The sequence below is a fragment of the Mesorhizobium sp. B283B1A genome (genome assembly GCF_020165735.1).
GTDB lineage: Bacteria > Pseudomonadota > Alphaproteobacteria > Rhizobiales > Rhizobiaceae > Mesorhizobium > Mesorhizobium opportunistum.
The window spans coordinates 173,015-223,955 of the sequence record NZ_JAIUIQ010000007.1; the positions used below are offsets into that span (position 1 = coordinate 173,015).

Consider the following 50,941-nt stretch of genomic DNA (forward strand, 5'->3'; position numbering starts at 1 on the left):
AAGCCGGGCGATTGAGCAGGCTGGCCATTGTGAACTCGCCGATGACGATGGCAAAGGTCAGGAAGGCGCCCGACAGCACGGCGATCAGCACATTGGGCAGGATGACGCGGCCAATGATCGTTCCCCAGCCGGCGCCCAGGATCTGTGCCGCTTCCGTCAAGGTGCGCACGTCGATGGTGCGCAGCCCGGTATCGACCGCGCGATACATGTAAGGCAGCGCCAGCGTCGCATAACCGATCACCAGCAAGGCATTGGCGCCCATATTGCTGCCCAGGAACGGCAGCGGCGAATTGGAGCCGTACATCCTGATGTAGCCGAAGACGATGACGATGGCCGGAATGACCAGCGGCAGCAGCGTGATGAATTCGACGATCGGCCTGAGCTGCGGCAGGCGCAGCCGGATCCAGTAGGCCGCCGGCACCACGATCAGCACACCCAGAATGATGGTGAAGATGGCAGCGACCACCGAATACAGGAAGGTCGACTGGAAGCGCGCGTCGCCCAGCACGATCTGATAGGCGTCGAAGGAATGGACGCCTCGGCGCATGCGCAGCGAAAACTCGACCGTCGCCATCAGCGGAATGAAGAAATAGGCCGCACCGATGATGAAGACGACCCAGGCCCAGAATTTTCCCGACTTCATTTCAGCCACCTCTCCGAGCGAGTCCGGAACCAGATGTAGAAGACATTGGCGAGTCCGGTGATGACGATCATGCCGAAGGCGATGGCATAGCCGAGCTGCGGATTGTGCAGCACGTCGCCGTTGATCTGCGAGTACAGCTTGATGGGAACGATGTTGAGCGCTGGGCCGGCAAACGCATAAGCGGTGGCGATGGCGCCGAAGGCATTCGCGAACAGAAGGATGACGGTTCCAAGAAAGCTCGGCCATATCACGGGTATGACCACCATGCGCCAATACTGCGCCTGGGTGGCGCCGAGCGTCGCTGCCGCCTCGCCCCATTCCTTCTTCAGGCCATCAATGGCCGGCACGATGATGACCACCATCAGCGGAATCTGGAAGAACAGATAGACCGCGATCAGGCCCGACGTGGTGAGGAAATTGAAGCCCATCGCATAGATGTTGATGTTGAGCACGTCACGCAGAAGCGTGGTGACGATGCCGACACGGCCCAACGTCGCCAGGAAGGCGAAGGCGAGCGGCAAGCCCGCGAAATTCGAGGCGACACCCGAAAAAGTCAGGGTCGCGGAACGCGTCCAGCTTGGCAGCCCGCCGCGTACGATGGCGATGGCGATCGCCAGGCCGGCAAAGGCGCCGATGATGGCCGACCAGAAACTGATCTTGATCGAGACCCAATAGGAACTGCTGATCGAGGGATCGCTGACCAGCTGCAGGATGTTGTCCAGCGTGAACTGGCCATCACTCCGCTGGAAAGCGCCCACCACGAGATAGATCGTGGGCAGGATCAGGAACATCAGGGCGAAGATGAAGAACGGCGCCACACCAATCCATTGCGTCGGCAAGCGGAAAGCGGTCGCCTCGTTCGGTGGCGCGGGCTTGGTGGCAATCGTTCGATTTGAAAGCGAGAGGTCGGTCATGCGCCGGCTACCGTCTTCGAGGGAAGGCCGGGCGGTCTCGCGACCGCCCGGTGGATTTCAGTCTTACTTGACGTTGGCGCCGACGACGGCGTCCCAGTTCTTGCTGATGACTTCCTTGGCCTTGCCCTGCTCGTCGAGCGTCGGGAATGCGGCCGAGGCGTAGGATTCCGCCGGCGGCAGCTTGGCCAGCACGTCCGCCGGGATCTTGCCGTTCTTGGCGAGATCGTTGAAGCGGATCGGGTGGCAATAGCCCTTCAGCCAGCCGACCTGGCCTTCGTCGGAATAGAGATATTCCATCCAGAGCTTGGCTGCGTTCGGATGCGGCGCATAGGCGCTGATCGCCTGCACGTAGACACCGGCGACGACGCCGGTCTTCGGCACCACGACGTCGACGGGCGGGTTGCCCTTCAGCGTGTCGCGGCCAGCAAGCGCGTTATAGTCCCAGTTGATCAGGATCGGGGTCTGGCCCTGGGCGAGCGTAGCGGGCTTGCCGACGACCGGGACGAAATTGCCGGCGGCGTTGAGCTTCTTGAAGAAGTCGAGACCAGCGGTGCCGGCAGCTTCACCAGCGGCAGCTCCCGACGACAGGCCGGCGGCATAAACCGCCTGGATGGCCTGGTTCGAAGCGCGTGGATCGCCAGCGACGGCAACCGCGTTGGCAAATTCAGGCTTCAGCAGGTCGGCCCAGTCAGCCGGCGCTTCCTTGATCAGATCCTTGTTCACCATGAACGAAAGAACGCCGTAGTAGTCGCCATACCAGGCGCCGTCGGCATCCTTGGCGCTGTCCGGGATCGAGTCCCAGGTCGACACCTTGTAAGGCATCAGCAGGCCATCGGCCTTGGCGGTCGGTCCGAAGGACAGGCCGACGTCGATGACGTCGGGAGCCTGCGGGCCTTTGTTGTCCTTGTTGGCCTTGATCGCCTCGACCTCGTCGCCGGAGCCGGCATCGGGGTTGAGCTCATTGATGGTGATTTCGGGATACTTAGCCTTGAAGCCGGCGATGACGTCGCCGTAACCGCACCAATCATGCGGCAGCGCGATGGTGGTGAGCTGGCCTTCAGCCTTGGCGGCCTTGACGAGATCGTCCATCGAATCCGCGGACGAAATCACCGTCGACGCAAAGAGCGTCGCGGCCGAAAGGGAAAGCACCTTCCCCGTGAATTTGAACATGTGTTCTCTCCGTTGAACTGACGCCGTTGGACGCCTGCGATGCGGTATCGTTTTCATGTGACAGCCAGATGAAAGCTTTGTGAAACCCTTGGCCGGCAGCAGAAAAAGTTAACTCTTTTTAACCGGCTGTAGCAATTAGCCGTCACTTATTTTTCCGGCTAATCACTTTCTGCCTTGTTCTCAATCCCCTCCCCCATGGTTAGCGCTTATTTTCAGATCAATTTTTCCGCAACGGAACGCCGTCTCAGATCGTGCCGGCGATGGCGTTTTCCAGCAACATCAGCGCCGCCTTCTTGGTCAGCTTGACCGGATTGCCGCCGGCCGTCGGATCGACCACCGCCATGTCGGCGATCAGCGCCTTGCGCTTCTTGTCCATGTCGAGCCCCTTGATCAGGCCCGGCAGCGCATGCGGCACCTTCAATTCCTTGCGCAGCTTGATGATCGCCTTGGCGAAGCCGTCGAAGCCGCCCTTGATGCCGCAATAGGCGGCGAGCCTGGCGATACGCTCCTCGACGGCGTCACGGTTGAAGGCAAGCACATAGGGCATGAACACAGCGTTGGTCATGCCGTGATGGGTGTCATAGAGCGCACCGATCGGATGCGACAGCGAATGGATGGCGCCGAGGCCTTTCTGGAAGGCGGTGGCGCCCATCGCGGCGGCGCTCATCATGTGCGCCCGGGCGACGAGATCCTTGCCGTTGGCAAAGGCCTTTGGCAGGTTTTCGAACACCAGGCGCACGCCTTCGACCGCAATGCCGTCCGCCATCGGATGATAGCCCGGTGCGCAATAGGCTTCGAGGCAATGGGCAAGCGCGTCCATGCCGGTGCCGGCGGTGATGAAGCCCGGCATGCCGACCGACAGTTCCGGGTCGGCAATCACGATCGCCGGCAGCAGCTTGGGATGGAAGATGACCTTCTTGGTATGCGTCGCCTCATTGGTGATGACGCCGGCGCGGCCGACTTCCGATCCAGTGCCGGCCGTGGTCGGCACCGCGATGATCGGAGCGATCGCATCCGAATTGGCGCGCGTCCACCAATCGCCGACATCCTCGAAATCCCACACCGGCCTTGTCTGGCCTGCCTGGAAGGCGATCAGCTTGCCGAGATCGAGCGCCGAGCCGCCGCCGAAAGCGATGATGCCGTCATGCTTGCCCTTCTTGAACACCGCGATGCCGGCGGTCAGGTTGGACTCGACCGGGTTCGGCCTCACCTCGGAGAAGACACCGTATGGGATTTTGGCATCGTCGAGGATCTTCAGGGTCGAGGCCACGACCGGCAGTTTGGCCAGGCCCGGATCGGTGACGAACAGAGGCCGCTTGATGCCGGTGGCACCAAGCACCTCGGGCAGTTCCTTGATACGCCCGGCGCCGAAGCGAACGGTGGTGGGGTAGTTCCATTTGGAGATCAGCTTGGACATTTTTTGTCTTTCGAAAAATCAGATGGCTTCGCGCAGGTGGAAGGATTTCGGCCGGGTCAGATTGTCGTAGCCGATGGCTGACAGGCCGGCGCCCTTGCCGGTGTCCTTGACGCCGGTCCAGACCAGGGCCGGATCGAGATAGTCGCAGCGGTTCATGAACACCGTGCCGGTCTCGACGCGGTTGCCGATCGCCACAGCGTGCTCGGTATCGCGCGTCCAGATCGAGGCCGTCAGCCCATAGGGGCTGTCGTTCATCAGCGCGATCGCCTCCTCGTCGTTGCGCACCTTCATGATGCCGACGATCGGACCGAAACTCTCCTCGCGCATGACGCTCATCTGGTGATCGACCTCGGTCAGCACCTCCGGCGCCAGATAGGGCGAGCCAGCCTTGTCGTTGGCCACCTTCATGTTGATGTGCGCCTTGGCGCCCTTGCGCAGCGCCTCGGCCTTCTGCTCGCGGATCAGGTCGGCGAAACGGGCCTGCGCCATCGGCCCCATCGTCGTTGCCTGATCGAGCGGATTGCCGACGACATAGTTCTTCGTCTCGGCGATGAAGCCCTCGACGAATTCATCATAGACCTTTTCGTGCACATAGACACGTTCGATGCCGCAGCAGCACTGGCCGGAATTGTAGAACGCGCCGTCAACCAGATTGGCGACCGCGTGGTCCATCTTGGCGTCGGGCAGCACATAGGCCGGGTCCTTGCCGCCAAGCTCGAGCCCGAGCGTCATGAAGGTGCCCGCCGCCGCCTTTTCAATGGCACGGCCGCCGCCGACCGAGCCGGTGAAATTGACATGGTCGACTTTGCCCGAGCCGAGCAGCTTCTCGGTTTGGGCATGGTTCAGCACGAGGTTCTGGAACACGCCCTTGGGCAGGCCGACCTTGTCGAAGGCCTGCTGAAAACGCTCGCCGACCAGCAGTGTCTGCGCCGCATGCTTCAGGAGGACGGTGTTGCCGGCCATCAGCGCCGGTACGATGGTGTTGACGGCCGTGAGATAGGGATAGTTCCAGGGCGCGATCACCATGACCACGCCGAGCGGATCCTTCTTCACATAGCGGCGGAACCCGTCCTTCGGGTTGGATGCCGGCACGGATTTGAGCGCCGCCTCGGCGATCTCGACCATGTAGTTGGTGCGTTCCTTGACGCCGCCGAACTCGCCGCCATAGCGGACCGGCCGGCCCATCTGCCAGGCGATCTCGGGCACGATCTCGTCGGTCATCGCAACCAGCGCTTCCAGCATGGCGAGCATGTATTTGCCGCGCTCGACGATCGGCACCTGCGCCCACTTCTCCTGCGCCGCCTTGGCGCGCTCGACTGCCGCATTGACCGCCTGGTCCGTCGCGATCGGCCGCTCGGCATAGATCGAGCCGTCGACGGGGGTGATGAGTTTGACCGTTTCGGTCATCGTTTAAATCCTCGCATTTCTTTAAAATCGAAAATCATCAGTCTTTGTGCTGCCTCATCCGCCCGCCGGCACCTCATCCCGTATAGTGATGGGAGAAGAGAGAACTCCAACGTCGAGGCACCCTCTCCCCGTTCTCTATTGGGAGAGGGTGAGGGGCAGCGCGGACGCTTCGCAGGCAATCTAGTACCGCTCGAATCCCCTGTGCAGTTCCCAATCCGTAATGCGGCGATCGTATTCGAACTGCTCCCACTTCGCGGTGTGGACATAGTGTTCGAGCACGTCTTCGCCGAGCGCCTGTTTCAGCATCTTCGACTTCGCCAGCGTCTCGGTGGCATCGCGCAGCGTCTTCGGAATCTCCGGCAGGCGAGAGGCCTGATAGGCATCGCCGACGAAGGGTTTCTGCAATTCGAGCTTCTCGTCGATGCCGGCAAGTCCGGCGGCGATCAGCGCGGCGAAGGCGAGATACGGGTTCAAATCGGCGCCGCCGATGCGGCATTCCATGCGGATGCCCTTGGTGCCCTCGCCACACAGGCGGAAGCCGGCGGTGCGGTTGTCCTCGCTCCACATGATCTTGGTCGGCGCGAAGGTGCCGGCCTGGAAGCGTTTGTAGGAATTGATGTAGGGCGCCAGGAACCAGGTGAACTCCTTGGCGTATTTGAGCTGGCCCGCCGCCCATTGCTGGCCGAGCGTCGACAGCGTCCACTCAGCTTTCTTGTCGAAGAACAGCGGCGTCTTGCCGTCGGCGCTCCACAGCGAATTGTGGATGTGGCTGGAGTTGCCGGCGAGCCCGTAATTGTATTTCGACATGAACGAGATCGCCTTGCCTTCGGATTCGGCAATCTCCTTGGCGCCATTCTTCAGGATGACGTGGCGGTCGGCCATGTCCAGCGCCTCGGCATAGCGCACATTGATCTCTTCCTGGCCTGGACCCCACTCGCCCTTGGAGTTCTCGATCGGAATGCCGGCCGCTTCCATCTCGTTGCGAAGCCGGCGCATGACGCCTTCTTCCTTGGTGGTGATGCCGATCTGGTAGTCGCCGATATAGGGCGAAGCGGTGTCGAGACCCTGCCAGTGCTTCTTGCGGGCGGAATCGTAGGTTTCATTGAACAGATAGAATTCCAGCTCGGACGCGAAATAGCCGATATAGCCGCGCTCCGTCAGCCGTTTGATCTGCTTTTTCAGGATGGCGCGCGGCGAATGCGGCAGGTCGTCATGGGTGTGGTGGTCGAGCACGTCGCAGATCACGAGCGCGGTCTTCTCCAGCCACGGAATGCGCCGCAGCGTGGCGAGATCCGGCTTCATGACGAAGTCGCCATAGCCCTTCGACCAGCTTGCCGCCTTGTAACCGGGCACCGGCTCCATATCGATGTCGGCGGCCAGCAGGTAGTTGCAGCCATGCGTTTCGTCATGCGCGGAATCGACGAAGTACTGTGCCAGGAACCGCTTTCCCGCCAACCGGCCCTGCAGGTCGACGATGCAGGCGAGCACCGTGTCGATCTCGCCGCTGGAGACCGCTTTCTTCAACTGATCGAACGAGAAATTTCCGGCCATTCCTGTGGCACTCCAGTGCTTGTCGTTTCGGGCTTGTCACGTTGAACGGGGACAAGAAGCCGTGGCGGGCGAGCCCGCTACGGCTTGATTGGCTGTTACGCGGATTCGCCAACGGCCTTTTCAGCCGCTGCGATGGTCGCCCTGCGCTTGGCGATTGCCGCATCGCCGATAGGCGGCCCCTGGAAGCGCCGGTTTTCAACGGCGAACCACAAAACGACGAGCAGAACGATCAATCCGATCGCATAGTTGATCAGGATGTCGAAGGGCGGCTGGATGCCGGCATACATCAACACCAGAACACCAAGCACGGTGATGACGGCGAACGGCTTTGACCAGATGCCGAGCCGGAACGGTCCGAATTCGGTCCAGCTCTTTCCTTCCGCAAGAAGTCCGGCTGCGATCGGCATGGCATAGGAGACATAGAGGAAGAGAGCGCAACCAGCAGCGAGCGCCGCGAAAGCCGGCGAATAGAGCGTGGCGGCGATCGACAGCACGACACCGAGCCAGATGGCCGGGACGGGCGTGCGCCAGGTCGGCGAAACCTGCTTCCACACAGATGACCCCGGCAGACCGCCGTCACGCGAGAAGGCAAAGATCATGCGCGAGGTCGAAGTGAGCCCGGCCAGCGCGCACAGATAGTTCGACAGCACGATGGCGATGCCGAGCAGAGCCTTGAGCCAAGTTGGCGCCGGCAGATTGTTGAACAGGTTGAACCAGGCATTGCCGCCATCCTTGGCGGTCGCGACGAGATCTGGGCTGGCAAGGACGAAGGAAACCGCCATGACGAAACCGAAGACGAGAGACCAGAGGACCGCGTGGATCATGCCTCTGGGCACCGCGATGCGGGCATTGTGCGTTTCCTCGGCGGTATGCGCCGACGCGTCGAAGCCGGTGATGGTATAAAGCGGGTAGAGAAGGCCGATGAGGAAGGCCACGAGCGCCGTACGGGCCGTCGGAACATAGCCACCGCCAAGATCGCCGGTCGTGTTCACGAAAGTCGTCAGCCGAGCAAGATCGAAGCCATGCGCGCCCCAGATCAGAAACGTCAACGTAAGCACGACCGCGACAACGAGGATGAGATAGCCGGAAAAGTCGGTCAACATGGTCGTCGTCTTGATGCCGAGATGATTGAAGAGGCCCTGGGTGATGGTAATCAGGACGACTGCCGCCGTTTGCTGCCAGAAGCCCCAGGCCGATGTGTCCCAACCGAAGATTGGGCCCGCGACGAGGCCTTGAAACAGCAGGTAGACGCCGACATTCACCGAAGCGACGACGAAGATCAGGCCGAGCAAGTTGATCCAAGCCGTGGCCCAGCCCCAGCCGCGTCCGCCGAGGATTGAGGACCAGTGATAGAGGCCGCCGGCTGTCGGATATGCTGATCCAATCTGGCCGAGAGAAGCCGCGACCACGAGCGCAAAGACGCCGCCTATAACCCAGCCGATGGTCGCCTCGAAACCGCTGCCGGTTGCCATGGCCAGCGGGAAGGACGTTATGCCGCCAGCCAGAATGCAGATGATCGAGAAGGAAATAGCAAAATTGGAGAAGCCGCTCATGCGGCGAGCCAATTCCTGGGCATAGCCCATACTGTGAAGGATCTTCGTGTCCTCCGACTTGTCGGAGTGATCAGGTGTTGTCATGTCAGAATTCCCCTGTTGGTCCTTAGCTGGCCGATTGAACTGACTTTCCGACTGAATGCGATCTGGGCCGCGTGGCCTCCTCTGGTTCCAGATCCGAAAAAATGCCCGTGAGCAGATCCGCCCATTTCCGCTGCCCGGTGTCGCCGGAGATTTCGTCGTTGCGGATTTCGATCATGGCGCAGGGCAGCCCGCGTGAGCGCGCGTGCCGTTCCAGCGTGAAATAAACGCGGTCGGCAGGCGAATAGGGTTCGTTGACGCCGACGGTGATGCCGGCGAGCCGCTTGAGCGCCGATATCAGTGGCGATGCCAGCCGGCGGTCCTCGTCGTGAATGATGCCGATATGCCAGGGCCGGTTGCGGCTCTTGTAGACCGGCGTGAAGGAATGGACGGAGACCAGGCGGGTCTCCTGACCGCGCGCCAGCCTGTCCTCGACAATGTGCTCGATCGCGTCGTGAAACGGCTGCCAGGCAAGGGCGATCCGCGCCGCGCGCTGTTTTTCCGACAGGCCGGTATTGCCGGGTATGGCTGTCGTTTCGCTGACCGGCGGCACCAGGTCCGGCGCGTCGAGCGGCCGGTTGCAGTCGATGACGAGACGCGAAATGCGGGTTTCGACCAGCGTGGCATCGAGTGCCTGCGCCATGCGCATTGCAACCGGCAGCGCGCCGGGATCCCAGGCGATGTGCCGGGAAAGGTCTTCGGCGGCAAGGCCGAGCGTGCCGAATTCGGCGGGCAGGAAATTGGAAGCGTGATCGCAGGTCAGCACGAAAGGGCTCGATCCGCCCGGGTTCGTCACCCTCACGGTATCGGACGATGCAAGGCTGGCGGGCCGTGCTTTCTCCATAGTCTGCGGTCCCCGGGGAGCGCTGTATCGTATGTTACGTATTTTGCCTCATTGCGTCCCTACGGATGATTTCATACAGTTTGTCCGGCTTTGTCAAATGCGATCTCGTGGGCCAGGCCAAGGGGTGGGGAAAACATGATTTCCAGCATTGCCGAACTGATCGCCGACCGCGTCGGCACGATGCCGGCCGGCGAACGGCGCGCGGCCCAGACGCTGATCGCGAGCTATCCCTTGATCGGCCTCAAGACGGTCGCCGAATTCTCGGCTGCGGCCGGCGTCTCCTCGCCGACGATCCTGCGCTTCGTTGCCCGGCTGGGCTTCCAGAACTATCCGGAATTCCAGTCGAGCCTGCAGGACGAGTTGGCGGCGCAACTGCAATCGCCGGCCACGCGAACGCTCAACCCGCCCTCGCCCGGCGGCGGCACGGTGTCGCCGATGCTGGAAGCCACGCTCGACAACATGCGCGAGACCTTCCGCCACCTCTCGGACAGGCAGCTTGCCGACATTGCCACCCGGCTTGCCGAGCGGCGCGGCAAGACATTCCTGATCGGCGGCCGCTTCACCGATCCGCTGGCGCGCTACATGGCCGCCCATCTCGCCGTCATCCAGCCCGATGTCTTCCATCTCGCTGGCCAGGAAAGCATGTGGCGCGACCGGCTGATCGACATGGGCAAGCGCGACGTGCTGGTGATCTTCGACATCAGGCGCTACCAGGACAGCCTCGTCCGCTTCGCCGAGAAGGCGCATCAGCGCGGCGTTCAGATCGTGCTCTTCACCGACCAGTGGCTGTCGCCGATTGCCCGGTTTGCCCGCCATGTCATCGCCGGACGCACCGCCGTGCCTTCCGCATGGGATTCCTCGGCAGCGCTTTTCGTCGTCGCCGAAACGCTGATCGGCGCCGTCACGAGACAACTTGAGGCCGACGGCGCCCGGCGCATTCGGGAAATGGAAGGCCTGCGCTAGCTACGTTTCCAACGCAAACCGCAACGGCTCCAGGGAGCGTCCGGATCTCACGTTACCGAGATTTAATGTGCACGATCGCGTGATAATTGCCATAAACCGATGATATCGGGATGTGGCGTGGCTGGTTTTCGCCCCCAGCCCGTATCGTCGCTGCATTCGTTTCCATCTGGAACCGGCAGACGATTCTTCGCTGGAGTGTCGATGTCGCGCTGGAAACAGATTGTCCTTGGGCTTGTGATTTTGGTCGTCGCCGCGGCTGCCTGGGCGCGTTTCTACCCCGGTGCTCCTGAAGTGCTGGCGCGCTGGGGGATGGATTGGGCGTATGGCGCGACACCCCCGGCGAAAGAGGCCTCGGCCGCCGGTTCCCGGCAGGGTGGGCGCAACGGCGCCCAGATTGTAACCATCGTCGCATCGCCGGCCGCCTCCGCAACCATCAACGACCGCCTACAGGCGATCGGCACCGGCCGCGCCAACGCCTCGGTGACCGTCAATCCCTATAGCTCCGGCCGCCTTGCCGAACTGCTGGTCGAATCCGGCAGTCATGTCGATAAGGGCCAGATCATCGCTACGCTCGATTCCGAGACCGAGATCATCTCTCAGGACCGGGCCAAGCTCGCTTTGCAGGATGCGCAATCCAAGCTTGATCGCGTCAAGTCGCTGCGCGCCTCCAATGCGGCGACGCCTGTCGCAGTGGCCGACGCCGAAGTGGTTCTGGCGGGCGCCAAGCTGGCGCTTCAGGATGCCGAACTTGCGTTGCAGCGCCGGTCAATCCTGGCGCCGATCGCCGGCACCGTCGGCATCCTGCCGATCTCCGCCGGCAACTATGTGACCAACCAGTCGGCGATCGCCACGCTCGACGACCGTTCCTCGATCCTGGTCGATTTCCAGGTGCCGGAGCGCTTCGCCGCCGCCATCAAGGTCGGCGCCCAATTGACGGCGACGCCCATTGCCAATCCGAGCAACGCCTATACCGGCACGGTTTCGGCGATCGACAATCACATCGACGAAAAGAGCCGCACGCTTCTCGTCAAGGCCAAGATCGCCAACCCGGCCGATTCGCTGCGCGCCGGCATGTCGTTCGGCATCACCATGAAATTCCCCGGCGAGACCTATCCGGCCGTCAGTCCGCTGGCGATCCTGTGGGGATCGGACGGCGCCTACGTCTGGCAGATAGAGAACGGCAAGGCCAAGCGGGTGCCGGTGCGCATCATCCAGCGCAACACCGAGACCGTGCTGATCGATGCGAAGATCGACAGCGGTGACATGGTGGTCACCGAAGGCACGCAGAGCGTCAGCGAGGGCGGCGAGGTTCGCATCGCCGGCCAGGAGCCGCCAAACCCCAACGCCGCCGAAGGCTCATGACCGGCCCCGTCAACGCCGCCAGCGACACCGGCTTCACTGCCCTGTTCATCCGCAGGCCGGTGATGGCCTTCGTGCTGAATACCCTCATCGCCGTTGCCGGCCTCGCCGCCTTCTATGGTGTCGAGATCCGTGAACTGCCTGACGTCGACCGCGCCGTCGTCACCGTTTCCACCACCTTCGAGGGGGCGGCGGCCGAAACCGTCGACCGCGAGCTGACCGACACCATCGAGGGTGCCGTCGCCCGTGTTTCCGGCGTCAAGTCGATCTCGTCCTCGTCGTCCTTCGGCTCGAGCCGCGTCACCATCGAGTTCAACGACGGTGTCGACCTGAATGTGGCCGCCTCCGATGTGCGCGACGCCGTCGGCCGCGTCGCCAACCAGATGCCGGACACCGCCGATCCGCCACGCATCGTCAAGGCCGACGCCAATTCCGACGCTGTGATGCGGCTGGCGGTGACCTCCGACAACATGTCGATCCAGGACATGACGGTCGTGGTCCAGGACCAGATCGAAGACGAACTGGCGGCCGTGCCCGGCGTGGCCGACGTCCAGGTCTATGGCGACCGCGACAAGATCTTCCGCATCGACGTCGACCAGAACAAGCTCGCCAGCCTCGGCTTCACGGTCGCCGACCTCAGGACGGCGCTAGCGTCCGTCGCCTTCGATTCTCCTGCCGGGTCGATCACCACGACCAACCAGGACCTGATCGTGCGCACGACCGCGGACGTGACCACGCCCGAGGAGTTCGAAAACATCATCATCGGCGGCACGACGCGCATCCGCGATGTCGCCACCGTCACGCTTGGTCCCGATGTCGGCCAGACGACACTGCGTTCGGACGGCAAGACCGGCATCGGCATCGGCATCATCCGCCAGGCGGAATCGAACACTTTGGACATTTCGACCGGTGTCCAGGCCGCCGTCGCCAAACTGCAGCAGAACCTGCCCAAGGGCATGGCGATCAAGATCACCAGCGACGACGCCGTCTTCGTCAAGGGCGCCGTGCACGAGGTCGAGATCGCGCTCGGCCTGTCGGTCACCATGGTGCTGATCGTCATCTATGTCTTCCTGCTCGACTGGCGCGCAACGTTGATCCCCGGCCTGTCGATGCCGGTGGCCATGATCGGCACCATCGCCGCCATCTATCTGGCCGGCTTTTCGGTCAACATCCTGACGCTGCTCGCCTTGGTTCTGGCAACGGGACTGGTGGTGGACGACGCCATCGTGGTGCTCGAAAACATCGTGCGACGGCGCAACGAAGGCATGGGGCCGCGTGCGGCCGCCGTGCTCGGCGCGCAGGAAGTGTTCTTCGCCGTCGTTGCGACGACGCTGACGCTGGTCGCCGTCTTCGTGCCGATCTCGTTCCTGCCCGGCCAGACCGGCGGCCTGTTCCGCGAATTCGGCTTCGTGCTTGCCATGTCGGTGCTTCTGTCCTGCGTGGTGGCGCTCACGCTCTGCCCGATGCTCGCCTCGCGCATGCTGACCAGCGCATCGCTTCACCACGAAGCCGGCCACGGCATCGGCGCCCGCATCGGCGGCGCCTTGAACGCAGCCTATCGGCGCGGCCTGCATGCTTGCCTCGACGCGCCCTGGATCGTGATTCTGGTCGCGGTGCTGTTTGCCGGTACCGCCTTCACTCTGTTCGGCACCATCCGCCAGGAATTGACGCCGACCGAGGACCGCGCCGCCGTCCTGTTGCGCATCAGCGCCCCGCAAGGCGTTAGCCTCGACTACACGACGCAGCAGATGCAGAAGATCGAGAAGCTGATCCAGCCGATGCGCGATTCCGGCGAGATCCGCTCGACCTTCGAGAACGCCGGCCAGAATGGCTCCTACAATTCCGGCTTCATGGTGATGACGCTCGCGCCCTGGAACGAGCGTAGCCGCAGCCAGCAGGAGATCATGGCCGAGATCAGCCAGCTCACCAAGCAGGTGCCGAGCGTGCGCATTTTCCCGGTGCAGCCCAACAGCCTCGGCATCCGCGGCGCCGGCAACGGCCTGCAATTCGCGCTGGTCGGCAACGACCGCAAGGCGCTCGGCGACGCGGCGCTGAAGATCATCGCCGAGATGCAGAAAGACCCGCGCTTCCGGACGCCGCGCCTGTCGATCGACCCGACCCAGCCGCAGCTTGCTGTCGCCATCGACCGCGAGCGCGCCTCCGACCTCGGCATCGACATCACCGGGCTCGCCAACACCATGCAGGCCATGCTCGACGGCAATGATGTCGTCGACGTCTACATCGCCGACCGCAGCTATGGCGTGAAGCTGGTTTCCACCACCAATCCGATCAACGATCCGACCGACCTCGAAAACGTCTTCCTGAAGACGGCGGACGGCCGCTTCGTGCCGATGTCGACCATCGCCACGCTGACAGAGCGCGCCGTGCCGCCATCGCTGTCGCGTGAACAGCAGCAGCCGTCGGTGGCGATCACCTCCAACCTCTCAGGCAATTTCGCGCTTGGCGATGCCTTGACCCGCGCCGAGGAGATCGCCACGCCGCTGCTGCCGCCAGGCAGCCGCATCTTGCCGCTGGCCGAGGCGGCGACGCTGGGCGAAACCAACAGCGCCATGGTCACCATCTTCAGCTTCGCGCTGGTCATCATCCTCCTGGTGCTGGCCGCGCAGTTCGAGAGCTTCGTCAGCGCCGTCATCATCATGGCGACGGTTCCGCTTGGTCTTGCCTGCGCCATCATCGCACTGCTGCTGAGCGGAACCAGCCTCAATGCCTACAGCCAGATCGGCCTGGTGCTTCTGGTCGGCGTCATGGCCAAGAACGGCATCCTGATCGTCGAATTCGCCAACCAGCTGCGCGATCGCGGCATTGGCGTGCGCGAGGCGATCGAACAGGCCTCGACCATTCGACTGCGGCCGGTGATGATGACGATGATCTGCACTATTCTTGGCGGCGTGCCGCTGGTAATGGCCGCCGGCGCCGGCGCGGAGGCGCGCGTGGCGCTCGGCTGGGTGATCGTCGGCGGACTGGGGTTGGCCACCGTCTCGACGCTGTTCCTGACGCCGGTCGCCTATCTCCTGCTTGGCCGCTTCGTCACGCCCAAGACGCATGAGGAAGCGCGGCTGAAGCGCGAACTTGAGGAAGCCGCCTACGCCAATGTGGAGCCGGCGGAGTAAAAAATTCCAGTATTATGGCGCAAACGACCTGGCGGAACGAATGAAAGAACACGGCTTCAAGGAAACGAAGGCCGGCATTGCAAACAAACTGGCGAGGGGTACGCATCCCGGCATTTTTTTCTTGCTGCCCTAGCTGCAATCGGGTGTGAGACGATTAGACTGGAGGATATCTAGTCCTCAAGAACACGGTCGCCGGATGCTAAGACTGCGCACGCCGCTGTTACCAAGATGGCGCTATTGGCCAGCTGTAGCCTTGGCAGCTTTAATTGCGGCGCCAATTGCAGGCTTATCTATCCCGCCACCCCCGCCAGAAAAATACGATAGCGACAAAAGCCCCGAGAAAGAACGCACCGACCTTACGCCAGAAGATAGTACCGACGAGAAGCTGGCCGACTACACGTTGTGGCTGGTGTTCGTCACTGCCGGATTGGGCGTAGTCGCTGCCTTTCAAACTAAGCTCCTGTCCAATTCGGACAGGACCGCCAACAAGCTTGTCGGCATCGCCGAAAGGCAGATGCTCATCACCGGACGCCAGACTGATATCATCGATAAGCAGCATGCCGTTGGGCGGTTGCAGTACATAAGCGCACGAGATAACGCAAAAAGAGAACTGCGAGCCTACCTCACGGTCGAGCCGGACGGCATCAACCAATTGATCGGCAAAATGGCGGTGATAGGTCAGGTGCGATTGCGCAACGTTGGCAGATTACCAGCTCGCAGCGTGACGCTGATTGTCAAAATGAAACGGTCGGCCAAGCCTGAGAAAGACCCGCGCCGCCGGACGAAAGATTTCAACGCATCGGAAGACCGCACCACCTACTCCGATAGAGTTGTGAATCCCGGAGGGGACATGTTGCAGGGAAGTGAGGACGTCCTTCCCATAGCCGACCTCGCCGTTGACCACTACAACGTCTATGTTTTTGGAATCGCCAAATATGACAACGGGTATGGCGATCCGTGCTTCACAAGATTCTGCCACCGCTATTCGACAGACGGTAGGCACCAAGGTCTTGAAATGAGCGATCCGCCCAAGAGCACCAGAATTGCCATTGGACGCGAAAAGGCCCGTTACCATAGCTATGGCAACAATGCAGAGCCTTCCGAGGATGCGATACCTTACCCATGACTAACAGACACACGCGTCGTTCGTACTGGCCGCTCGTCGCGGTGATAGTATGCCTGTCACTTGGTGGGAGTGTCGTTTGGTCACAGGACACCCAGCCAAATCAACAGAGCCGGGACCCACAACCAACTGCTACTGAAAACCAACAAGCTGCTAAGGAAGACGGCAAGGCCCCAGTTGTCGCGCCCGCGCCTAGCCAGGTTGTCGGCGACGAAAAGTCCGGCCATGACGAGCAAGGCGGCGGCAAAAAAGATTGGAGCAAAAGCCTCATTGAACACGCGCCGGACTGGTCCGTGGCCTTCTTCACCTTTGTTCTTTGTGTATTCACCGGTCTGCTTTGGCGCTCCACCAACAAGCTCTGGTTGGCCGGCGATAAGCAAATGGAATTGATTGAGAAAAACGCCGCTCAGCAATCCATCGACATGAAGGCTTCCATCAAGGTTGCGGAAGACGCTGCCAAGGCCGCTGGTAGATCCGCCGAAGTCGCCGAACGAACCATGATCTTGAATGATCGGCCCTGGTTGGGGGTCGATCTCGATATCGTCGGCCCTTTGGTTTTCACCGCCCATGATTGCAGCATCAAATTGACGATGACGATTACCAATCATGGGCGGTCGCCGGCCATCAGAGCCAATCCTCACATCGAATTTTTCGTTTCCACTCAGAAGGCAGTCGAGTGGAGAAACAAAATGGAAGGCATGGCCAGACATATGATCGCGAACATGTTTGGAGAAACATTGTTCCCTACCGTTCCCCGCGCGAAAAAGTGGACTTTCACCGTAAGCAGGGATGATATCTTGGACGGGATAGCCGAAGACGACGAACATCGTGTTCGACCGATAGTGGCCTATTGTGTTTACTATGGCCTCCCAACAGGTGGCCACGCTCGCTATACGTCCGGCATCCGAGAAATCTTCCGAAGCGGCCACGAGCCCTTCGATGGCGAACCGGCTACGTTTGAGACTGGCAAAATCAGATTCTTGGACATGGTGACCGAAGACGCCACCTAAGCCGAGGAGCAGCGTTGCAAGCCCTATCATGTCAGCCTCCGCTGACATGTGGGTTAGCCGGTTCGTTCCGCCCGTGGCGTTTGCGCCATAATACCGAAAATTCCACGAAAGTGGGTTGCGATATTCCATCCGGAATTTCGCCGGAACAGAGTACGCTATCTTAAGAGCCGGCCCTCGATCGACCAGCGCGCGGCGATGAAATTCAGCACCGCCGCCACGATGACACCGCCGATCTTTGCCGGCCACACGCCGGCGATGCCGGCAAAGAGTGCGATCGACAGGCTAGAGACGCCGAGCGAAATCAGCGCCCCAAGCGAGACGAAGCGAAGGAAGGCGTCATGCAGCCGGATCGCGCGATTGCGCTCGAACGACCAGAACCCATTTGCCACGAAGGAGAAGACGACGGCGATGGACCATGAGACGATGTTGGCTGGCAGCGGCGGAACATGCAGCTTGAGCAGCAGGAAAAACCCGGCAAGGTCGATGGCCGTGTTCACCAGCCCGACAATGGCGAAGCGGACGATCTTGCTGCCGGTCGAACGCTGGGGCTGGTCGGCGCCGCTCATCCCCTGCCATCCATGATCTCGACATCGGCGCGGGCGAGGCTCTCGCCGAATGCCTCCGAAGCCAGCACGCCGAATTCCACTTCCCGCACGCCTTGCATTGGATCGCGCCCGCGCAATGTGTCGTCGACATGGCCGGGATGGCACATGAACAGGCCTCGTTCCGGCAGTGTTTCGACGGCGGCATGCAGAACCGGAGCAAACCTCTCGGGTTGCCGCCAGTCATAGATGCCGGCGAGCGGCTGGAAAATGGTGAAGCCGGCGCGCGCCATCGAGCGGTTGAAGCCGGCGGCCACGGCGGCGATTGCCGCGACTTTCGGCGCCACGGCGGCATTGCCAAGCGCCGGCGCCCCGCGCAGCACCGGCTTCTCGGAAGCTTCTGAAAATCGCGCCCGCAGCCATGTACGCACGACCGGCAGGAAATGCACGTGCTGGTGGCCGTCGATGAAGTCGGGCCGGCGGCCCAGCGCCTCGATGAAGCGATCGTACTGTGCGTCGAGCTCGGCATGGACATCTCGCTCATCGACGCGGCCGCGCAGGACCGGTAGTGCCAGCGAGCGGAGCGGCGGCAGCCTGCCTTCCGGCGCCAGGCTCGATCGGCCCGTGACCGCTGGCTGGTCCGTCAGGGTAAGATGCAGCCCGACCGCCGCGCGGCCGCACAGCGGCTTCATGCGCGCCGCCGCATCAGGCCATTCGGGAAAGCCGGTCATGCAGCTGGTGCCCGTCAGGCGGCCTCGATCGAGCAGGTCGAGTATCCCGGAGGAAACGCCTGGCGCCAGTCCGTAATCGTCGGCGATCAAACGGATGCGCCGCGTCATGTCCCGGGTGCGCCTGGCAACCTGTCAGCGGCGACCTCGCCGCGCAAGGCCTCACCATGCAAGACATCCCCGCGCAAGACGTCGCGCACGATATAGATCGGTCGATCCTTGCTCTCCGAGAGCGTGACCCAGACATATTCGCCGATCAGGCCGAGCAGTGTGAGGTTGAGGCCGCCGAGCAGGACGACGGCGACCATCAGGCTGGGATAGCCGGGCACGGCGATGCCGTAGAACATCACCTCGAAGAACACCTTGGCGCCGTAAAGCAGGCCCGCCAGCGCCGCCAGCATCCCGCTCAGGCTGATGATGCGCAGCGGGATGACGGAAAACGACGTAAACCCTTCCAGCGAGAAGGCGATCAGGTTGAGCCGGCTCCATTTCGACTTACCGCTGGCGCGGTTCTCCGGCGAATATTCTATGGCCTTCTGGCGGAAGCCGGCCCAGGCGAACAGACCCTTGTTGAAGCGCCGCTTGTCGCGCAAGCTCGTCAGCGCGCGTGCCACAGCGGCCCGCATGACGCGAAAATCACCCGCGTTCTCCGGAATGTCGAAGCGCTGGCTGCTGTTGATCAGGCTGTAGAAAAGCCGCGCCAACTGGCTGCGCCGCCAGCTGGCCTCGCGCCGGTCGTTCTGCGCGTAGACGACATCGATGTCGGGGTTTTCCACCAGTTCGGCGATCATCTTCAGGCTGATGTCCATCGAATGCTGGAGATCGGCGTCCATGACCAGCACCATGTCGCCCCGCGACTGGTCTAGGCCGGCGAGCACCGCGACTTCCTTGCCGAAGTTGCGGCTGAGCCGCACGATCTCCCAGGAACCCGACAGCGCCTCCGAAAACCGCTCTGCGCTATCGTCGCGGCTGCCGTCGTCGATCAGGATCTTGTGGACGGCCATGCCGAAACGTTGCAACACCGCCGCTTCGAGCCTGTCGAGCAATTCGGCAAAAGCCGAAGCCGATTGCGCCTCGTTGAAGAACGGCGCCACGATATCGAGAGTGGGCCGCGACTCAGCCATTTGCGACAGGCCCTTCATTCATCACCTTTTCCCGCGTCACCTTGCCTTGCGCCTTGGCCCAGAACCACCAGATCAGGGAACCGGCGATAATGGTGACCGCGATCGGCCGAAACCAAGGATAGGTCAAATCTTGGATACGGCGGTCGACGCCCGTCAATCCGGTCAGGAACAGCATCGCCGACAGCACCGAGGCCAGGACACCGCCTTTTTCCTCGCGCCATAACAAGGCAATGGCGAGGCCGGCGGGCACGGCGATCATGGCATAAGTGTTAGGTTCGACACGCGGGTTGAAGACGCACATGTAGAACGTCGCCGTCAGGAAGATGGCGAGATCAGCAGTTCCGCGCTCGAGCCTGCGGTCGAACCAGATGACCGCGCAGAGCGTAAACAGGGCCGTGACGATGCGTATGACCGTGGCGCCGATTTCCGGCAGCGGCAGTCCCATCCGGGTGAAGGGGGCTGTGAAATCGGTGGGGACGAAATGGCTGGTGTTGTCGACGGCCATCGAGGTCAGCATCTCTGCGAAAAGACGATACTGGTCGTTGAGATAGCCTGCAGGTGCGAAAGCGTAAGGCAAGGCGAGCACGAACAGCACCGCGAGCACCAGGACCGGTATCAACCGGAGGCGCAGGGCTCCCACCAACAGCAGCATGATGATCGCCGTCGGCTTGGCGATGATGGCGACGGAAGCCCAAAAGAATGTCTCGGCGCGACGCCCCTCGAGCGCCGAAAAGGTAAGGAGCCAGCAGGCGCCGGCCAAGAGGATCGTCGCCTGGCCGTTGCGGATCGCCCCCATCGCCATCGGCAGGGCCAGAAAGAGCCCGAAGGAAAGCAGCCACGGCAGTTCTCCGCCGCCGAGCTTGCGCACCTGCCGCATGGCGGCCAATGTCAGCACCGCGAAACCGACAATATGCCAGATCAGGCCGCCGAGATGCGGGCCGAGCTTGACCAGCGGAATGTAGAGCGCGGCAAAGGCCGGCGCGTAGAGATACCCCATCTCGGAGCTGAGATTGTAGAGCGGCCGGCCGGCCAGAAGGGCCTCGCTGCCGTCCACATAGGCCTGCCAGACCGTACGCGTGTGGGGTGACCACAGGACGAGCGCAAGAACGACCAGGAAGGCTCCGATCCACAGGCCAAGTCCCAAACGGTCGAAAACCGGCTTGGAAAGCGTCATCCGCGCACCCCACACAATTCCAGAACGATTTCCCATCACCGCCTGTATTTGAAGGCGGCATATCACGGACAAAGCAGCGTGGCATAGAGGGGCCGGAAGACGCGGACTTCGAAACCGCCGGCCCACCCTGAAGCCGGAGACCGGCCTTTGTTGATGACCATCGATGGCCTTTTGAAGCCTCGGCTTCGAACTGCAGATGCCCTAGGAATTGCGCCAACCCTTTGTTTTGACGCAATTCCCAAGGGAAAGCGCTATGCGCTTTTCCCGGGAAAACGGCTTCCCACTTTTCCAGAAGTTGCTTTAAGGCCGGATGAAAACCTTGCCATTGGGCTTGGCCAGTTCCGCCGGCAACCGCGCCATGGCCTCGGCGAGCGGCACGACCGACGTCACGTCGGTCGACCAGCGCCCGTCGGAAAACCGCTTCTGCGCTTCCAGGATCGCCGGACCGCGGCGATCCCTGGATTGCCGCATCCATTCGCTCAGCCAGAAGCCCTCGATATGCTTGTGCTGGAAGATCAGCTGGCCGGGCTCGCGGATGATGGTGGCGTCGGTGTCGAGCCGTCCATAGATGATCCAGCGCGAACGCTTCGGCATGGCGTCGAAGATGGTCGAGGCCAATGGTCCGGTCACCGCATCGAGGAAGATGCGCGGCTGCTCTTCCTTCATCACTTGACGCAGCGCTGCCTTGAAATCCGGCGCCTTTTCATTGAGGACATGCGCCGCGCCAAGCTCTTTCAGCAATGCGGTCTGGTCGTCACGGCGCACGGTGACGATAGACCGGAACCCCGCCTCCCCAGCCAAGCCGATGATCAGCTTGCAGAGCTGGCTGGCGCCGGCGGTCATGACGAAGGCCTTTTCGCCCTCCTGTCTGACGATCTCGAACATGGCGATCGCGGTGAGCGGATTGACGATCATCGCCGCGCCATCCTCATCACGCACGGTGTCGAGGAGCGGAATGCAGACCGCCGCCTCGGCGACGGCATATTGCGCCCACGACCCCCAGTTGGTGACGCCGGTGGCGAAGGCGACCCGCTTGCCGATCAGGCTTTTGGGATAGGGCTCATCACCGCCGGCAACGACCGTGCCGACGCCCTCGAAACCGGCCGGTTGGCCCTTGGCGCGCGGCTGGCCGTACTGGCCCTTGATGAAGGCGACGTCGGAAGGATTGATCGAGGCGAGACTGACCTTGATCAGCACCTGGCTCGGTCCAGGCGCCGGCACCGCAATGCTGCCCGGTTCGATGTAGGGCTCCATCGCTTCCAGCACGCTGCCGCTCGGCGTCCTGGTGTAGCCGTCGCCGACCAGCAGCAGCGCCTGCATTTCGGAAGGGATGGTCATCGCGGGCTCCTTGCTTGCTGGCAGAGGTCAGGCAACGGCTCAGACCTTTTCCTGCGTGTATTTCTTCAGCTCCGTCCGCGCCACCTGGCGGCGATGCACGGCGTCGGGTCCGTCGGCGAGGCGCAATGTCCTCAGATGCGTCCACGAACGCGCCAGCGGCGTATCCTGGCTGATGCCCTGGGCGCCGAACATCTGCACCGCCTCGTCGGTCACCTTGAGCGCGATGCGTGGTGCGATGACCTTGATCTGGCTGATCCAGGGGGCCGCGGCGCGCGCATTGCCCTGGTCGATCATCCACGCCGCCTTGAGGCAGAGCAGCCGCGCCATCTCGATCTCCATGCGGCATTCGGCGATGATGTCGAAATTGGCGCCGAGTTTCGCCAGGGGCTGGCCGAAGGCCTCGCGGCGCACCGAGCGCTGGCACAGCATCTCCAGCGCCATCTCGGCCTGGCCGATGGCGCGCATGCAGTGGTGGATGCGGCCCGGCCCGAGCCGGCCTTGCGCGATCTCGAAGCCCCTGCCCTCACCGAGAATTAGGTTCGAGCCGGGTACTCGGACATTGTCGAAGCGAAGGTGCATATGGCCATGCGGCGCGTCGTCGTCGCCATAGACCTGCATGGCGCGGACCTTGGTCACGCCTTTGGTGTCCGATGGCACCAGGATCATCGAATGGCGACGGTGCCGCGGTTCCTGGTCGCCGCCGGTCCGCACCATGACGATATAGATGGCGCAACGCGGATCGCCGGCGCCCGACGCCCACCATTTCTCGCCATTGAGCACATAGTCGTCGCCCTGCTTCTCGCAGCGCATCGCAATGTTGGTGGCGTCCGACGAGGCCACATCCGGCTCGGTCATCAGATAGGCCGAGCGGATCTTGCCGTCGAGCAGCGGCTCGAGCCAGGTCTTCTTGTGGTCGGCCGAACCGTAGCGTTCCAGCACCTCCATGTTGCCGGTGTCGGGCGCCGAGCAGTTGAAGGTCTCCGCGCCGAGATGCGCCTTGCCCATCTCCTCGGCCAGATAGGCATATTCGACAGTCGACAGGCCATAGCCGCGCTCCGAGCCGGTCAGCCAGAAATTCCACAGGCCGCCCTCCCGTGCGGTTCTCTTAAGCCCTTCGAGGATTTCGCTTTGCCGCGCGCTGTAAACCCAGCGGTCACCGTCCTTGCCCACTTCGGCGAGGAATTCCTTGTCCAGCGGCATGATCTCGTCGCGCACCATGGCCGCGACGCGGGCGTGGATCGGCTTCAGCCGCTCGGTCATGCCGAGGTTCATCTCCGTCATCGGTCGCTAACCCTTCATCCAGGCCGGGCATTTTACCCGTGGCAAGGATGACCGTACTTCGGATAGCCTTGTCAACGCGAACTGATTGCCGCATGCCCGAGGCAGGGCGCGGAGGATTGTGGTGGGCTATCTGGACGAACTGTTTTCGGTGGCCGGCAAGACCGCGCTGGTGACGGGTGCGGCGACCGGCATCGGCCGCATGGCGGCTACAGCGCTGGTCAAGGCCGGCGCCAGCGTCATGATTGCCTCGCGCAAGGGCGAAGACTGCGTCAAGGTCGCCGGCGAATTGAACGATCTCGGCGCCCCCGGGCGGGCCGATGGCTTTGCTGGCGATGTCTCCAGCGAGGCTGGCATCGCCGCGCTTGTCGCCGAGGTCAAGGCGCGGACGGACCAACTCGATATTCTGATCAACAATGCCGGCGTTTCCTGGGGCGCGCCGCTGGAGAGCTTTCCCTACCACGCCTGGGCCAAGGTTTTCGGCGTCAATGTCACCGCGGTCTTCCACCTGACGCGCGAATTGCTGCCGCTGCTCGAGGCCGCCGCCAGCGATGCCGATCCGGCCCGGGTGATCAATCTGGGTTCGGTGATGGGCACGCAACCGCTCGCCGACGACGCCTATTCCTACACCGCCTCGAAGGCCGCCGTTCATCATCTGACGCGTACTCTGGCGCTCGAATTCGCCCCTCGCCGCATCACCGTCAACGCCTTCGCGCCCGGCCCCTTCCAAAGCCGCATGACGGCCTTTGCCACCGGCACCCAAGAACAGGCCGACCATGTCGGCAGCCATGTTCCGATCGGCCGTATCGGCACACCGGATGACATTGCCGGCGCAACGCTCTATTTGTGCAGCCGTGCAGGGAGTTATGTCACCGGCGCCATTCTGCCGATCGATGGCGGGCAGTCGGTGCAGCATGGATTGACCTTGTTCAAGGAATGACATTTGCCGGCCGCAGAAGCCGGGGGGTGAACTGGAGGACATGAGCGTGGAACCGATCAGTCTCGATGTGCTTCTGGCCAGCGTCGGCAAGGAAGTTGGCGTCTCACCCTGGCGGGCGGTCACGCAACGCATGATCGACCAGTTCGCGGACGCCACCGACGACCACCAGTTCATCCACTGCGACCCGGAGCGGGCCAAGCGCGAGACGCCGTTCGGCGGCACCATCGCCCATGGTTTCCTGTCGCTGTCGCTGCTGTCGGCGATGACCTTCGAGACCATGCCGCCGCTGGAAAACGGCAAGATGGGTGTCAATCACGGCTTCGATTCGCTGCGCTTCCTGGCGCCGGTGAAGACTGGCGCCCGCATCCGCACCCGTTTCGTGCTGGCCGACGTCAAGGTCAGGCCGTCGGGCTGGGTGCAGACCGCGCACGACGTGACGATCGAGATCGAGGGCTCGAAGAAACCAGCACTCACCGCCCGCTGGCTGACGCTGACCCTGATCGAACGCCAGCCCGAGACCGCATGAACGACCCGAACGCGCTCGACCAGGCGGCGCTCGCGTCCTACCTCGAGGCGGAAATCCCTGGCTTTTCCGGGCTCGCCGCAATCGAAAAGTTCAAATCCGGCCAGTCGAATCCGACCTATCTGCTGACGGCGGCAAGCGGCCGCTACGTGCTGCGCGCCAAGCCGCCGGGGCAGTTGTTGAAATCGGCGCATCAGGTCGACCGCGAATTTCGTGTGATGAAGGCGCTTGCCGGCAGCGCGGTGCCCGTCCCCCGGATGCTGCATCTGTCGGCCGAGGATTCGCCGATCGGCCGCATGTTCTACGTCATGGCTTTCCTCGACGGCCGCATCTTCTGGGATCCTGCACTGCCCGAGGCGCGCGACAACGATGAGCGTTCCGCTGTTTACGACGCCATGAATGGTACGCTGGCGGCCCTGCACGCTGTCGATGTCGAGGCCATGGGCCTCGGTGATTTCGGCCGGCCGGGCAATTATTTCGAGCGGCAGCTGGCCCGCTGGACCAGCCAGTACCGTGCTTCGGAAACCAGCGCCATCGCCGACATGGATCGGCTGATCGCCTGGCTGGAAACGCATATGCCCGCCGATGACGGCCGTATCTCGCTGGTCCATGGCGACTACCGGCTGGACAATCTGATCTTCGCGCCGGACCGGCCAGAGGTGCTGGCGGTGCTCGACTGGGAACTGTCGACATCGGGCCATCCCTTCGCCGACATCGCCTATCAGTGCATGCAGTGGCGCTTGCCGCACGCATCCGGCTTTCGCGGCCTCGGTGGCATTGACCGGACGGCGCTCGGCCTGCCCTCGGAAGAGGATTATGTCGCCGTCTATTGCCGCCGACGCGGGCTCGAAGGCATCGGCAATTGGCCGTTCTTCCTCGCCTTCTCCTTCTTCCGCCTGGCGGCGATCTGCCAGGGTGTCTACAAGCGGGCGCTGGACGGCAATGCCTCCAATCCCGAAAAGGCCAGAACCTATGGGGAGGCGGTGAAGCTGCTTTCGTATCTTGCAGTCAAACTAATCGACAAAGAGATGTGACGTGATGGGAGGGACGGCTGTGTCGGCGCGATCCGATGCGTGCCGTTTGGGAACCTGGGGCGCTCTTGTCCGTTTCCGTACAGCGTATATAGTTTAGCCGGACACCCACCAATCAAAAGGCACGGATCTTGCCGCAGAGCGTCCAGAAACGCCGCGAGAAACAAAAGGCCGAACTGCGTTCCGAACTGGTCGCAGCCGCGCACAAGCTCGTCCAGGAAGAGGGCTATGAGGGTCTGACCATCCGCAAGCTGGCCAAGCGGGTCGGCTATGCGCCGATGTCGGTCTATTCGTACTTCGCCGACAAGCAGGACATACTGTTCGCGCTTGCCGAAGATGCGTTCGAGACGCTTGCCCGGCGCATCGAGGAGCACCCGTCCGACGACCCGATCGAAGCCCTGCAGGCGGTGATGACCGAATATGCCGCCTTCGGACTCGGCAATCCCAACGAATACCGTACCGTCTTCATGACCGAAAAGACCAAGCTGCCGGAAGGCAGGAGCTACGCGGACATGGAGGAAAGCAACCCGGCGATGAAGGCACTGATCAGCCGGGTCGAGGCCTGTGTCGCCGCCGGCAAGCTGCAGGGCGATCCGCGCGCCATCGCCACCATGCTGTGGGCGGTCGGCCACGGCACGATCTCGCTGCTGATCACCTTTCCATTCTACCCTTTCGGCGATCCCCAGGCTTTCGTGAAGCGGATGTGCGATTTCACGCTTGCGACACTGCGCACGCAAGATGTGCCTCCGCTGACCGAGACACCGGTCAACTGCTGAACGACATCCCCTTACTGCAAACCTTGTCGCCACCGGCCAAACCGGTGGCGATTGCTTGGTTAACAAAAAATTTCCGTACATGTACGATTTCGGCTTGAACTTCGTGAGCGGCAGGCGTATCTGTACGGCATAACGTACATGTACGAAGAAATTCACCCGTCGAAAACGGAGACTGACAATGAAAAAGACCGTCCTCACCCTCGCCGCCATTCTGGCCCTTTCGGGCTCGGCTTTCGCCGCCAGCGCCACCCACCCGGTCAAGCACCTGCCGGCTGCGACCTGCGTCGACACCAGGACCAATGTGAAGCTCGATTGCGCTTCGACCGGCTCGGTCGAGAAGAAGGGCAACACGGAAAACACCGCTGAAGGCAAAGGCCCGCGCCTCGGCATCAGCATCAACCCGTGGATCGTGCCGAGCGCTTTCTAACATTTGCGCCAAACGCTTCTGGCCGGCGCGACCGGCCATTCGGTGACGTCAGGCGATCGAGACCGGCAGCCTGGTCGCCGAACTCTCGAAAGCCGCATCGATCAGCTTCTGCATGTCGGAGGCGCGCCGGAACGACGGATCGCCGTTCTGCCCGCTATCCAGCGCATCGGCGAAGCGTCTTGCGTTACGCTTGACGTCCGGCGGCGTCAGAGTCCGCCAGCGCTGCAGGTCGACATCCCCGCCGAGACAGGCGGACAGGTGCGAAACCTTGCCCTCGGTCTCGACCTTGATGGCCCCCTTGGTGCCGTGCAGCGTCAGCGACAGGTCGTTGGCGTGGCCTGTCGTGTAGCGGCTCGCCATGATCGTGGCGAGCGCGCCTGACTTCAGCCGCGCCATCATCGCCACGCTGTCATTGGCGTCCAGCACATAGTCGCCGATCTGCTCGCCCTCGGCCTTCGGAAACGTCACCAGGTCGGCATGCAGGCTGACGATGTCCTGGGCGGCGCCATAGGTGGCGAAGTCCAGTATGTGTATGCCGACGTCGCCCAGCACACCCGTCGAACCATGCCGGCTCGACAGGCGCCACAGCCATTTGTCCTCGACCCGCCAGTCGCCCCAGGATTTGCTGACCAGCCAGCTTTGCCGATAACTCGCCTCGACATGGCGGAGTTCGCCGATGGCGCCGGACTGCACCATGCGCCGCGCTTCCTGGATGGCCGGCGAATTGCGATAGGTCAGGTTGACCATATTGACGACGCCTGCCGCCTCGGCGGCTTCGGTCATGGCAAGCGCGTCGGCATGGTTCGGCGCCAGCGGCTTCTCGCAAAAGACGTGTTTGCCCGCGGCAAGCAGCGCCAGCGTCGTTGCCTTGTGCACGCCGTCCGGCGTTGCGTTGATGGCGGCATCGAACTGGCCCCAGGCGATCGCCGCCTCAAGGCTCTCGAAGCAGTCGCCAATCTTGTTTGCCCCGGCGAACGTCGCCGCGCGGCCCGGCATCTGGTCGACACAGGCCACGATGCTGCAGCCGGGAATGCCGGCGAACTCCTCCACATGATGCCCGGCGATGCCGCCGGTGCCGAGCAGAAGAATTCGGTGCATCAACCCACCCCCAACCAGTTCATGCCCCGATCAGCCCAGGCCCCGATCAGCCCAGGCCCCGATCAGCCCAGGCCCCGATCAGCTTAGGCTGATCAACCAAGACCCTTGTCGCCATCGGCATGCAGGCGCAGGCCTTTCTGGACGATCTTCTCCTTGGCCTTGTCCGTCGGCACGTTCGGCGCATTGGTGATGCCGGACCATGCGGGTGCGGGATTGTGCGCCCAGTGCACGGCGTTGCGCAGCACTTGTTGCACCCCTTCATTGTGGTAGATCGGATAGGTCTCGTGGCCCGGCGAAAAATAAAAGATCCGTCCCGCGCCACGCTGATAGGTCAGTCCCGACCGGAACACTTCGCCGCCCTCGTACCAGGAGATGAACACCGTCTCCAGCGGCTCCGGCACGGCGAACGGCTCGCCATACATTTCCGTCTCGCCGATCTCCAGGCATTCGCCGATGCCTTGCGCGATCGGATGGCCGCGATTGATCGCCCAGACGCGTTCACGCTCGCCCGCCTCGCGCCATTTGAGCGAACAGGGCGTACCCATCAGCCGCTTGAAGATCTTGGAGTAGTGCCCGGAATGGAGCACGATCAGCCCCATGCCTTCCCAGACCCGCTTCTGGACGCGCTCGACGATCTCGTCCTTGACCTCGCCATGGGCGGCGTGGCCCCACCACAGCAGGACCTCGGTGCCGGCAAGGCGCTTCTCGCCCAGGCCGTGCTCGGGCTCCTGCAAGGTGGCGGTGGTCGCCTCGATGCCCTTGTCCTGGTTGAGCGCGGCGGCAATAGTGCCATGCATGCCCAAGGGATAGAGATCGCGCACGGCGGCATTGGTCTGCTCGTGGATGTTCTCGCCCCAGACGATGGCTTTTATCGGCATCTTCATCTCCCAAAGCGCTTTAAATAGCGCATGTAACGGGACCTTGAGAAGGCACCGCCAAGACTGAAACTGGGGAAATCAGGGGTTGCGGGTTTTCCGTCCCGCAACGGTCTTGGCCTTGCCGGGCTTGGCAGGTGCGCCGGGGATTGCCGAGCTGGTGATCGACACCGGATCGCTGGCCGGGAACGTGTCCTCGAGGCCCTCTTCGAGCTCCTCTTCGGCATTGGCCTCGTCGTGCCGCTCGTGTTCGAGCGAGCGGACCGCCGCGGTTTTGGATTGCGGCGGCGACTTCGGCGCGGACTTGGACGGCATCGACATTCTCCCTCGACTTGTTGCCGCACAACGGACGCGCGCGGCAAACGTTCCGGGTTCAGACCGCCGCGTCGCGTGCGCCCTCGGACAGGAAAGTAAAGACATAGTCCGAGAAGGAACGCCAGCACTCGACCCGGAAGGCGTCCGCGGCTGTACGCAACAGCACGATTTCGGCCTTGCCAAGGATGGTTCGCGAGGCAGCCCCCACCGGGAACGCATCAAGCGACAGATCCTGCGGACAGCCCGAATTGATCGTGGCGGCCGCCGCCGCACCGGTAACGGCAATCGCGATATTGCGGTGCGAGACACCCACCGCCGAATGGAGCGCGGCAACCGTGGCGCAAGCGGCGAGCGGATCGTTGCCGGCCTCGTCGATGACAAACCATTCGTCCGGCCCAAGCCACAGGACGGTGCGGCCAGCCTTCGACACGGACGTCTTCGGTTTTTTCGGCAAGATCACGCCGAGCGCCTTCGACAGCGCCGCGACCGAAGCCTCCGGCGCGCGCAGCGAAATACGCTCTGCCGGCGGCAGGATCTCGACCTTGACGCCAGTCGCGGAGATGGCACGCCCGGCCAATGCGGATCGACGCTCGACCGAAGGCGATGCGGCCGGAGCGACCTTCTTTGCAGCAGCCTTAGCCATTGAGGCGCCCTCCCGTCTCGTCGAAGAACACCATGCCGGTAACCTCCACTTCGATCACTCCGTTCGGCATCGGCACGTAGAGCGTGTCGCCCATGCGGTCACGGCCGCCGGCGACCAGCGCCAGCGCGATGGAGCGGCCGCAATTCTGCGACCAGTAGCTCGAGGTGACGTGGCCGATCATCTTCATCGGGATCGCCTGCTTCGGATCCTGCACGATCTGCGCGCCTTCCTCCAGCACCACCTGCGGGTCCTTGGTCTTGAGGCCGACCAGCTGCTTGCGGCCCTTGGCGACCAGATCCGGCCGCGTCAGGCCGCGGATGCCGACGAAATCGGCCTTCTTCTTGCCGACCGCCCAATCGAGGCCGGCATCACCAGGGGTCACCGTGCCGTCGGTATCCTGACCAACGATGATGTAGCCTTTTTCGGCGCGCAGCACGTGCATGGCCTCGGTGCCGTAGGCGGCGGCGCCGTGCTTCTGGCCCTCGGCCCACAGCGCTTCCCAGACGGCCTGGCCGTAATCGGCCGGCACATTGACCTCGAAGCCGCGCTCGCCGGTGAACGACATGCGGAACAGCCTTGTCGGCACGCCGCAGATCTTGCCTTCGCGCACCGACATATGCGGCAGCGCCTCGTCGGACATGTCGATGCCTTCGACCAGCGGTGCGATGATGGCGCGCGACTTCGGCCCCTGCACGGCGATCACCGCCCATTGTTCGGTGATCGAGGTCAGCCAGACATTGAGATGCGGGAACTCGGTCTGGAGATAGTCCTCCATGTGGTTCATGACCCGCGGCGCGCCACCGGTCGTCGTCGTCACATGGAAACGGTCCGGCGCCAGCCGGCCCACGACGCCGTCATCATAGATGAAACCGTCCTCGCGCAGCATGATGCCATAGCGGCAGCGACCGGGTTCCAGCTTCTCCCACGGGTTGGTGTAGAGCAGCTCCATGAACTTGGCGGCATCCGGCCCGACCACTTCGATCTTGCCGAGCGTCGACGCGTCGAACAGGCCGGCATTGGTGCGAACCGCCACGCATTCGCGGTCGACCGCTGCATGCATGTCTTCGCCCGTCTTCGGGAAATACCAGGCGCGCTTCCACTGGCCGACATCCTCGAACACCGCGCCCTGCGCTTCGGCCCACGGATGGATCGCCGTCTTTCGCGTCGGGTCGAACAGCGGCCCGCGCGCATGGCTGACGATCGCGCCGAAAGTAACCGGCGTGTAGGGCGCGCGGAACGTGGTCAGGCCGACTTCCGGGATCGGTTTGCCAAGCGTTTCGGCGGCGATCGCCAGGCCGTGCATGTTAGAGGTCTTGCCCTGGTCGGTCGCCATGCCGTTGGTGGTGAAGCGCTTGACGTGCTCGATCGAGCGCATGCCCTCATGCACCGCCTGGCGAATATCCTTGGCGGTGACGTCGTTCTGGAAATCGACGAACGCCTTCACCGTCGTGTCCGGCCCGGCGCCGGGGCCAGCTCCCAGCATGCCGCGCGACCAGCTCTCAGAGGCATCGACCTTCGGCTTCGCGCCCTTGGCGGTCTTCGCGCCGGCGTCTTTCGCCGCCTTGGCGCCAGCCGCGTAGGCCTCGTCGACCGTTGCCGATAGCCCGTCAGTGCCGTTGCAGGCGCCGACTGAGACGCAGTCTTGTGCGTAAATACCGGGCACGAAGCGCTTGGTCTCGTCGTTGAAGGCGACCTTGCCGCGCGATTGCGAGAACAGATGCACCGACGGCGTCCAGCCTGCCGACATCAGGATCGCATCGACGGGAATGGTGCGCTCGCCGCCGCCATTCTTCGGCTGCACGGTCATCGAAGACACCCGCAATTTGCCGCCGGCGCGGATCACCGCGCGGCCGAAATTAATCTCGATGCCGAGCGCCCTCGCCTCGTCGATCACCGGTCCGGTGGGGTTGTCGCGCAGGTCGACGATCGCCGCGACATTGACGCCGGCCTTCTTCAGGTCGATCGCCGCCGCGTAGGCCGAGTCATTGGCGGTGTAGACGCCGACATTCCTGCCGACCGCCACGCCATAGTGATTCAGGAAGGTGCGCGCCGCGCCCGCCAGCATGATGCCCGGCCGGTCATTGTTGGCGAACACCATGTGGCGCTCGATGGCGCCGGAGGCCAGCACGACGCGCTTGGCGCGCACCTGCCACAGCCGCTCGCGCGGCAGGTCATGGCCGGGGGCCTTCAGATGATCGCTGACACGCTCGACCAGGCCGACGAAATTCTGCGCATAATATCCAAAAGCAGTCGCGCGCGAGAGCACGCGGACATTGTCCATCGCCTTCAGCCTGGCGATCGCCGCCTGTGCCCAGGCAAAACCGTCCTGGCCGTCTATTTTCGCGCCGCTCTCGAAGCGCAGGCTGCCGCCGAACTCGGCCTGCTCGTCGGCGAGGATGACGCGCACGCCGGTGTCCGCCGCCGCCAATGCCGCCGCAATACCTGCGGCGCCGCCGCCCAGAACCAGCACGTCGCAATGCGCGTAGCGCGAGGAATAATGGTCGGGATCGGGTTTGTCCGGAGAAACGCCAAGGCCGGCGGCCTCGCGGATCTTGGGTTCGTAAAAGCTCTTCCAGGCCGCCTTGGGCCACATGAAGGTCTTGTAATAGAAGCCGGCCGAAAACATCGGCGATGCGATGTCGTTGACCGCGCCTATGTCGAAGGACAGCGACGGCCAGCGGTTCTGCGAGTTGGCGGCAAGTCCGTCATAAAGCTCCTGCACGGTGGCGCGCACATTCGGCGTCTTGCGCGCGTCGTCGCGCACGATCTGCACCAGCGCGTTAGGCTCTTCCGCGCCCGCCGACAGAATGCCGCGCGGCCGGTGGTACTTGAACGAGCGCCCGACCAGATGCACGCCATTGGCAAGCAGCGCCGAGGCCAGCGTGTCGCCCTCGATGCCGGTATAGGACTGGCCGTCGAAGCTGAACCGCGCGGTCTTGGCCTGGCTGAGGCGGCCGGCGCTCGGAATGCGGAACCCGCCGCTCATTTGGCAACCACTTCGTTGGAGTTTTTGGGCAGCTTGGCGGGTTTCGGCTCGCCGGCCTTGTAGGTCATGACGAACTTGTCGGTGACGGTGTCGCGCACTGCATTGAAGAAGCGGGCGCAGCCATGCATGTGCCGCCAGCGCTCGTAGATGATGCCCTTGGGGTTCGAGCGGATGAAGAAAAATTTCTCGAAATCGTCGTCGCTCTCGCCGGCCATATTGGCCGATCGCGCGATATGGGCCTCGCCGGCGTTGCGGAATTCGAGCTCCGGGCGCTCTTCCTCGCAATAGGGGCAGCGTATGAGAAGCATCGTCTTCGTTCCTACAATTCGCCGTGGCCGACGCGGGCGCCGGCGGGTTGGTCGCAAAGCTTCTGGCCCATGGTCATGAATGGAGCGACGAGCCGCAGGCGCTCCTCGACGCTTGTCGCATCGCGAAACAAAGCGCGGTTGGCCATGTTGCCGAGCGTCAGTTGCATCGGGTCGGTGGTGACGATCACGCCGCGCGGCTCGAAATCCTCGTCCTCGTCCAGCCCGTGCGGCCGGCCTTCAAAGAACATCACCACTTTCTGGCCGGCGCTCCACACGCATGCCAGCGTCCCCTCGTCGACCGAAAACGGCCAGCCGGCCTCGTTGCCGGCACGTTCGATCGGCTGCAGCCGCACCTCTTCCGACGACGGCAAATGGAACATGCCCTGTTCCCCCGCCAGCACCAGCGGCATGGCGACAGCGAGTTCGGTCATCATCAATGCGCCACCGCCGCCGCCGCCGCCTCGTCGATGAGGCGGCCGGTGCGGAAGCGTTCGATGGTGAAGGGCGCGTTGATCGGATGCGGATCGTCCCTGGCGATGGTGTGGGCAAAGACATGGCCCGAGCCTGGCGTCGCCTTGAAGCCGCCCGTGCCCCACCCACAATTGACGTAGAGGCCGGGCACCGGCGTCTTGGCCAGGATCGGCGAGCGGTCGGGCGTGACGTCGACGATGCCACCCCACGAGCGCAGCATCTTCATGCGCGTGAAGATCGGGAACATCTCGCAGATGGCGTCGAGCGTATGCTGCAAGATGTGCAGGCCGCCGGTCTGCGAATAGGAGACATACTGGTCGGTGCCGGCGCCGATGACCAGTTCGCCCTTGTCGGACTGAGAGATATAGGCGTGCACGGTGTTGGACATCACCACACAAGGCACCACCGGCTTGACCGGCTCCGACACCAGCGCCTGCAGCGGATAGCTTTCCAGCGGCATGCGCACGCCGGCCATGTTCATGATGACAGAGGAATGGCCTGCGGCGACGACGCCGACCTTCTTGGCGCCGATGAAGCCGCGTGTCGTGTCGACGCCCATGACCGCGCCATTGGCGGCCCGCTTGACGCCGGTGACCTCGCAATTCTGGATGATGTGCACGCCGCGCGCCGAAGCACCCCGCGCATAACCCCAGGCCACCGCATCATGCCGCGCCGTGCCGCCGCGCCGTTGCAAGGCGGCCCCGACGACCGGATAGCGCGCGTCCCTGGAGATGTTGAGCGGCGGGCAGAACTCCTTGGCCTGCTCCGGCGACAGCCATTCATTGTCGATGCCGTTCAGCCGGTTGGCGTGGACATGGCGCTTCAGCACCTGGATGTCGTGCACATTGTGGGCGAGCATCATCACGCCGCGCGCCGAATACATGACGTTGTAGTTGAGTTCCTGGGAAAGCCCATCCCAAAGCTTCAGCGCATGGTCGTAGATGCCGGCGCTCTCGTCATAGAGATAGTTGGAACGGATGATGGTCGTGTTGCGCCCGGTGTTGCCGCCGCCGAGCCAGCCCTTTTCCAGCACAGCGACATTGGTGATGCCATGCACGGTGGCGAGATAGTAGGCGGTGGCCAGCCCATGGCCGCCGGCGCCGACGATGATGACGTCGTATTCCTTCTTCGGCTCGGGCGAGGACCACTGCTCCTCCCAACCCTTATGGCCGCGCATGGCCTCGCGGGCGATGGCGAATACCGAATATTTTTTCAACGTTCCAGCCTCGCAAATGGCGGCGAGGCGTTCACTTGGCCCCGGCGCGCGAGGTGTATCACTAGCGAAACAGCGCTTCCACCCTTGCGCTGTTTGCGACGGCGCTTGCCGTTTTGCGCCGGGCGTCAACCGCCGTCGTTTGGAACTTCGGCTTTTGACGGTTCGGCCGGCGGACGCCTGACAATGGACGGCCCGATTGCATAGGTCGGCCGCAAATAACCTTTGCGGCAATCGGCGGCGATTTTACGAATCTCCGCATCGTCCGACTGCTCCGTCATGGCCACGAAGCGCTCGACGATCACCTCGCGCGGCCTGATAGCCACTGCAGCTGCAAAGCGCCGCAACACCGCATCCGGATGCGCGAGCAACCGCGGCAGATCCTTGGAACTGGGCATGAAATAGCGACCATAAGCATTGACCAGTGTCTTGAAAGCCGAGTCCGGGCGCAGGGCGGCGGCATTTTCCACCGCAAGCCTTAGCTGCCAGCGCTCCGCAAGGCAGATGAATTGGACGACCCTCCACCGCACGCCGGCATATTCGTCATCCAGCCGCAGCATGAGGCGACCGAGAACGGTGCCATCGGCCGGCGTCGTACATCCCAGAAGCGCCTCGATTGCGTCGAACCGAATGCCGGAAGATTCACTGTCGAGCAGACCGGCGATCTCCGCGACAACGCAATTCATCTTGTAGCTCATTTTGGAATTGGCTTCAGCCACCAGGTAAGCGGCCGCGGCCTGCGTATGAAGATTGCCGGACGTTAGCAGCGGCCGAAGGTTCTCAAGCGGAAAGCCTTTGTGAAATTCCGATTGAAGAGCGAACGTCAATTCGCTGTCGCCCTCGAAGCCGGGGGCCAACAACTTGCTCATAATGTCTTGGGGGGTCATTGGAATGGGTGGCGCGTCCACCCGCAAGGTTTGAAGAGCCACTTCGTAGCCTGGTGCCCGCCATGCGTCAATAAACTCACCGAGAGCAACGCAGGTATCGGGTGGCTGGCGCTGCCTCGATTTGCGACCAAGCATCCGAACGCCGGCAAGGCTGGCGCTAGGAAAAGGATGTGAGAGAATGTTCGCACTCGCCAACAAGGTCGCCATCGTCACCGGCGCCAGTTCCGGCATCGGCCGCGCTGCCGCAAAACTCTTTGCCGAGGAAGGTGCGAAGCTCGTCGTCGCCGCGCGGCGCCAGGCAGAGCTCGACGCGCTCGTCGCCGAAATATCGGACGCGGACGGCACCGCCGTCGCGCTTGCCGGCGACGTCAGGGACGAAGCCTATGCAAAGGCTCTTGTCGATCTGGCGTTGGAAAGGTTCGGCGGCCTCGACATCGCCTTCAACAACGCCGGCACCGTCGGCGTGATGGCGCCCCTGCCCGACATGGTGCCGGCGGCATGGCACGAGACGATGGACATCAACCTGACAAGCGCCTTTCTCGGGGCAAAGCACCAGATACCGGCCATGCTGGAGCGGGGCGGCGGCTCGCTGATCTTTACCTCGAGTTTTGTCGGCTACACTGCCGGCATGCCGGGCATGGCCGCTTATGCCGCTGCCAAGGCTGGCCTGATCGGCCTGACGCAGGTGCTGGCCGCCGAATATGGGCCAAGGGGGCTACGCGTCAACGCGCTGCTGCCCGGCGGCACCGACACACCCGGCGCGACGACCACCACGCCGCAGGCCCGCGCTTTCGTCGAAGGCATCCACGCCTTGAAGCGCATGGCACAGCCGGAGGAGATTGCCCGCTCGGCGCTTTATCTCGCCTCCGATGCCTCCAGCTTCACCACGGGAACCGCGCTGTTTGCCGATGGCGGCGTCTCGATCAACCGGACGTGAACCCGGCGAACAGGACTGTTCGGCCAAGTGACGCAGGCCGCCGGTCTTGATTTTTCCGCGCGATTTGGCGATTCCGTTTGTCGAACCGCTCTTCTTGCCGAAACAGGTCCTGGAACCATGATGCTGATCCGAACCTATGTGGCCGCGAGCGCGATCGAGGGCGTCGGCATGTTCGCCGCCGAGCCGATCCGCAAGGGTGCCTCGATCTGGCGCCTCGATCCTGATTTCGACCGGCTGATCCCGATGGACAAATACGAGGCAGCGCCACCACCGTTGAAGGAATTGCTCGACCGCTACGCCTATCCGAGCCCGGATCGGCCGGGTTTCATGGTCTATGAAGTCGACAATGGCCGCTTCATGAACCATTCGGCGACGCCGAACACCGATTTCTCGCAATATGGCGGCGCGACGGCGACCCGCGATATCGCGGCGGGCGAAGAGATCACCTGCGACTACGGCGAGTTCTTCGAGGATTTCGAGCGGCTGCATCTGGCCACGGCGTAGCTGATGGCCTACCTACCGGGCAACCGGCGGCAATTTGGCCGTTGTCCTTCATTTCGACTGTGGACAGCGCGGCTTGATTCTGCTATCAGCCGCCACAATTCGTGGTGTCGAGCGCCGCGGAGGCTAGTGGCTATGGCTGCTTGCCTGTTGATATCAAACCCGAAAGACAGGATTGCCCGTGCAGGTACTCGTCCGCGACAACAACGTTGATCAGGCGCTTCGCGCGCTCAAGAAGAAGATGCAGCGCGAAGGCATTTTCCGCGAAATGAAGATGCGCGGTCATTACGAGAAGCCTTCCGAGAAGCGCGCCCGTGAAAAGGCCGAGGCCGTTCGCCGCGCCCGCAAGCTGGCCCGCAAGCGCGCACAGCGCGAAGGGCTGCTGCCGATGACGCCGCGTCCGGTGGCTGCCGGCGGTGCTGCCGGTGCAGCGCGTCCGCCGCGCTGATTAACGCCAATATTTCGTCCTTTTCGAAGGATACCAAGGTGGCGCGATGCGGAATCGCCGCCACCTTTTTATTTTGATGTGACCCGGCCCGGAGGGGGGGATCCGGGCCTGAATGACGCGGCGCAAGTGAGGACAGGGCAGACATGAACGCAACGAGCGTGGAGCGCGGGACCGCATTGCGTGGTTTCGCCCTGACAGCGGCCCTGCTTTCCGGACTTGTGCTTGCCGGCTGCCAGACATCGGGCCCGACCGGCGAGTTCAACAACATCGACAAGGCGCAAGGATCGAGCGAGAACATCTCCTCGCTGTCGGCGGTGATCCAGCGCAATCCCCAGGATCCCGAAGGCTACAATGTGCGCGGCTCGGCCTATGGCCGTGGCGGCCAGTACCAGGCGGCGCTCAAGGATTTCAACCAGGCCATCCAGCTCAACCCTAATTTCTACCAGGCCTATTCGAACCGGGCGCTCATCCAGCGTTTCCTCGGCAACCAGGAAGCCGCGCTTGCGGACTACAACCGCTCGATCCAGATCAACGGCAACTATGACGCCGCCTATATCGGCCGCGGCAATCTCTACCGCAAGGCAGGCCGCACCCAGGATGCCTTCAACGACTTCCAGAAGGCGATCCAGCTCGACACCACCGATGCCCGCGCCTATCACAATCGCGGCCTGATCTATCAGAGCCAGGGCCAGCACAAATTCGCCATCGAGGATTTCTCGACCGCCATCTCACTGGCGCCGGACGCCGCCGAACCCTACAACGGCCGTGGCCTTTCCTACCTGGCGACAGGCGACGAGGACAATGCCTTCTCCGACTTCAACATGGCCATCAAGCTCGACGGCAAGAACGCCGAGGCCTGGGCCAACCAGGCGCTGATATACGAGCGGCGCGGCGACAAGGCGAAGGCCGCGAAATCCTACAAGGAAGCCGTTCGCCTCAACCCGACCTACCAGCCGGCCAAGGACGGCCTCGCCCGCGTCAGCTGACGTCGGTTTCGCCAGATCCGCTAAACATTCCAGATCGTTAGCGTGTCCAAAAGGACACGCTGCTCTGGCTTTCGCCGGCAATCCGGCAACCGCGCGTTAACCCCCGCTGCAACCCGTCAACCCTTGCCTTGTTCGCGCCAAGTTTTCAGCGGAACGGTCTGGCCATCAAAGCCGTTACTTGGAAGCAATCGCGAAAGGACCCTCCCATGATCAAGAAACTCGCCTGCGCCGCCGCACTCGCCATGACCGCGTTCGCTGCCGCACCGGCCAGCGCCGGCAGGCTGCAGCTCGGCACGCTCGACTGCACCATCGATGGCGGCACCGGCTATATCGTGACGTCCAACAAGGGCGTGTCCTGCGTCTTCCGGCCCCACCATCATGGACCGTCCGAGGTTTACACAGGCGTCATCTCCAAGCTTGGCGTCGATCTCGGCAAGACTCATCAGGGCCAGCTGGTCTGGGCCGTATTTGCCGCGACACGCGACCGTGACGCGGGCGACCTCGCCGGCAGCTATTACGGCGTCAACGCCGAGGCCAGCGTCGTGACCGGCGGTGGCGCCAACCTGCTGGTTGGTGGCTTCGACAGCGCCTTCATGCTCGAGCCGCTCAGCGTCCAGGCGCAGACCGGCGTTAATCTTGCCGTCGCCGTGACGTCGCTCGAGCTGATCCATTCGCTCAAATGAATGCATGGAGCCATGGGCTCCACGACCCCTCACTTCGCGGCGCGGAACCGGATAGGATGGTTCCGCGCCGTTTCATTTTGAGGGGAACAGTATGCCGAAGACAGCCATCGCCGCTGCCGTGATTTTGACGGTGCTTGCCGGTGCGGCACGAGCCCAGGACCGTGGCATCGAACTCGGCGCGCTTGAATGCGCCATATCAGGCGGCACCGGCTTCATCTTCGGCTCGACCAAGGATTTGAGCTGCACCTTCACCCCCTCCGACAAGACCTTCGCGCCGGAAGCCTATTTCGGCGCCGTCAACAAATACGGCCTCGACATCGGCACGACAAAGCAAGCGGTGATGCGATGGCTGGTGCTGACGCCGCTGAAGAACATCTACGCGCCGGGTGCGCTGGCGGGCGACTATATTGGCGCCAGTGCCGAGGTGACGGCGGCCGTCGGCGCCGGCGCCAATCTGCTGGTTGGCGGTTCGTCACAGGCCTTCACCCTCCAGCCGCTCAGCCTGCAGACCCAGACCGGCATCAATCTCGCCATCGGCGTCAGCCAGTTCCAGCTGCGCAGCATCGAAAACTGATCGCGCCTAGGGCGTTCGCTTTCCGCTTCGTCATCCGGGGGCGTAAGCAAGGAGCAAAGCGACTCGGCGTTGAGAAGCTTCGGCCAATCTCCACCGTTGCGATGGTCCACGGAAACGAACCGCTTGAGCTCAACCATGGTTGAGGTCTTACGAACCTGCCCCGACTGAGCAGCGCCTGGATTTGGCGTTGCCGACACGCATGGTCTTGCCGGAAACCCTTTCTGACTTCTGGTGCCCAGCGCCGTCATCGAGATATCCAAGGCAGAGGTAGAAATGACTGAGATCGGAATAAACAGGGTCGACTGGCGCGCATTGTGGGCGAGCGGCGACCTGGCGCGCTTCTGCTTCATCAGCCTCGGCATCCTGCTGCACGCGACCAACGAGACGATGGTGGCGACCGTCATGCCCGCCATGGTCGGTGAACTGGCCGGCGTGCAGCTCGTCGGCTGGTCGCTGGCGATCTACGAGCTCGGCGCCATCGTCGCCGGTGCCGCGGCCGGACGGCTGGTGAGTTATGTGGCGCTGCGCACCAACATGGTTGTCGCCGCCCTGCTCTACGCGGCCGGAGCGTTGATCTGCGCCACCTCGCCTTCCATGCAACTGTTTCTCGCCGGCCGCCTGATCGAGGGGCTTGGCGGCGGCGCGCTGGTGTCGCTGGCCTTCGTCTCGGTCGAGCGGTTGTTTTCGCGTGCCATCTGGCCGCAGCTTTTCGGCATCATGTCCGCGATCTGGGGTGTCGCGGCCTTCAGCGGCCCATTGCTCGGCGCGATCATGACCGAGCTTCTGTCGTGGCGTTGGGCATTCGGCGTCTTCACAGCCGGCGGCACGGCCATGGCGCTGGCAAGCTTCATCGTGCTCGACACGCCTGAGGCGACGAGACCCACCACGAGCAAGGGCAAGGCGCCGCCCTTCCCGTTCGCCGCCCTCGCCTGCCTTGCCGTAGCCGTGGTGCTGATCGCCTCGGCCGGTGTCGACATCGCCTTGCTGCGCTCTTCGCTGCTGATCGCCCTCGGTCTCGGCGGCCTGGCGCTGTTCTTCTACATCGACGCGCTGAAGCCGCGCTCCCGGCTTTTCCCAGCGCGGCTGTTCTCGTGGCGCACGCCGGTAGGCGCCGGCATGACCATGGTCGCCGCCTTCTCGGTGGCGACCTGCTCCTTCGGCGTCTACGGGCCGCTGCTGTTGACCAGCCTGCACGACATCCCGCTGCTAACCACCGGTTATATCATCGCCGCCGAATCGATCGCCTGGTCGATCTTGTCGATCCTCGTCGCCAACGCGCCACCGCGCCGCGAGCGGCTGATCATCGTCTGCGGCGCGCTGATGATCGCCGCCGGCATCGCCGGCTTTGCCTATACGATACCGCTGGGCTCGATCCCGCTGATCCTGGTCTGCGCCCTGTTGCAGGGCGGCGGCTTCGGCATCGCCTGGCCGTTCCTGACCCGCGTCATCGTCGCCTCCGCCCCGGATGAGGAGCAGACAATTGCCTCGGCAGCGGTGCCGACCATGCAGCGCATCGGCTATGCCGTGGGTGCCGCCCTTGCCGGCATCGTCGCCAATGCCAGCGGTTTTTCGCAAGGGTTGAACCACGACGCGGCGGCCAATGTCGCGAGCTGGCTGTTCCTCGCCTTCGTGCCGCTCGGCATCCTCGGCTGCCTAGCTGCCCTGCGGGCATCGTCGACGGCGAGCCGACTGCAGGAAGCAATCGGTTAAGTGACGGCTCTCGCCTACTCGACCTCGCGCAGGCGATAGCCGACACCAGTCTCCGTGGTGATGCAGCGCGGCTGGTCGGGGGTCTTCTCGATCTTCTGCCTGAGCTGCCGGACATAGACCCTGAGATACTGCACGTCGGTCGAATCGCCCCATACCTGCTTCAACAGGAAATGGTGGGTCAGCACTTTGCCGGCATGCTGCACCAGCATGCGCAGGATCTCGTATTCCTTCGGCGAGAGCTTCACCTCCTTGCCCTCGACCTTCACGACGCGCTTGACCAGGTCGACGCTGAGGTCACCGGTCTGGAAAACCGGCCTCTCGCCCTGCTGCTGGAACTTATGGCGCAGCGCCACGCGGATGCGGGCGACCAGCTCGTTCATGCCGAACGGCTTGGTGACATAGTCGTCGGCGCCGAGTTCGAGCGCGTTGACGATGCCGGCCTCGTCGGTGCGGCTGGAGAGGATGACGACGGGAATGTCGAGGCCGTCGTCACGCCATTTGCGCAGCAGTTCATGGCCGCTCATGCCCGGCAGGCCGAGGTCGAGCAGGACGAGATCAGGCTTTTCCGCCTCCATCAGTTCGATCGCCGCCTTGGCGTTCGGCGCCTCGCTGATGGCATAGCCCTGGCTGCCGAGCCCGACCCGCAGCAGCTTGCGGATCGGCGGCTCGTCATCGACGACCAGTATCCTGACGTTCGAGTTTGTCATGCCAAGTCACCAACATCGTCGGTAGTCGAGGTGTCGAGGTCGGGCGGGATCGCCGGCTTCGGCATGCTGATGGTGAAAACCGCGCCCGGACGGTCGGTTCGGTTCGCGGCCGTGATCGTGCCGCCCATCGCTTCGATGAAACCACGGCAGATCGACAGGCCGAGCCCGGTGCCGGCGCGGACCTGGTCACGCTTGCGCACCCGGTAGAAGGTGTCGAAAATCCGTTCCACGTCTCCGGGCGGAATGCCCGGCCCCTCGTCCATAACCTGCAGGACGACGGAGCCATTGTCGGTCCAGCCTTGCACGCGGATCGTCGAGCCGGGCGGAGCGTATTTCGCCGCATTGTCGAGGAGATTGAACAGCGCCTGCTCGAACAGGACGGGATCGATCTTCAGCATCGGCAGATCCACGGGGATGTCGATTTCGGTCTTGTGCTCGGCGATGATTTTCCTCGCTCTCTGCAGGGCAGAGCCGACGATATCGCCGACATAGTGGAAAGCGTAATTGGGCTCCATGGCCCCGGACTCGATCTTGGTCATGTCGAGCAGATTGGCGATGAAGCGGTTCAACCGCTCGGACTCATCAAGTACGGTCGACAGCAGCTCCGCCCGATCCTGTTCCGGCAATGCTGGTGCGAATTCCCGCAGCGTGCCGGCCGCACCCATGATGGCGGCGAGCGGCGTCTTCAGATCATGCGAGATCGAGGTGAGCAGCGCCGAACGCAGCCTGTCCGCCTCGGCGGCGAGCTTGGCGCGGTCGACGTCGGCGACCAGCTGGATACGTTCGATGGCGACCGCCGCCTGGTCGGCCAGCGCGTCGAGCAGGCGCTGCTGCTCTGGCGTCAGCAGCGGACCCTGCTTGTCGTTGTCGAGCCCGACGACGCCGATCGCGGTACGCCCTGTGCGCAAGGGAAGATAGAGGCGCTTGGCGCCGGGGAGCGTGTCGGCGCCGCGTCCTGCCGCCCGGTTATGCTCCCAGGCCCAGCGGGCGGCGGCGATATCGGCTTCGGCCAGCGTATCGTCGGGCGGATAGCCGGCCTTGACGGTGATCGTTCCATCTTCCGGCAAAAGCAGCACCACGCGCAGCTTCAGCATCGAGGCGATCTGGAAGGCGGTGGCCCAAAGAACGTCGTCGAGCGTGCCGGCGCCGGCGAGCTTCTTGGAAAAGAGGTAGATGTCCTCCGTGGCCCGCGCCCGCGAGCGGGCGGCGACCGCCTGGCGTTGCACGCGCGCCGTCAGATTGCTGGCGATGACGGCCACAACCAGGAACACGCCGAGCGCGACGATGCTCTCCGGATCCCGGATCGTCAGCGTGTAGCGCGGCTCCAGGAAGAAATAGTTGAAGGCGACGGCGCTGGCGAGACAGGCATACAGGGCCGGCCATAGGCCGCCGGTCACCGCCGACGTCAGCACCCCGATGAGAAAGATGATAGCCAGATTGCGAACGTCGAGAAACTGGTCGAGCAGGACGGCAAAGGCGAGCGAACCGGCGACAAAACCCGTGGCCTTGAGATAGGGCCAGATCTGGAACTGCCACTGCTCGTCCGCCGCCTTGACGCTTCTCGACGTCGCCTCGGTGTTGCGCTCGGTTCCCGAAATGACATGGACGCTGATGTCGCCGGCATTGCGGATGAGATCGTAGGTGAGCGAACCTTCGATCAATTCGCGCCAGCGCGACCGGGGCGGCCGGCCGACCACGATATGGGTGAAATTGTTGGCCGTCGCATGCCGCACGATGTCCTGGGCGACGTTCTGACCGGGAATGGTCGTCACCTCGGCGCCGAGCTGTTCGGCAAGGCGCAGCAATGCCGCCAGCCGGTCCTTGTCCTCCTCGGACATGGCGGCCGAACGAGGCGTATCCACATGCAGCGCCGTCCACGGCGCGCGCAGCCGGTCGGCCAGCCGGCGCGCATAGCGAATGCGGGCCGCCCCGCCCGGACGCGCGTCGACGCAGACGAGCACCCGCTCGCCCGCGGCCCACGGCCCCGGAATGGCGTGGGCCTGCATATGGATCAGCAACTGGTCGTCGACGCGCTGCGCCGTGCGGCGCAGCGCCAGTTCCCTAAGCGCGGTCAGATTGCCCGGCGAGAAATAGTTCTCGATCGCGCGCTGGGCGGTGTTGGGGAAATAGACCTTGCCTTCCTCGAGCCGCTTGATCAGGTCGTCGGGCGTGAGGTCGATGATCTCGACGTCGTCGGCCTGGTCGATAATGGAATCGGGAACCGTCTCGCGCACCCTGACCTTGGTGATCTGGGCGACGACATCGTTCAGGCTTTCGACATGCTGGATGTTGAGCGTCGTGTAGACGTCGATGCCTTGAGTCAGGATTTCCTGGACGTCGAGATAGCGCTTGGGGTGGCGGCTGCCGGGCGCGTTGGTGTGGGCGAGTTCGTCGACGAGAACCAGCGCCGGACGCCGGGCGAGGATGGCGTCGATATCCATCTCGTCGAGGATGCGGCCCTTGTAGTCGACCTTGCGGCGGGGAATGACCTCATAGCCCTCGACCAGGGCCATCGTCTCCTTGCGGCCATGCGTCTCGACGACGCCGATCACCACGTCCACGCCGTCGGCCAGGCGGGCACGGCCCGACATCAGCATTTCGTAAGTCTTGCCGACACCCGGTGCGGCACCGAGGAATATCCGCAAACGGCCGCGACCTTCCCGCTCGGCATGGTCGAGCAGTGCGTCGGGAGAAGGTCTGGTTTCGTTGCTTCGGTCGTCCGGCATCAGTTTCGATCATGGACGGCGCCAGGGGTACTGTCGATCCCCGGCCCATCCTTCGTCATTTCGCATCGTCGAGTGCGAGATTGAGCGCCAGCACATTGACGACCGGCTCACCCAGGAAGCCGAGTTCGCGGCCATCGATGTGGCTGTCGACGAGCGCCTTGACCTTGGCCTCGTCGAGGCCCCGGGCCTTCGCCACCCTGGCGACCTGGAAGTAGGCGGCCTCGGGGCTGATGGCCGGATCGAGGCCGCTGCCGGACGTCGTCACCAGGTCCATCGGGACCGGCTGGTTCGGATTCTCCGCCTTCAGCTTTTCGGCATCGCCCTTGATGCGATCGATCAGCTTCGGATTGGTCGGGCCGAGATTGCTGCCGCCGGAGGCGGTTGCGTCGTAGCCGCTGCTGCCGGCCGCCGAAGGCCGGCCATGGAAATACTTGTCGCTGGCAAAGCCCTGGCCGATCAGGCCGGAGCCAATGACCTTGCCGTCCTTTTCGACCAGGCTGCCATTGGCCTGGCGCGGGAACAGCGCCTGCGCGATGCCGGTCATGCCCAGGGGATAGATCAGGCCGGTCAGCACCGTGAAGAAGACGATCATGACGATCGCGGGTCTTATCTGGGAAAGCATGGAAATTTTCCTCAAAGCAATTCCAGGAAAAGTGTGAAGCGGTTTCCGACAGGAATTGCGTTAAAACAAAGAGTTAAGCGAGGCCGAGGGCGGTGACGATCATGTCGATCGCCTTGATGCCGACGAAGGGGACGATGATGCCGCCGAGGCCGTAGACCAAAAGGTTGCGGCTGAGCAGCGCACCGGCGCCGATGGCACGATACTTGACGCCTTTCAACGACAGCGGGATCAGCGCGATGATGATCAGCGCGTTGAAGATGATCGCCGACAGGATGGCACTCTGCGGCGTCCCCAGATGCATGATGTTGAGCGCCTGCAGCGGGCCGGTCGTCTGTCCCGGCGCGACGTAGAAGACGGCGAACATCGCCGGGATGATGGCGAAGTACTTGGCGACGTCGTTGGCGATCGAGAACGTCGTCAGCGAGCCGCGCGTCATCAACAGCGCCTTGCCGATCTCGACGATCTCGATCAGCTTGGTCGGATCGCTGTCGAGATCGATCATGTTGCCGGCCTCGCGAGCCGCGACGGTGCCGGTGTTCATGGCCACGCCGACATCGGCCTGGGCAAGAGCGGGCGCATCGTTGGTGCCGTCGCCGCACATGGCGACCAGCTTGCCCTTGGCCTGTTCGTCGCGGATCAGCTTCAGCTTGTCCTCGGGCGTCGCCTGGGCCAGGAAGTCGTCGACGCCGGCCTCCGCGGCGATCGCAGCGGCCGTCATCGGATTGTCGCCGGTGATCATCACCGTTCGGATGCCCATGCGGCGCAGTTCTGTGAACCGTTCGCTGATGCCGCCCTTGACGATATCCTTGAGGTGAACGACGCCGAGCAGGCGCCCGTCGCGTTCCACCGCCAGCGGCGTGCCGCCGGACTTGGCGACCTCGTCGGCGATGGCCTGGAGGTCGCGGATGGAGTCACTGCTCGGGCGCACGCCATGGGCCGCCGATGCCGACTGGTTGACGTGGGCGAGCACCGAATCGACGGCGCCCTTGCGCACCGACGAACCGTCGATGTCGACGCCGCTCATACGTGTCTGCGCGGTGAAGGGCACGAAGGTGGCGTGCAGCGTTGCCATGTCGCGGGCGCGAATGGCGTATTTCTCCTTGGCCAGCACCACGATCGAGCGGCCTTCCGGCGTTTCGTCGGCGAGCGAGGCGAGCTGCGCCGCGTCGGCCAGTTCCTGCTCGGTGATACCCTTGACCGGGCGAAATTGCGTCGCCTGGCGATTGCCGAGCGTGATCGTGCCGGTCTTGTCGAGCAACAGCGTGTCGACGTCGCCCGCCGCCTCGACGGCGCGGCCGGACATCGCCAGCACGTTGAACCGCACCAGCCGGTCCATGCCGGCGATGCCGATGGCCGACAGCAGCGCGCCGATCGTGGTCGGGATCAGCGTGACGAACAGGGCGACCAGGACGGTCACCGGGATGTAGCCGCCCGAATAGGAGGCGAAGCTCGGGATGGTGGCCGTGGCCAGCACGAAGATCAGCGTCATGCCGACGAGCAGGATGTTGAGCGCGATCTCGTTCGGCGTCTTCTGGCGCTCGGCGCCCTCGACCAGCGAGATCATGCGGTCGAGGAAAGTATGGCCCGATGCCGCCGTGATGCGCACGCGAATCCAGTCGGACAGCACCTGCGTGCCGCCGGTGACCGCAGAACGGTCGCCGCCGGATTCACGGATGACCGGCGCGGATTCGCCTGTTATCGCCGCCTCGTTCACCGAGGCGACGCCTTCGACCACCTCGCCGTCCGACGGGATGATGTCGCCAGCCTCGACCAGCACGGCATCCCCGACCTTCAGGCTGGTGCCGGGCACCAGTTTGTACTTTGTGCGGTCCTCACCGGTCAGAAGCTTGGCCTGGGTTTCGGTGCGCGCCTTGCGCAGTGAATCGGCCTGCGCCTTGCCGCGGCCTTCGGCGACGGCCTCGGCGAAATTGGCGAACAGCACGGTGAACCACAGCCAGATGATGATCTGCAGCGTGAATTTGGAATCGCCGCCGCCGGTGATCAGGTCCCTGGCGAACAGGACGGTCGTCAGCGCCGAGACGACTGCGACGACGAACATGACCGGGTTCCTGATCAGGGTGCGCGGATTCAGCTTCCTGAAGGCTCCGCCGACGGCGGGCCACAGGATGCCGGCATCCATGATGCTGGCGGATTTGGACTGGCTCATTTGTTGGCTCCAGTATCGATGTTGTTGGCAGGCACCGATCGATCGGATGCCGAAAAGGGTGGGCCATAGACCAGCAGCCAGATCACGATCATGACTGCCGCAATGCCCAGGAATGTGGAGATGGTCGGGAAGGGAGGGGGAGTTGGCTCCCCCTCATTTCCGGCCCGGGGCCGGCGCTTCCGTCGCATGATGTTGAACCAGGACATGATGTCGATCCAAGGCTGGGCCGTGTCAGAATGTCTGCCCATGGATCATGGCCAGGTGTTCGACGATCGGTCCGATCGCCAGTGCCGGGAAAAAGGTCAGGCCGGCGACGATCAGGATGACGCCGACCAGCAGGCCGACGAACAGCGGGCCGTCTGTCGGGAAGGTGCCGGCCGAGGCCGGGACCGTCTTCTTCGCCACCAGCGAGCCGGCGATGGCGAGCGCCGGGACGATGACCAGGAAGCGGCCCATCAGCATGGTGATGCCGAGCGTGACATTGTACCAGGGCGTGTTGCCGCTGAGGCCGCCAAAGGCCGAGCCATTGTTCGCCGCCGCCGAAGTATAGGCGTAGAGCACCTCGGAGAAGCCGTGCGGCCCGCCATTGGCCATGGACGCGACACCCGTCGGCAGCACCACGGCGATTGCCGTGAAAATCAGCATGGCCAGCGGCAGGCACAGGATGGCCAGCATCGCCATCTTGACTTCCTTGGCCTCGATCTTCTTGCCGAGATATTCCGGCGTGCGGCCGACCATCAGCCCGGCGACGAAGACGGCGAGGACGATGAACATCATCATGCCGTAGAAACCGGCGCCGACGCCGCCGACGATGACCTCGCCGAGCTGCATGTTGACCATCGGGATCAGCCCGCCGAGCGCGGTGAAGCTGTCATGCATGGCGTTGACGGCGCCGCACGAGGCGGCCGTGGTGATGACCGCGAACAGTGCCGAGAGGGCAATGCCGAAGCGGCTCTCCTTGCCTTCCATATTGCCGCCGTCGATGCCGAGCGCATGGACCAGCGGATTGCCCGATGCCTCCGCCCAGTAGCAGATGGCGACGCCGGCGATGAACAGCACGCCCATCGTGGCCAGGATCGCCCAGCCCTGGCGTTGGTTGCCGACCATGCGGCCGAAGACGTTGGTCAGGGCAGCACCCAGCGCGAAGATCGTCACCATCTGGATCAGATTGGAGATGGCGTCGGGATTTTCGAACGGATGTGCGGCATTGGCATTGAAGAAACCACCGCCATTGGTGCCGAGCATCTTGATGGCCACCTGCGAGGCGACCGGGCCGAGCGCGAGGGTCTGCTTGGCGCCCTCCAGCGTGGTGGCGTCGACATACGGTCCGAGCGTCTGCGGTATGCCGAGCCAGACATAGACCAGCGTCAGCACAATGCAGAGCGGCAGCAGGATGTAGAGCGTGCAGCGGGTCAAATCGACCCAGAAATTGCCGATCGACTTTGCCGAGGCACGGGCAAAGCCGCGGATCAGCGCGACGGCGATCGCGACACCGACGGCGGCCGACATGAAGTTCTGCACGGTGAGGCCGGCCATCTGCACGAGGTAGGACATCGTGCTCTCGCCGCCATAGTTCTGCCAGTTGGTGTTGGTGACGAAGCTGGCGGCGGTGTTGAAGGCGAGGTTGGCGTCGACAGACGCCATGCCGGCAGGATTGTAGGGCAGCACGCCCTGGAGCCGCTGCAGGACATAAAGCACCAGGAAGCTGGCGACGCTGAAGAACAGGATGCCCGTCGCATAGGCGGTCCAATGTTGTTCCTCGCGCTCGCTGGTTCCCGAAATCCGATAGAGCCCGCGTTCGACCGGGCCCAGAACCGGCGACAGGAATGTCCGGTCGCCATTGAAGACGCGGTACATGTAGCCGCCGAGCGGTTTCACCAGCAAAACGACGGTCCCGCAATAGACGAGGATCTGTAGCCATCCGTTGAGAGTCATGGTTTCCGGCCTTCAGAAGCGTTCTGGACGAACGAGGGCGTATGTCAGGTAAACGAGCAGGAACAGCGTCACGCCGCCACCGAGAATGTAGTCGACAAGCATCTTGCGGTCCTCGCGTTAAAGAATGTCGCAGGCTTTGATGTAAGCGAAGGAAAGGACGAAAAACAAAATTCCTATTCCGAGAACGACGATATCCATCGTGTTTATTCCTTGCTTTCGCTTTTCTACGTTTCGCCTGCTCGAAGCAGGTGGAAATTACGTGATACGGCGCGCCACACCTCGATTGGTGAGGGCGTTCGACGTTTTTGCTCAAGATGGAATATGGACCCGATCGCCATAAAGGTTCGAGACGGCGCGAAGCGGAAAGAAATAGGAATTTTATAAAGGTTTTAGGGCGCGGCTCGTCACCTTCGGCGCCCTGCCGCGCAGCCATCGAATGAGCCTGGTTCAGCGAGCCCGAGCGAAACGCCGGCGGACGGCTGATTGTCTCCATAAACGCCGGGCAAACGTCATCAGCGTCCGCAAAGCCGTAGTTTCCGGCAGCAAAGTGAAAGCCCGGCTTGGAGGACCAGTGGCAGTCGATGCAGAATTGGCCGCTACGACGGGAGTGAATTCTTACTCAGGCGGCGTAGCCGCCGTAGCCGCGCGCGACAGCGCGCGTCACGATGACTGGCTCGATCTCGGGCCAGAGAATGCCGGCAGCCTGCGCGAATTCTACGAACGCATGGCGGGCCTCATCCCTGGCGACGCAGCCTTCCATGGCAAGGCCACACGCCTCGACGGCATTGTGGTAAAGCGGACCATGGCGCGCGGTCGTCCAATTGGTCAGGAAATCATGCATTTCGGCCAGCGAGGCAATCTCGCGCTTGAAGCCGAGGCCGACGGTGAGGGCCACCGGTGAACGAAACAGCTTGTCGTGCATGAAACGGCTCCTGGTTGTAGCAGCGCTAGGAGAAATATCCGGGCTGGTCCACGAATGGGACGCCATGAAACGCGCGGAGCAGCGGGAGGTTCCAGGCCGAGCTTGCTGTTCTGTGGAACGGCGACCGCCTCGGGGCAGATCCGTAACGGTCGAAAAAAAGTGGGCCCGGAAATCCGGGCC

49 protein-coding genes (1 of these 49 only partly in view) are annotated in these 50,941 nt (G+C 63.2%); 17 read left to right on the forward strand and 32 right to left on the reverse strand.

Translation table 11 applies throughout. The annotated features are described in order from the left end of the window. From LB577_RS08245 to LB577_RS08280, 8 genes are all read right to left on the reverse strand, one after another. On the reverse strand, window positions 1-643 hold the 5' portion of the coding sequence (locus LB577_RS08245; protein WP_023778555.1) for an ABC transporter permease. Its footprint begins 149 nt before the window's first position; the window shows 643 of its 792 coding nt (coding positions 1-643); its start codon is at window positions 641-643; its stop codon lies beyond the left edge, outside the window. Further along, window positions 640-1,557 (reverse strand): ABC transporter permease, encoded by a 918-nt coding sequence (locus LB577_RS08250; RefSeq protein ID WP_013893092.1) that lies wholly within the window; start codon window positions 1,555-1,557, stop codon window positions 640-642. The genes LB577_RS08245 and LB577_RS08250 overlap by 4 nt, the downstream gene beginning before the upstream one ends. Before the next feature lie 63 nt (window positions 1,558-1,620). Then, complete coding sequence (locus LB577_RS08255) at window positions 1,621-2,727, reverse strand: ABC transporter substrate-binding protein (protein ID WP_023765853.1); 1,107 nt, start codon at window positions 2,725-2,727, stop codon at window positions 1,621-1,623. 244 nt (window positions 2,728-2,971) lie between these two features. Then, window positions 2,972-4,144: an iron-containing alcohol dehydrogenase gene (locus LB577_RS08260; RefSeq protein WP_224686312.1), complete on the reverse strand. Its 1,173-nt coding sequence runs from the start codon at window positions 4,142-4,144 to the stop codon at window positions 2,972-2,974. 18 nt (window positions 4,145-4,162) lie between these two features. Further along, window positions 4,163-5,551, reverse strand: a complete 1,389-nt coding sequence (locus tag LB577_RS08265; RefSeq protein WP_224686313.1) for an aldehyde dehydrogenase family protein — start codon at window positions 5,549-5,551, stop codon at window positions 4,163-4,165. Window positions 5,552-5,731: 180 nt separating this feature from the next. After that, on the reverse strand, window positions 5,732-7,102 hold the full coding sequence (locus LB577_RS08270; protein WP_023778559.1) for a glutamine synthetase family protein: 1,371 nt from the start codon (window positions 7,100-7,102) through the stop codon (window positions 5,732-5,734). A 95-nt stretch (window positions 7,103-7,197) separates the two neighbouring features. Next, on the reverse strand, window positions 7,198-8,739 hold the full coding sequence (locus tag LB577_RS08275; RefSeq protein WP_224686314.1) for an amino acid permease: 1,542 nt from the start codon (window positions 8,737-8,739) through the stop codon (window positions 7,198-7,200). A 22-nt stretch (window positions 8,740-8,761) separates the two neighbouring features. Next, window positions 8,762-9,580: an N-formylglutamate amidohydrolase gene (locus tag LB577_RS08280; protein WP_224686315.1), complete on the reverse strand. Its 819-nt coding sequence runs from the start codon at window positions 9,578-9,580 to the stop codon at window positions 8,762-8,764. A gap of 135 nt (window positions 9,581-9,715) precedes the next feature. Here LB577_RS08280 and LB577_RS08285 point away from each other — a divergent pair, with 135 nt between their 5' ends. The 5 genes from LB577_RS08285 (at window position 9,716) to LB577_RS08305 (ending at window position 16,159) form a co-directional block, all read left to right on the forward strand. Further along, window positions 9,716-10,543 carry a MurR/RpiR family transcriptional regulator gene (locus tag LB577_RS08285; protein WP_013893085.1) on the forward strand — a complete coding sequence of 276 codons (828 nt, stop codon included), beginning with the start codon at window positions 9,716-9,718 and terminating at the stop codon, window positions 10,541-10,543. 201 nt (window positions 10,544-10,744) lie between these two features. After that, window positions 10,745-11,905 (forward strand): efflux RND transporter periplasmic adaptor subunit, encoded by a 1,161-nt coding sequence (locus LB577_RS08290; protein ID WP_224686316.1) that lies wholly within the window; start codon window positions 10,745-10,747, stop codon window positions 11,903-11,905. After that, a complete protein-coding gene (locus LB577_RS08295; protein ID WP_224686317.1) occupies window positions 11,902-15,033 on the forward strand; it encodes an efflux RND transporter permease subunit in 3,132 nt (1,043 codons plus the stop codon). Before LB577_RS08290 ends, LB577_RS08295 begins: the two co-directional genes overlap by 4 nt. Window positions 15,034-15,073: 40 nt before the next feature. Further along, window positions 15,074-15,166 (forward strand): hypothetical protein, encoded by a 93-nt coding sequence (locus LB577_RS33445; protein ID WP_411969223.1) that lies wholly within the window; start codon window positions 15,074-15,076, stop codon window positions 15,164-15,166. Window positions 15,167-15,229: 63 nt separating this feature from the next. After that, window positions 15,230-16,159 (forward strand): hypothetical protein, encoded by a 930-nt coding sequence (locus tag LB577_RS08305; RefSeq protein ID WP_224686319.1) that lies wholly within the window; start codon window positions 15,230-15,232, stop codon window positions 16,157-16,159. 80 nt (window positions 16,160-16,239) lie between these two features. On the opposite strand, the gene LB577_RS08310 is transcribed toward LB577_RS08305, so the two are convergent. The 7 genes from LB577_RS08310 to LB577_RS08340 form a co-directional block, all read right to left on the reverse strand. Then, entirely contained in the window at window positions 16,240-17,196 is a 957-nt protein-coding gene (locus LB577_RS08310; protein WP_224686320.1) for a hypothetical protein, read from the reverse strand. Between the two features lie 125 nt (window positions 17,197-17,321). After that, complete coding sequence (locus tag LB577_RS08315; protein ID WP_023778565.1) at window positions 17,322-17,732, reverse strand: GtrA family protein; 411 nt, start codon at window positions 17,730-17,732, stop codon at window positions 17,322-17,324. After that, window positions 17,729-18,547: a ChbG/HpnK family deacetylase gene (locus LB577_RS08320; protein ID WP_224686321.1), complete on the reverse strand. Its 819-nt coding sequence runs from the start codon at window positions 18,545-18,547 to the stop codon at window positions 17,729-17,731. The genes LB577_RS08315 and LB577_RS08320 overlap by 4 nt, the downstream gene beginning before the upstream one ends. Continuing rightward, entirely contained in the window at window positions 18,544-19,560 is a 1,017-nt protein-coding gene (locus LB577_RS08325) for a glycosyltransferase family 2 protein (protein WP_224686322.1), read from the reverse strand. The genes LB577_RS08320 and LB577_RS08325 overlap by 4 nt, the downstream gene beginning before the upstream one ends. Then, window positions 19,553-20,734: a glycosyltransferase family 87 protein gene (locus tag LB577_RS08330; protein ID WP_224686323.1), complete on the reverse strand. Its 1,182-nt coding sequence runs from the start codon at window positions 20,732-20,734 to the stop codon at window positions 19,553-19,555. Before LB577_RS08330 ends, LB577_RS08325 begins: the two co-directional genes overlap by 8 nt. A 300-nt stretch (window positions 20,735-21,034) precedes the next feature. Further along, a complete protein-coding gene (locus tag LB577_RS08335) occupies window positions 21,035-22,072 on the reverse strand; it encodes a zinc-binding dehydrogenase (RefSeq protein WP_224686324.1) in 1,038 nt (345 codons plus the stop codon). A 39-nt stretch (window positions 22,073-22,111) separates the two neighbouring features. Continuing rightward, window positions 22,112-23,353 (reverse strand): acyl-CoA dehydrogenase family protein, encoded by a 1,242-nt coding sequence (locus LB577_RS08340; protein WP_224686325.1) that lies wholly within the window; start codon window positions 23,351-23,353, stop codon window positions 22,112-22,114. 121 nt (window positions 23,354-23,474) lie between these two features. Here LB577_RS08340 and LB577_RS08345 point away from each other — a divergent pair, with 121 nt between their 5' ends. The 5 genes from LB577_RS08345 (at window position 23,475) to LB577_RS08365 (ending at window position 27,047) form a co-directional block, all read left to right on the forward strand. Further along, entirely contained in the window at window positions 23,475-24,290 is an 816-nt protein-coding gene (locus LB577_RS08345) for an SDR family oxidoreductase (RefSeq protein WP_224686326.1), read from the forward strand. A gap of 40 nt (window positions 24,291-24,330) precedes the next feature. Next, entirely contained in the window at window positions 24,331-24,816 is a 486-nt protein-coding gene (locus LB577_RS08350) for a MaoC family dehydratase (RefSeq protein ID WP_023765869.1), read from the forward strand. Then, window positions 24,813-25,847: a phosphotransferase family protein gene (locus tag LB577_RS08355; protein WP_224686327.1), complete on the forward strand. Its 1,035-nt coding sequence runs from the start codon at window positions 24,813-24,815 to the stop codon at window positions 25,845-25,847. The genes LB577_RS08350 and LB577_RS08355 overlap by 4 nt, the downstream gene beginning before the upstream one ends. Before the next feature lie 128 nt (window positions 25,848-25,975). Further along, on the forward strand, window positions 25,976-26,620 hold the full coding sequence (locus LB577_RS08360; protein ID WP_023778574.1) for a TetR/AcrR family transcriptional regulator: 645 nt from the start codon (window positions 25,976-25,978) through the stop codon (window positions 26,618-26,620). A 178-nt stretch (window positions 26,621-26,798) separates the two neighbouring features. Continuing rightward, window positions 26,799-27,047, forward strand: coding sequence for a DUF680 domain-containing protein (locus tag LB577_RS08365; protein ID WP_023778575.1), 249 nt, complete (start codon window positions 26,799-26,801; stop codon window positions 27,045-27,047). Between the two features lie 48 nt (window positions 27,048-27,095). On the opposite strand, the gene LB577_RS08370 is transcribed toward LB577_RS08365, so the two are convergent. From LB577_RS08370 to LB577_RS08410, 9 genes are all read right to left on the reverse strand, one after another. After that, window positions 27,096-28,145 carry a Gfo/Idh/MocA family protein gene (locus tag LB577_RS08370; protein WP_224686328.1) on the reverse strand — a complete coding sequence of 350 codons (1,050 nt, stop codon included), beginning with the start codon at window positions 28,143-28,145 and terminating at the stop codon, window positions 27,096-27,098. A gap of 92 nt (window positions 28,146-28,237) precedes the next feature. Beyond that, window positions 28,238-29,023: a ThuA domain-containing protein gene (locus LB577_RS08375; protein ID WP_224686329.1), complete on the reverse strand. Its 786-nt coding sequence runs from the start codon at window positions 29,021-29,023 to the stop codon at window positions 28,238-28,240. 78 nt (window positions 29,024-29,101) lie between these two features. Further along, entirely contained in the window at window positions 29,102-29,335 is a 234-nt protein-coding gene (locus tag LB577_RS08380) for a hypothetical protein (RefSeq protein ID WP_023765875.1), read from the reverse strand. 58 nt (window positions 29,336-29,393) lie between these two features. After that, entirely contained in the window at window positions 29,394-29,978 is a 585-nt protein-coding gene (locus LB577_RS08385; RefSeq protein ID WP_224686330.1) for a sarcosine oxidase subunit gamma, read from the reverse strand. Continuing rightward, entirely contained in the window at window positions 29,971-32,964 is a 2,994-nt protein-coding gene (locus LB577_RS08390) for a sarcosine oxidase subunit alpha (RefSeq protein ID WP_224686331.1), read from the reverse strand. Before LB577_RS08390 ends, LB577_RS08385 begins: the two co-directional genes overlap by 8 nt. Further along, entirely contained in the window at window positions 32,961-33,272 is a 312-nt protein-coding gene (locus tag LB577_RS08395) for a sarcosine oxidase subunit delta (RefSeq protein ID WP_023765878.1), read from the reverse strand. The genes LB577_RS08390 and LB577_RS08395 overlap by 4 nt, the downstream gene beginning before the upstream one ends. An 11-nt stretch (window positions 33,273-33,283) precedes the next feature. Then, entirely contained in the window at window positions 33,284-33,706 is a 423-nt protein-coding gene (locus LB577_RS08400) for a hypothetical protein (RefSeq protein WP_224686332.1), read from the reverse strand. After that, a complete protein-coding gene (locus LB577_RS08405; RefSeq protein ID WP_032931625.1) occupies window positions 33,706-34,959 on the reverse strand; it encodes a sarcosine oxidase subunit beta in 1,254 nt (417 codons plus the stop codon). The genes LB577_RS08400 and LB577_RS08405 overlap by 1 nt, the downstream gene beginning before the upstream one ends. Window positions 34,960-35,084: 125 nt before the next feature. Next, window positions 35,085-36,050, reverse strand: coding sequence for a hypothetical protein (locus LB577_RS08410; protein WP_224686333.1), 966 nt, complete (start codon window positions 36,048-36,050; stop codon window positions 35,085-35,087). On the opposite strand from LB577_RS08410, the gene LB577_RS08415 reads away from it, so the two are divergent. From LB577_RS08415 to LB577_RS08445, 7 genes are all read left to right on the forward strand, one after another. Next, window positions 36,022-36,780, forward strand: a complete 759-nt coding sequence (locus LB577_RS08415; RefSeq protein ID WP_224686334.1) for an SDR family oxidoreductase — start codon at window positions 36,022-36,024, stop codon at window positions 36,778-36,780. The genes LB577_RS08410 and LB577_RS08415 overlap by 29 nt on opposite strands. A gap of 117 nt (window positions 36,781-36,897) precedes the next feature. Next, entirely contained in the window at window positions 36,898-37,284 is a 387-nt protein-coding gene (locus tag LB577_RS08420; RefSeq protein WP_056577942.1) for an SET domain-containing protein, read from the forward strand. 178 nt (window positions 37,285-37,462) lie between these two features. Continuing rightward, window positions 37,463-37,729, forward strand: a complete 267-nt coding sequence (gene rpsU / locus LB577_RS08425; protein WP_010911429.1) for a 30S ribosomal protein S21 — start codon at window positions 37,463-37,465, stop codon at window positions 37,727-37,729. Between the two features lie 143 nt (window positions 37,730-37,872). Next, the gene (locus tag LB577_RS08430) at window positions 37,873-38,715 is read left to right on the forward strand and encodes a tetratricopeptide repeat protein (RefSeq protein WP_013893060.1); all 843 of its coding nucleotides are present in this window, start codon (window positions 37,873-37,875) and stop codon (window positions 38,713-38,715) included. A gap of 206 nt (window positions 38,716-38,921) precedes the next feature. Then, window positions 38,922-39,398 carry a DUF992 domain-containing protein gene (locus LB577_RS08435; RefSeq protein ID WP_023765884.1) on the forward strand — a complete coding sequence of 159 codons (477 nt, stop codon included), beginning with the start codon at window positions 38,922-38,924 and terminating at the stop codon, window positions 39,396-39,398. Between the two features lie 91 nt (window positions 39,399-39,489). After that, window positions 39,490-39,972, forward strand: coding sequence for a DUF992 domain-containing protein (locus LB577_RS08440; RefSeq protein WP_224686335.1), 483 nt, complete (start codon window positions 39,490-39,492; stop codon window positions 39,970-39,972). A 273-nt stretch (window positions 39,973-40,245) separates the two neighbouring features. Next, entirely contained in the window at window positions 40,246-41,682 is a 1,437-nt protein-coding gene (locus LB577_RS08445) for an MFS transporter (RefSeq protein ID WP_224686336.1), read from the forward strand. A 14-nt stretch (window positions 41,683-41,696) separates the two neighbouring features. Here the strand turns inward: LB577_RS08445 and LB577_RS08450 are convergent, their stop codons facing one another. From LB577_RS08450 to LB577_RS08485, 8 genes are all read right to left on the reverse strand, one after another. Then, window positions 41,697-42,389, reverse strand: a complete 693-nt coding sequence (locus LB577_RS08450; RefSeq protein ID WP_224686337.1) for a response regulator transcription factor — start codon at window positions 42,387-42,389, stop codon at window positions 41,697-41,699. After that, complete coding sequence (locus tag LB577_RS08455) at window positions 42,386-45,115, reverse strand: sensor histidine kinase (RefSeq protein ID WP_224686338.1); 2,730 nt, start codon at window positions 45,113-45,115, stop codon at window positions 42,386-42,388. Before LB577_RS08455 ends, LB577_RS08450 begins: the two co-directional genes overlap by 4 nt. 55 nt (window positions 45,116-45,170) lie before the next feature. After that, a complete protein-coding gene (gene kdpC, locus LB577_RS08460) occupies window positions 45,171-45,737 on the reverse strand; it encodes a potassium-transporting ATPase subunit KdpC (RefSeq protein WP_224686339.1) in 567 nt (188 codons plus the stop codon). A 73-nt stretch (window positions 45,738-45,810) separates the two neighbouring features. After that, window positions 45,811-47,904, reverse strand: coding sequence for a potassium-transporting ATPase subunit KdpB (gene kdpB / locus LB577_RS08465; RefSeq protein WP_224686340.1), 2,094 nt, complete (start codon window positions 47,902-47,904; stop codon window positions 45,811-45,813). Further along, window positions 47,901-48,110 carry a hypothetical protein gene (locus LB577_RS08470; RefSeq protein ID WP_224686341.1) on the reverse strand — a complete coding sequence of 70 codons (210 nt, stop codon included), beginning with the start codon at window positions 48,108-48,110 and terminating at the stop codon, window positions 47,901-47,903. Before LB577_RS08470 ends, kdpB begins: the two co-directional genes overlap by 4 nt. A 25-nt stretch (window positions 48,111-48,135) precedes the next feature. Continuing rightward, window positions 48,136-49,839, reverse strand: a complete 1,704-nt coding sequence (kdpA, locus tag LB577_RS08475; protein ID WP_224686342.1) for a potassium-transporting ATPase subunit KdpA — start codon at window positions 49,837-49,839, stop codon at window positions 48,136-48,138. 12 nt (window positions 49,840-49,851) lie between these two features. Beyond that, complete coding sequence (locus LB577_RS08480) at window positions 49,852-49,941, reverse strand: K(+)-transporting ATPase subunit F (protein ID WP_023669708.1); 90 nt, start codon at window positions 49,939-49,941, stop codon at window positions 49,852-49,854. Between the two features lie 517 nt (window positions 49,942-50,458). After that, window positions 50,459-50,761: a DUF982 domain-containing protein gene (locus LB577_RS08485; protein ID WP_224686343.1), complete on the reverse strand. Its 303-nt coding sequence runs from the start codon at window positions 50,759-50,761 to the stop codon at window positions 50,459-50,461. Between the last annotated feature and the right edge of the window lie 180 nt (window positions 50,762-50,941).

What these genes read in the sequence shown, in the direction of transcription:
- LB577_RS08295 (WP_224686317.1), top strand. Translation starts at nt 11,902, where the DNA reads ATGACCGGCCCCGTCAACGCCGCCAGCGACACCGGCTTCACTGCCCTG.
- LB577_RS08350 (WP_023765869.1), top strand. Translation starts at nt 24,331, where the DNA reads ATGAGCGTGGAACCGATCAGTCTCGATGTGCTTCTGGCCAGCGTCGGC.
- LB577_RS08275 (WP_224686314.1), bottom strand. Translation starts at nt 8,739, where the DNA reads ATGACAACACCTGATCACTCCGACAAGTCGGAGGACACGAAGATCCTT.
- LB577_RS08420 (WP_056577942.1), top strand. Translation starts at nt 36,898, where the DNA reads ATGATGCTGATCCGAACCTATGTGGCCGCGAGCGCGATCGAGGGCGTC.
- LB577_RS08415 (WP_224686334.1), top strand. Translation starts at nt 36,022, where the DNA reads ATGTTCGCACTCGCCAACAAGGTCGCCATCGTCACCGGCGCCAGTTCC.
- LB577_RS08390 (WP_224686331.1), bottom strand. Translation starts at nt 32,964, where the DNA reads ATGAGCGGCGGGTTCCGCATTCCGAGCGCCGGCCGCCTCAGCCAGGCC.
- LB577_RS08280 (WP_224686315.1), bottom strand. Translation starts at nt 9,580, where the DNA reads ATGGAGAAAGCACGGCCCGCCAGCCTTGCATCGTCCGATACCGTGAGG.
- LB577_RS08380 (WP_023765875.1), bottom strand. Translation starts at nt 29,335, where the DNA reads ATGCCGTCCAAGTCCGCGCCGAAGTCGCCGCCGCAATCCAAAACCGCG.
- LB577_RS08445 (WP_224686336.1), top strand. Translation starts at nt 40,246, where the DNA reads ATGACTGAGATCGGAATAAACAGGGTCGACTGGCGCGCATTGTGGGCG.
- LB577_RS08375 (WP_224686329.1), bottom strand. Translation starts at nt 29,023, where the DNA reads ATGCCGATAAAAGCCATCGTCTGGGGCGAGAACATCCACGAGCAGACC.
- LB577_RS08290 (WP_224686316.1), top strand. Translation starts at nt 10,745, where the DNA reads ATGTCGCGCTGGAAACAGATTGTCCTTGGGCTTGTGATTTTGGTCGTC.
- LB577_RS08485 (WP_224686343.1), bottom strand. Translation starts at nt 50,761, where the DNA reads ATGCACGACAAGCTGTTTCGTTCACCGGTGGCCCTCACCGTCGGCCTC.
- LB577_RS08315 (WP_023778565.1), bottom strand. Translation starts at nt 17,732, where the DNA reads ATGAGCGGCGCCGACCAGCCCCAGCGTTCGACCGGCAGCAAGATCGTC.
- LB577_RS08285 (WP_013893085.1), top strand. Translation starts at nt 9,716, where the DNA reads ATGATTTCCAGCATTGCCGAACTGATCGCCGACCGCGTCGGCACGATG.
- LB577_RS08400 (WP_224686332.1), bottom strand. Translation starts at nt 33,706, where the DNA reads ATGATGACCGAACTCGCTGTCGCCATGCCGCTGGTGCTGGCGGGGGAA.
- LB577_RS08260 (WP_224686312.1), bottom strand. Translation starts at nt 4,144, where the DNA reads ATGTCCAAGCTGATCTCCAAATGGAACTACCCCACCACCGTTCGCTTC.
- LB577_RS08410 (WP_224686333.1), bottom strand. Translation starts at nt 36,050, where the DNA reads ATGGCGACCTTGTTGGCGAGTGCGAACATTCTCTCACATCCTTTTCCT.
- LB577_RS08250 (WP_013893092.1), bottom strand. Translation starts at nt 1,557, where the DNA reads ATGACCGACCTCTCGCTTTCAAATCGAACGATTGCCACCAAGCCCGCG.
- LB577_RS08440 (WP_224686335.1), top strand. Translation starts at nt 39,490, where the DNA reads ATGCCGAAGACAGCCATCGCCGCTGCCGTGATTTTGACGGTGCTTGCC.
- LB577_RS08265 (WP_224686313.1), bottom strand. Translation starts at nt 5,551, where the DNA reads ATGACCGAAACGGTCAAACTCATCACCCCCGTCGACGGCTCGATCTAT.
- LB577_RS08355 (WP_224686327.1), top strand. Translation starts at nt 24,813, where the DNA reads ATGAACGACCCGAACGCGCTCGACCAGGCGGCGCTCGCGTCCTACCTC.
- LB577_RS08340 (WP_224686325.1), bottom strand. Translation starts at nt 23,353, where the DNA reads ATGACGGAGATGAACCTCGGCATGACCGAGCGGCTGAAGCCGATCCAC.
- LB577_RS08255 (WP_023765853.1), bottom strand. Translation starts at nt 2,727, where the DNA reads ATGTTCAAATTCACGGGGAAGGTGCTTTCCCTTTCGGCCGCGACGCTC.
- LB577_RS08370 (WP_224686328.1), bottom strand. Translation starts at nt 28,145, where the DNA reads ATGCACCGAATTCTTCTGCTCGGCACCGGCGGCATCGCCGGGCATCAT.
- LB577_RS08325 (WP_224686322.1), bottom strand. Translation starts at nt 19,560, where the DNA reads ATGGCTGAGTCGCGGCCCACTCTCGATATCGTGGCGCCGTTCTTCAAC.
- kdpA (WP_224686342.1), bottom strand. Translation starts at nt 49,839, where the DNA reads ATGACTCTCAACGGATGGCTACAGATCCTCGTCTATTGCGGGACCGTC.
- LB577_RS08270 (WP_023778559.1), bottom strand. Translation starts at nt 7,102, where the DNA reads ATGGCCGGAAATTTCTCGTTCGATCAGTTGAAGAAAGCGGTCTCCAGC.
- LB577_RS33445 (WP_411969223.1), top strand. Translation starts at nt 15,074, where the DNA reads ATGAAAGAACACGGCTTCAAGGAAACGAAGGCCGGCATTGCAAACAAA.
- LB577_RS08450 (WP_224686337.1), bottom strand. Translation starts at nt 42,389, where the DNA reads ATGACAAACTCGAACGTCAGGATACTGGTCGTCGATGACGAGCCGCCG.
- LB577_RS08480 (WP_023669708.1), bottom strand. Translation starts at nt 49,941, where the DNA reads ATGCTTGTCGACTACATTCTCGGTGGCGGCGTGACGCTGTTCCTGCTC.
- LB577_RS08395 (WP_023765878.1), bottom strand. Translation starts at nt 33,272, where the DNA reads ATGCTTCTCATACGCTGCCCCTATTGCGAGGAAGAGCGCCCGGAGCTC.
- LB577_RS08470 (WP_224686341.1), bottom strand. Translation starts at nt 48,110, where the DNA reads ATGTCCTGGTTCAACATCATGCGACGGAAGCGCCGGCCCCGGGCCGGA.
- LB577_RS08335 (WP_224686324.1), bottom strand. Translation starts at nt 22,072, where the DNA reads ATGACCATCCCTTCCGAAATGCAGGCGCTGCTGCTGGTCGGCGACGGC.
- LB577_RS08435 (WP_023765884.1), top strand. Translation starts at nt 38,922, where the DNA reads ATGATCAAGAAACTCGCCTGCGCCGCCGCACTCGCCATGACCGCGTTC.
- kdpB (WP_224686340.1), bottom strand. Translation starts at nt 47,904, where the DNA reads ATGAGCCAGTCCAAATCCGCCAGCATCATGGATGCCGGCATCCTGTGG.
- LB577_RS08330 (WP_224686323.1), bottom strand. Translation starts at nt 20,734, where the DNA reads ATGACGCTTTCCAAGCCGGTTTTCGACCGTTTGGGACTTGGCCTGTGG.
- LB577_RS08310 (WP_224686320.1), bottom strand. Translation starts at nt 17,196, where the DNA reads ATGATAGGGCTTGCAACGCTGCTCCTCGGCTTAGGTGGCGTCTTCGGT.
- kdpC (WP_224686339.1), bottom strand. Translation starts at nt 45,737, where the DNA reads ATGCTTTCCCAGATAAGACCCGCGATCGTCATGATCGTCTTCTTCACG.
- LB577_RS08455 (WP_224686338.1), bottom strand. Translation starts at nt 45,115, where the DNA reads ATGCCGGACGACCGAAGCAACGAAACCAGACCTTCTCCCGACGCACTG.
- LB577_RS08320 (WP_224686321.1), bottom strand. Translation starts at nt 18,547, where the DNA reads ATGACGCGGCGCATCCGTTTGATCGCCGACGATTACGGACTGGCGCCA.
- LB577_RS08385 (WP_224686330.1), bottom strand. Translation starts at nt 29,978, where the DNA reads ATGGCTAAGGCTGCTGCAAAGAAGGTCGCTCCGGCCGCATCGCCTTCG.
- LB577_RS08365 (WP_023778575.1), top strand. Translation starts at nt 26,799, where the DNA reads ATGAAAAAGACCGTCCTCACCCTCGCCGCCATTCTGGCCCTTTCGGGC.
- LB577_RS08430 (WP_013893060.1), top strand. Translation starts at nt 37,873, where the DNA reads ATGAACGCAACGAGCGTGGAGCGCGGGACCGCATTGCGTGGTTTCGCC.
- LB577_RS08305 (WP_224686319.1), top strand. Translation starts at nt 15,230, where the DNA reads ATGCTAAGACTGCGCACGCCGCTGTTACCAAGATGGCGCTATTGGCCA.